The following is a 55,074-nucleotide window of genomic DNA, read 5'->3' as shown; positions in this document are numbered from 1 at the left end:
TGTCTCCGAGGCCCGCAAGTCCGCCACAGCCCACCCCGCGCTCTACGAAGTCGTCGCGGCACACCCATGACACTCCGCACCTAGAGCAATCCGGCGAGCCAGGGCTTGGTGGTGAGCGAACAAGACTGGGGTGTTCCGTAAGCCGAGCGATGAACGGAACACCCCGCCGCGCCGGTTCGGCCGCAGGTCACGCGTGTTCCGTAAAGGTGTTCCGCGAACCGTTCCGGTGAACCCCCGCTATCGGGGACACTTTTCGGCATGGGTGAGCCGTTCCGGGTCGGATACTGCCGCTACTCCACCGACGAACAGGACGTCGAGATCCAGACCGAGCAATTGCTCGTTCTCGGAGTGCCACGCGAACGGATCTTCATCGACAAGGGATTCTCCAGGACGACTCGTAAGAACCGCACCGGACTCGACAACGCGCTCGCCGCGGTCACCTCAGCCGCCACGGCTGTCACCGATCGGCAGGTAGTGCTGACCACGACGAAGTTCGACCGGTTCGACCGCAACATGGCCGAAGCCGGCGAAATCCTGACCGGCCTACGCAAGAACGAGGTGCTGTTCGGGCTCGGCAGCTCGATCCACGACTGGAACGACCCGTTCGGCAAACTGTTCCTGCAAACCCTCGCAAGGTCGCCGAATTCGAAGCGAACCTCAATCACCGGCGAACCCATGAAGGCATGGCCAAAGGCCCGAACGAAGGGCCGACTAAAGGGCAAACAACCGAAACTGCCTCTCGCAGCATGGAAAACGATCCACCGCCGCTACCACGACCCCGCCGACGACGCCAGCCTGGCCGACCTCGCCGAGGAATACAGCGTCGGGTGCTCCAGCATCCACTGCATCATCAGTGGCACCCCACCGCAGGCATGGTTCTCGTGCAGGACGCTTCTTCCAACGAGTCCACGAAACACTCTCTACCAGTGGGAAATCAACTCCGTGGATTTTTCAGCGATTACTACCGGAACTCTTGTCAGGCGATTCCGAGGGCGGCGGCGGTCAGGCGCCACAGGCGTTCGGTGGCTTGGTCGGGGGTGGGTAGTGGTGCGATACGGAGTTGCTGGGCGATGCCCTGGCGGAGTCCGCCGATCAGCGCCGGCACTTGCGGGGTCGATGCCGGCCGAGCGTTGGCCCGACTGCTGGCCGCGCTGAATATTGTCCGCGTCGCCGGACCCGAAGCAGCGGCGAGAGTATCGACCCGGCGATCGCGGAGGCGGACCTGGCCGCCGTACTGCGCGACGGGTATGTGATCCTGCCCGACCTGCTCACGCCGCAAGAGCTCGACGACATCCGGAAAGCCGTCGCGCCACTGGCTGATCAGCACAGGAGAAACGCTTTCGAGTGCCACACCACCCAGCGGGTGTACAGCGTGCTGAACAAGACCCGCGCCTGCGACCGTATCGCCGACCATCCGCGGGTGCTGGAGTTGCTGGATCGCCTGTTCCTCCCGAACTACCTGCTGTCGATGCTCCAGGTGATCAACATTCTGCCCGGGGAGAAAGCGCAGATGCTGCACACCGACGACGGCTTCTACCCCCTGCCCAGACCACGAAAAGCTTTGGGCGCGGACACGATCTGGGCGATCGACGACTTCACCACCGACAACGGCGCCACCGACATCATCCCCGACAGCCATCGCCTCGGCCACGAGATGCCCGAGGACTCCGAGCGTCAACCGGTCGTCATGAAGGCCGGATCGTGCGTGTTCTTCGTCGGCACCCTCTGGCACGGCGGCGGCGCCAACCGCTCACCCCACCCCCGCCTCGCCGTGACCGCCCAGTACTGCGAGCCGTGGCTGCGCCCCCAGGAAGCCTTCATCCTCTCGACCACCCGCGACACCGTCCGCGCGGTCTCCGAAGACATGCGCCGCATGCTCGGCTACAGCATCCACTCACCCTTCATCGGCCAGGTCGACGGCATGCACCCCAAACGACTCTTGGAACCCGGCGCCCAACCCCTGTAGCCCAGGGCCGCGCCAGGTACAACGCCATATCCGCCCCGATGTTCGGCGACCAGTCGGGGAACCCGGTATCAGCTGATCAGCTCTCATGTACCTCGCTAAGCGGGCAGGTCACGGGGCTGGCGTGGGATGGGGAGGGCCGGTCGGGGCCTTGATCGTTCGCAGGTGATCGTCGGTCAGCGGGCGATTCAGCCGACATTCGAATTCTGCTGGTCTTTCGTGTGTCCTACCAGAGGGTGGACGGTCCCGCGACGACCCAGCCGGCGTCGGTTGGCTTGACCCAAAAGCCCAATGACACCTCGATTATCTGCGCACGGTAGATGACCTCGACGTAGAAATGGGTACCGGTGTGGCCCCAGTTGAAGTCCCCGAGATCGAGTTCGCTGAGCCAAGACAAGTTTTGCTCCCACTCGTCGGCGGCGAGGCTGCAACTCGCCTCGTCATCGGCGCTCGCACCGACCGAGCCGGACCACAGACTCTTGAGCACATGCCGGAGCGGTGTATGGTCGACGAGCTGTTCGGCCTCATGGGTCCTCCCGGCTCGGAGCAGGCTGAAGTAGCGACCGACGACCGTTTCGACGTCGGTCTCGGCAGGGCGCTCCGTCCAGATCTTCACGGCGAGAGCGTAAAGGTTGGATGACGTCACTGAGCGCGGTTTCACCCTGAACATCGCGGGCGGTGGGGCAGGGCTGCGATTGCTCTGACGTCTTCCCTACGTGCAGCCCGACAGTCTCGCCGATCCACTCGCTCATCGCCAGGAGACGAGTCTGGCCTGCCACTCACGTGACGAAGGGCCAGAACCTGGCCTGATCATCCCCACAGACAAGCGCAAGGGGCCGTGCCGTAGCCGTGCTTGCCTCCGGTGGGGGACCGGCCTCCGCGCAGGGCGAGTTCCCACCGTTCGCGCAGGCCGGGCTCACAGCGCACAACACCTATCGTGCCCGGCACGGTTCACCACCCATGATCCTTGTCCAGGATCTGGTCACCAGGGCCCAGCAATGCGCGCAGCACTACGCCCAAAAAGGCACGATAGATCACTCGTGCGCTTTCAAGAACAATGCCGGGGAAAACCTCGCCATGGCAGTGGGCGGCGGGAACGCGGACCCGGTGCAAAATGTCCAGACGGCCACGAAGGTGTGGTATGACGAGATCAGGAACTACGACTTCAACCATCCTGGCTTCTCCATGGATAGTGGGCATTTCACGCAACTGGTGTGGAAGGCCAGCACACGACTCGGTATCGGGTTCGCGTCGCAGAACAACAAGCGCGTCGTCGTCGCCCTCTACGTGCAGACCGGCAACATGTCCCCGGCAAGCTACTTCGAGGAGAACGTGCCTCGCCCACGCTGAACCGGGCTCGGCGCCAACGATCACATCACCCCCTGAACCCCGCCCTTGTCAAGCCTCCCGGGGGCGATTCCCGGTAGGTGAGCACAGACGCACAGCACGTACAAAATCGGCCGCGCTACGACTACAAGCGCACTACGGCTAGCGAGTCGGCGGAAACGCTGAACGGGTACCGGCCCGGACTCTCGGGCAGACCACCCGGCCATCTGGTAGCCGATCCTCCGAGCCAGGTTGGGGTTCGGAGTGCACTGGTCCTTGTGATGGCCGTGGCCAGCTCACAGTTCGACGGCATGCTGTCCTGAAAGGCCGTTCCGTTCACCAAACTGACGTAGAGCGACGCCGTGCCATCCTGGACGGCGCAGTCCGCAAAGCGGTCACTGCGCAGGTCAACGGCTTCAAGAGCCTCGAGGAAGGTCAGAAGGGTATGCAGGCGGACCAGGTCGTCGCGGAGGCCTGAACCCGCGATCACGGCGACGTCGCACAGCCGGCAGGCCCGAGGCGACCCAATCAGGTACCGAGCCCGTTGAAGGCGTGTCCGTTTGGGGCGGGTAGTGCACCCGGCTCGGCCGTTCGAAGTTCGGGGCGCGGGGCTGCACCGATGACTTTCGGGTGGAACCGTCGTCGATACCTCTGGATATACCGACAGACAGGAGTCCAGGTATGACGAGAACGTTTCGATTTGGGATGACCTCGGTACGGGTGAACGGTGTGGATATCGGCATCGAGAGCTTGGGCCGCGAGGACGATCCGCTGGTCCTGCTGGTCGGCGGCACGACGATGCTGTCCTGGCCCGACGCGCTGTGCGAACGGCTCGCGTCGGGCGGGCGGCGCGTGGTTCGCTACGACCTGCGTGACTCCGGCGCGTCGACGACCCTCGACCCGGAGAATCCGGCGTACGACCTGCGGGACCTCGTCGCCGACGCGGCCGCGCTAGTCGGGGTGCTCGGTGCCGGGACCGCCCATCTCGGTGGGGTCGGCGTCGGTGGGATGGTTGCTCAGGTCGCCGCGCTGGACCACCCGGACGTGTTCTCCGCACTGACCCTCGTCGGCACCCGGCCGGTGGCGCCGGGCCCGGTCGATGAGGACCTACCGGACCACGACCCCGCGGTCATGGTCGCGCTGTTCTCCCACCCGCTGCCGGACTGGACCGACCGGGATGCCGTCGCGGCGTTCGCCGCCGAGGGTGCCGAGCCGATGGGCGACGATCCGGAGGAGGCGCGGGCGACGGCGGCCCGAATCTGGGACCGGACGCCGTCGAGCGATCCCGCGGTGCACCAGGCGAACCAGCTCGGGATGGTGTTCTCCCGGATCGACTGCGCCCCGAGATGGCGGGAGCGGCTCGGTGAGCTCGACGTGCCCACGCTGGTGGTGCACGGTCGCGCCGACCCGTTCTTCCCGGTCGGCAACGGCGAGGTCCTCGCCGCCGAGATCCCCGCGGCACGACTGCTCGTCCTCGACGACATGGGTACCGCTCTGCGGCACGCCGCGGCCGACCAGGTCGCTGCCGCCATGCTCGCCCTCTGACCGCTCGGCTGGACGCGCTGGGATGCGAACGGTCAGCCAGCCGGCGACTCGGTCGGACCGAGGTAGAGCTTGCGCACCGTCTGGCGCACCCGCCACTCGGTGCGGTTCCCGGCGTAGAGCCGCACGACCCTTGACGACGACCTTGCCTTTCGCGCGTCCTTTTTCGACGTACGCCATAGCGTCGTTGGTCGATTCGAAGGGAAAGACCCGGTCCGTGACCGGATGGATTATCCCGGAGTCGATGAGGGACGTTATCTCGCGTAGCTGGTCTCCGCTCGCTCGCATGAAGAGGAACGAATAGCTGATCTGACGACGCTTGGCGGCTTTCCTGATCCGATAACTTAAAACGCGCATTACCGGACGCAAGATCCACGGCTTTCCGATCTCCTGTGCGAAGCGGGGATCCGGTGGGCCGGAGATCGAGATGAGCTTTCCGCTGGGCTTCAGCACTCGCAGAGACTTTTCGGTTGTCGCGTTGTCCAGACTGTTCAAAACCACGTCGTAGTCGTGCAAGACGGTTTCGAATTCGTCCGCCCGGTAATCGATCACGACATGGGGGTCGAGACTGGTAAGGGCCCGTATTCAACCGGTCTGTATTCCCTTGATCGCCTCGCTTGGTCGCGACCAGTTTCCCGGCGGGGTCCGCCGCTGGCGAAACCCCGTGGCCCCGAATGCCGCCCGGCGGCCATGATGGCGGGCATGAGCCTGATGAAGTACTGGCCCTTGGCCCGATTGCGGGTGCGGACACCGCGTCTGGAACTGCGAATGCCTGGTTTGGAGGATCTGGGCGCGCTTGCTGGGCTGGCCGCGGAGGGAGTGCATGATCCGGCGGTGCAGCCGTTCACTGCGGAGTGGACCGATGCGGAACCAGACGAACGTGCGCAGCGGGTGCTGCGGTGGCACTGGCGATGCTGGGCCGACTGGCAAGTCGATGCGTGGGCACTCAATCTCGTCGTGCTCCGAGAGGGGGAGTTGGTTGGCACCCAAACGATCAGTGCGAAGGACTTCTCGGTTTGCTGCGAGGTGAACACCGGTTCCTGGCTCGGCCGAACCCATCACGGGCAAGGCATCGGAACCGAGATGCGGGCCGCGGTTCTGGAGTTGGCCTTCGCTCATCTGGGGGCCGAGTCGGCGGTATCGGGCGCGTTCGAGGACAACCTGGGCTCGCACGGAGTCTCACGCAAACTCGGCTACGAGCCCGACGGGCTCGAGGTGCATGCAGTGCGGGGAAAACCGGCGGTGATACGCCGGTTGCGGCTGACGCGTGAGAGATGGGAAGCGCATCGGAGCATGCGGGTGAAAGTGACCGGGCTAGCGGAGTGCCTGCCGTTATTCGGAGCCCGAATCGAACCGTGACGGCGCCGCGCGAAGCGCTTCAACCTGCCGGTTCGGCGTCAGAACTGGCAAGGACCCGTGTCGACGGGTCTGTATTCCCCGCCCGGATCACCTCGTTGGGTCGCGGCCGGTTTCCCTGGTGGAGTAGGTCGTCCAGCTTCCACCGGCCTCGCCCCAGACGCGGGTCAAGTGCTTGGCGGAGAAGCCGAGTGCGTCGGCGACGACAGGGGCTGGAGCCTGGAGAACGAGTTGGCGGAGTGTCGCCGACTTTGTGGCCTGGGCGGGCAGGCCGAGATCGTTGCGGAGGTGCTCGAGCAGGGTGCTGGAGTGCACGGGTTGTCCGGCCCGGCGGCCGGGGAAGAGCCACTGGCTGTGCGGGTTCACCGTGGTCATGTTCTGCCGATTGTCGATAAGTTCCAGCAGCATTCCGGCCAGTGGTTCGGGGACCGGCAGTGGTGGTGTGCCGAGACGGATGAGCACCTGGCCGTCGTCGTTGACCACGTCGGTGATGGTGAGGCGGACGAGTCTGGTGACGGGCTGGCCATAGAGCAGCATGAGCGCGGCGGCGACGCGGGACCGCAGCGGTGGACGTGGGTCGGTGAGTGCCCGGCGTAGTAGGGCGAGGCGACGGGTCTGGGTGATCGGTTTCCCGGCCTCGGCCGTCGTGGTCGGGATGTCGAGTTTGGGCATGCGTCCGGTGCTTTTCGCCCAGATCAGGAACGGGCGAGCCAGCTGGCGGCGATGTGAGAGGGCTTGGACGTGCCAGAGGTCGAATATCGGCCTGGGCGCACTCGCTGAGCTGTGTGCCGCGCTCCTCGAGCCAGGTCAGGAAGTGGGCGGCTTCCTCGACCGAGCCGACGTAATACCGGCCACCATCGGCGACCGGACCGCGGCGAGCGCGGCGGCGTAGGCGCGGAAGCTGATGCCAGAGCGCGAATTGCCGCAAGATCCGGTAGTGCGGGTTGTCGGCGTAGTCGGTCAGTTTGCGCTGCAATAGTGCCTCGGCGTGGAGCAGCTGCTTGTCGACCGCGGGCAGGACACCGCTGGTCATGAGCAGGTCGCGGAGATAGGCAACGGCCTGGTGGGTGGGTAGCCCCTTCAGGGCTTCGTGGGTGATCGGCACTCGCCCGGCCGCGAGGTCACCGAGCAAGCCGCGAACGACGGTGCTGCGCAACCATTTCAGCCCGGTCAGCGGTTCGGGCATACCGACAACCGCATCGACCAGTGGGCCCAGCTGTGGGTGGATCCGGCCAGTTCCGTCGTCGAGCAACTCGTGCAACTGCTCATTCAGCGTGCAGCGGGTGCAGAGCCGTCCGCCGTGCAGTTCCCCTTCGAATCCGCAACGGTCGCAGAAGAAGTCACGTGTGATGCCGGCGCAGTCCCGGCAGATCGGTGCCGCGTCGCCGGATCGGCGGCCCGGAAGCAGTCGGTAGGTGCCGCATCCGGGGCATGAGCCGTGATGCCGCACTGCCTTGGCGTAACAGGTGCGGCAGATCGGTCCTTCCCAGTTCGCGGCCTTGGCCGCTCGTCGACCGCATCGGACGCAGTCGCGAACGTGCCACCGTTCGTACTGTTCGGCGTTCTTGTAGGCCGGGCTCATTCCTCGACGCGGATGCGGGCGCGTTTGGGCCGGATCGTGGTGTTCATATCGACGACCTTGTCGCCGGCGACAGCCTTGCGTGCCTGGTTCTCGGCCTTGGTGGCGATCAGATCCGCTGGGGTGCAATCGAAGATGTCACAGAGCGCGGCCAGCACCGGCAACGACAGGCGTTCCGGGGTCTGGGTCACCAAACGCCAAACCTGCACCGAGGACAGTTTGACTCCGCGGTCGCGCAGGTGCGGTTCGAGGTCGTTGACCGCGAACATGCCCGCCGCGGCCATCGTCTCCCGCAACCGCCACTGGTAGCTGACCTGCCGCTTCATCGTTTCCTCCCGGATTGCTTCAGCGCGGCCTCCACGGTGGTATCCAGCACCCGCCGCAGCGTGCGGGTGCGGTAGTCCGAGGAAACACAGGTGTAAATCGACGTCGTCGAGGAGTGTTCGTGGCCCGCCTGCTCCTGGACAAATCTGGCGTCGAAACCATCCTCAACCTGGTGAGTTATATGGCTTCGCCGCAGCGAGTGGAAGCCCAGGGCGGGGTCCAAGCCGAGTTCGTCACGGTAGGCGGCCAGCCGGGTGTTGAGCGTGCTCAGGCCGATGCGCGGGCCGCGTTCGGACGGCCAGCATGCCGGCGACCCGGCGGTTGGAAATAATGGCCGGTATTCCTCGATCCACTCGGCCAGCACCTCGGCCGACCAGTCCCAGATCGTCAGCACGCTGCGCCGCTTTGGGGTGGAGCCCTTCTTCGCCTTGCCGTGGCGGACATAGACCGCCCCGTACTCCCCGAACTCCGGGCCGTCCGGGTTGCGGCCGAAGTCGGCGGTATCGAGCATCCGAATTTCATTGCGCCGCAACCCGAATGCGTACGCCGTTTTCAGCAGCGCGGCATCACGGAACGCCGGCAGCCAGCCCTTGCGCCCGGCTTCGCGGATGCGCACCACCTGCTCGTCGGCATAGTCGAATAGCGCCACCAGCTCTTTGCGGGTGAAAGCCCGCTTGCCGGAGTCGGATTCGGCTTCGTCGATGTGCTCGGCGGTGTTCCACTCGTGCACCACCTGAACCGGATGGGTGCCGAACCGCTGCTCACACACTGTCGCCCACTGGTAGGCCGGGTCGATCCGATAGGCGCAGAACAGCTCCACCGCCTCCTGATAGTTGCGCAACGTCGACCGCTTCGCATTGCGCACCGCCCGCAGGTCACCGAGCCATTCATCGACATGCTGCGCAGTCCAATGCCACGGAAACGCGTCCACGTAATCCGCGAATGCCCGCACCACCCGCTCACGACCGCCGATCGTCGAGAACGCCAGATTCCGCGCCAGCTGCTGATAGCGCCAGCCGTCGAGCATCCCGGTGAACACCTGCTCGCCGGGCCGCAGCAACGACAGCCCGTCCACCAGATGCTGCGCCGCCGATCCCGGCGCCGTCGTCGTACCCTCTACGCCCAACGCACCACCCTTTCCGAGCGCTTACATCAAACGTAATAATCTTTCATCAAACGTAATTCGCTAGGCAAATCGCCAGGTCAACACGACAGGTGAGCGCCACCAGCATTACCGGAGCGCCTGGTAGGCTCGGGCGACCTCACGCCGGGCACCCCGTCTCATCGAACATGAGACAGTCCCGCTGACCTGGGGTATTTCCCGGTTCGTCTCACGCACTCGAGGCAGGACGAGTCATCGCGTGCGGACCGCTCGGAATCTTGCATCCGATGAAATTGCAACCAGAAGGAACAGAACCGCCCGATCCGGCGCTAAGGATTTACGGCAGATAGTCGACCACTATCTGCCGTAAACTGCGAGTCGTCCTGGCGCGACGATGCTGCCGCGACGGGGCGACTCCGGAAACTATCTGCCATAGAGCGCGAGAGGTGGGATGCGGGTGGGTTCGGTGCGGACACTTCGGGCGAGAACGACCGGAGTACGGCTGGCGGACGCAGTGCGGGTCTACCTGGCCACGATCACCGCGGTGAACACCCGCCGCGCGGTCACGCCGCCGCGCTGGATCGGTTGGTCCGCGATTTCGACGCTGATAGTGACGTGACGCTGCTGGATCCGGATCAGGTATCCGGGTGGTTCCTGTTTGTGCGGGGCGAGAAGTCACCCAAGACGTTCAATCTCCGGCTGACCGCACTGTCGTCGGCGTGCGCGTATTGACGCGAACAGCAGTGGCTGAGCACCGATCCGGTGATGCGGTTACGGGCGCGGCCGACAGCGCCGGAAAACAGCAAGGCCATGACCTCGGCCGAGGTGGGCGAGTTGCTGGGTAGGGATGCTGCGCTGCGGGAGCGGGTGCTGTGGACGATGCTGTACGAGTCCGCGGCCCGCGTGGAGGAAATCCTCAGCCTCGACATCACCGATCTCGACACCATGAACCGGTGTGCGACCGTCACCCGCAAGGGCGGTGCCCGTGACGTCATCTTCTGGCAGACCAGAACCACGCGGCTGCTTGGTCGGCTGATCGCCGGGCGCAGGTCCGAGCCATTGTTCTTGACCGACCGCAAGGCCAAACCGTCTGTGGCCCTTGATGATGTCGATCCGGACACCAGACGCGCGCGGCTGTCCTATCGCCGTGCGGCGACCTTGCTCTAGAAGCACACCGCGCAGATGACGCGGGGCCCGTTCACGCTGCACCAGTTGCGCCACTCCCGGCTCACCCACGCTGCCGAGCAGGGCGCGTCCACGCCGGTGCTGATGGCGTTGTCCGGGCACACCTCGGTACGCAGCCTGACCAAGTACGCGAAGGTTTCGGCCGAAGCCCTCGGCCGATAGCAGGCCCAGACCGACCCCGCCGCACGGCGGCGCCACTGGCGCGGGTAAGCCCCGACATCTCAGAGTTCAGTTTCGTCGCCGGGTTCGGGCCACGACAGTGTTGATGCGTCGACTGCTGGGCCGCAGGCCGAGGTTGACGCAACTCAATGGTTGCAATAATATTGCAACCATTGAGTTGCTATTAATGGAGGTGGTTATGGGGTTTCCCGATCGCATCGAGCGGACGATCGAGCTGGCGCACCCGCCGGTGAAGGTGTGGGCGGCGCTGACCACGGCCGAGGGGTTGGGCACGTGGTTCGGCAATGAGGCCGACATCGAGCTGCGCCCGGGTGGTAAGGCGTGGATGCGTTGGAACGAGGGCGGACACTTTGCGGACATGCGGGTGGAGCGGGTAGAGAAGCCGCACGTATTCGGGTTCACCTGGCATATCTTCGGGCTCCCCGAGGAGGATCCGCGCCGCACCTATGTGGAGTTCACGCTCGAGCCGGTGGCCGCGGGTACGCGACTGACCGTGGTCGAGACCGGTTTCGCTCAGCTCGCGCAGGACGCCTACAAGGCGGCGTTCGAAGGCAACACCCGCGGCTGGCAGAACGAGCTTGGTGAGCTGGCCGTCTACCTCGATGCGGCCTGACCAGGAGGCGATTGCCGAGCAGGTCTTCGTGGCCCTGGCGGACCCCAGCCGGCGCGCGATCCTGACCGCGCTGGCGTCCGCCGGGCCCGCCACAGCGACCGACCTGGCGGCTCGGCTGCCGATCACCCGGCAGGCGATCGCCAAACATCTGACGTTGCTGTCCGAGGCCGGTCTGGTGACCGCGGAGCCGGGGGAGCGCCGCCGGGTGCGTTACCGATTATGTTCCGCGCCGATGCAAGTGGCGCGACAATTCCTCGCCGCGCTGGCGCGGGACTGGGACGGCCCGCTCGACGCGTTGAAAAACATCCTCGATCGAGACTGGTCAATCCGAAACCGAACAGGAATACCGCTATGAAGACACCGTCGATCGTTTCGCAGAACGAGTGGGAGGCAGCGCGTCTGGAGCTGCTGGTGAAAGAGAAGGAGGTGATGCGCGCCCACGACGCGTTGGCTGCCCAACGCCGCCGCATGCCGTGGCTGGCCGTCGACAAGCAGTACGCGTTCGACGGACCCGACGGCCCGGCGAGTCTGCTCGACCTGTTCCAGGGCCGCCGCCAGCTGATCGTCTACCGCGCATTCTTCGAGCCCGGCGTGGTTGGCTGGCCCGATCACGCCTGCCGCGGCTGCTCCATGATCGCCGACCACGTCGGCAATCTCGCGCACCTGAACGCCCGCGACACCACGCTCGCATTCGCCTCGCGCGCACCGCAACCCGAGATCGAGAAGGTGAAGGCCCGGATGGGCTGGTCACCGATCCCCTGGTACACCATTTCCGACGAATTCGACGTGGACTTCGGCGTCGACGAATGGCACGGCACCAACGCCTTCATCCGCGAGGGCGACCAGGTGTATCGCACGTATTTCATCAACCGGCGTGGCGACGAGTACTTCGGAAACACCTGGAGCTACCTGGACATGACGGCCCTCGGACGTCAGGAGAACTGGGAGGATTCGCCCGAGGGCTACCCCCAGACACCGCCTTACGAGTGGTGGAACTGGAACAACGAGTACGCCGCCGCGGTCGACGAGACCGGCTCAGACTGGCTGGGCAGGGTTGCCGCCGCCATAGACAGGGGCGAAGCCGGCCGTCAGCAGAAGGAAGCACCGCACGACTGCTGCGCACACCCGGCGCAGTGATGGTCCACCCGTCGGTTCCGGCCCGGTCCCGAGTGGGCCGGGCCGGAGCGGCTCTGTCGCTGCTCTCGGCGACTCTGCATGCCGCCTGCGACGGAACCCATTGCACCACAGTGTGGGTGATTGTCCTGCCGACGTTGATGTCGCTGGGCTGCCTATGGTGTGCCTGGGACCTGTGGACCCGGCAATCCCCCGGGGCATGGGCCATGACTGTGGCGATGAACAGCGCAATGCTGGCGCTGCACTTTGCCATCCCGATGCCGGGCGCTGTGATGCACCAAGCATACCTGGCCGCCATCGCCGATCTGGTGCTGTCCGGCGGGATGCTGCTCCGCACAGTCGTGTTCCGGCGTCCTAGCCGCGCAGATGGCCCATTGCCACCGGAGTCCATCGAAGGGGCACAGCCCCACCAACTCGCCGCCTGATCAACCCTCACTCCAGAAGAGCTACACCCAAATAGGAAGGCGCGGTGCTCGCCGCGATCTACGGCCAGCTGTCACGATGCTGTGGTTCGACAGCAACGACTGGTCGAAAACCGGTCTCAGCCTTCCTCGACGGTATCGGGGTCGCGCAGCGGCCGGTGGGTGCCCCGGAAGTCTGGTAGGTGACAAGCGTAGTGGCCGTCGATGCCGATGTGGGTGCGGATGAACGTTGAGAGCCGTTCCGCGTCGGCGTCGAGTACCGGATAGCCATGGGCGCGTAGCTGTCCCCTCGTAGTAGGTGCGGGTCATCTCCCCTTTCTTCCCGTAATAGATCCGCCGCGCCAGGTCGTGGCGGCCCTCTCCGAGGTTGGCTTGGGCCTTGCCTTTCCGGCGATACGGTTCGTCGTCGGCCAGGCGCAGGATGTGCAAGGTCTTGAAGTCCGCCCGTAGTGCGCGATGGCCTGCCCCAACGGGGTGGGGTCCCCATCGCGGGAAATCATGCGCGTGACGTCGTGTGCGGAGACCTCGCACGCATGGATCGACACCACGACCCGGCACATGTCCTCCCAGTGGGCGGAGATCTTCTCGGTGTCGATGCGTCTCCTCGCAAGTATCCGCCTACCGCGCCGACGCCGACGCCGACGCCGACGCCGACGATAAGGATCGGCATGGGTCGCTCAGCCCCTAAGGCGCGAAAGACTTTCCGGTCCCAGGATCGGCAGTCTTCGCGATATCCATGTTCGTTGGTTCGGCCGGCCGATGGCGGATAAGCAACACGGTGGGTATCACGATGGCGGCAATTATGGTGGCGGTGACCAGGGTACTCAGGTGGCATGCGTCTGTGAAGGCCTGTCGAGCGCTGTCTGCGACGAGTGATACGAGTTCTGTTGGGAGACGGGCGGAATCGTGGTTGCCGCGCTGTGCCGCATCGACCACGGAGTCGATCGTCTGCTGCGGGAGATGGTGCCCGGATAGCCGCTCGCCGAGTCCGTCGCCGAATTTGGTGGTCAGGATCGTGCCGGTCACGCTGGCGCCGAGCACATTTCCGAGTTGGCGGAACATGTTGACCATCGCACTGGCCATCCCTGCCTGGGTCCTATGGACGCTGATGACTGCGGCTGCAGTAGAGGGGGCTACGAGCAGTCCGGTGCCGATGCCGACAATGATGAGACCCGGCCACAGCCGGAAAGAATCCGGCCCCGCCTCGATCGCGCGCAGCGCCGAAATCCCTGCGGCCATGACGATCAAGCCGACCGTCAACATGATCTTGAAGCCGATCCTGTGGGTGATCTTGCCCGCGAGGGCACTGACGAGGATGAACGGCACGAACATGGCTAGCGCGCGGACACCCGCACCGAGCGGGGTGATGCCCTGGACGTGCTGGCAGTAGAGGACCACGAGCAGGGATGTGCCGGTGAAGCCGAACATAGTGGTCGCGGCCACGGCCATGACCATGGTGAATGAACCCGATCGGAAGAGCTTGATGTCGATCATCGGATCGTGGTGCCCAGACTCGTACCAGGCGAAGATGACCAGCGAGACAGCGAAAATGGTGTAGCAACAAAGGATTTCAATCGAAAAGTAGCCGAGTGTCTTACCTTCGATAATGGCGAAGGCCAACGAGGCGACAGCGACCGTGCCCAGCATGAGGCCCACCGGGTCGAGCTTGCGGTCCGGTTGGCGACTCGCCGGTACGAAGAGAACGGCGCCCAGGAAGGCGATGACTCCGAGCGCCATATTGGTGACAAAGATCGAGTGCCAGGAATAGCGCTCCAGCAGCACGCCGGTCACGATCGGCCCGGCGGCCAAGCCTAGGCCCGAGCTACCCGCCCAGATGCTGACGGCCTCGGTACGCTCGCGTGGGTCGGCGAATGAGTGCGCCAGCACGGCCAGGCTGCTGGGCAAGATGGCCGCACCGCCGATACCGACGATCGCCTGGCCAACAATCAGCCATGCTGTGTCATTCGCAGCGAAGGCGACGACGCTCCCGCCGGTGAAGAGCACGGCGCCGACCATGAAGACGACGCTGCGGCCCACGATATCGGCCAGTGTGCCGGCCGCCAGGATCAGGCTTGCGACGACGAGACTGTAAGTACTTGTGATCCAAACAGTTTCAGTCGGTGACGCGTGCAGCTCGTCCTGAATCCGGGCTAGGCCGGTGATCGTCGAGGACACGTTGACGAAGGCCGTCATCGAGCCCACGCAGAGCACCGCCAGTGTGAACCAGCGTCTGACGTTCTGGCCCGATCGCGGCTCCTGCCTTCGTTCGACAAGAATCTCGATTTCTTCAACCACGGGTGTTCCTTTGCTCGAACTTCGGAGGAACGAAGTCGGGTGTCGACGTTAGCACAGCTAGCTATAATTGAAGATAGTCAGAGTGGTTGAATCGCGTGTGATCATGACGGCTAAGTCCGCATCGCACAGTCCACGCAGGACGCGACTGCCAGATCCGAGTACGCGTCAGCCTGTTTCTTCCTGGTGGGCGTTTCCCTCGTCGCCCGGCTCGTTGTGGGCCTCGCAATGTCGAGGGAATTCTAGCTATGGTCTAGCATAGTCAGCTGTGTAGTTCTGCGCCGCCTGCGCCAAGTCGCCGCTCGACGTCATCCGCGTCACCCGATCACCGGTCGCCCGTCCACCGCGTGCAGCTTCGATGTCCCGCCGAGGTGATGAGTGCATTGACCCCTGCCAACGAAACCACTTGGCCCTACACCGCAACTCCGGCGCCACCTCCAGCGACGAATTCCGGGGCGTGGCGCGGATCAAACTACCGCTCCAGAGGAGTTGCCTTCCTTCCGTTTCCCTGACGTATTCACATCTGTATCCGGCCGGGACCCGTGCCGACAGAAGGGACGGAGTCTGCAGGCGCCACGCCGTCCCGCCTGTGGAGTTGGGCGTTCTCGGGACCGGTCCCGTGAGTACCGCCCTTAAAGTGACTGGCTGTCAGGATGTTCGGGCGGAAGAGGGTCGAAAATGAAGTGCCGGGTGCAAATTCCTCTCCCTGCCGATCTCCATGCCGAGTTCGGCCAACTCAGTGCCGGAGGCACCTGCGGGAACGATTTTCGTGAAGGCTGCGTGAGGATGGGATCGGTGAACCCGTGGGGAACACGCTCAACCACAATCTGATCCAGGTGCTGGTGATGGACGCGACCCTGCTTCCGCAGGACTTGTACCTGCTGGGCGAGGAGGTGTGCGGATGAACGACGCCGAGCAGGGACGGCTCTGGCAGCCTGGGAATATCATCGACGGCCGGTACGAGGTGATCCGACTGGCCGGCCGGGGTGGAATGGGGTGGGTCTACCAGGTCAAGCACCTCGAGTGGGGGATCGATCTGGCGGTGAAACAGCCTCGTCCGGACGTCGTGCTCACCTCCAGAGCTCACGAGCAGTTCGTGGAGGAAGCCGAAAAGTGGGTTTCGCTGGGGCTGCACCCGAACCTGTGCTGCTGCCATTACGTCCGTCAGCTCGGTGGGCTGCCCATGGTGTTCGCCGAATACGTTCCCGGCGGCAGCCTGCGTAACTGGATCACCGACGGGCGTCTCTACGAGGGCCCGGCAGACGATGTGCTTCGCCGGGTCCTGGACGTGGCGATCCAGTTCGCATGGGGACTCGAGCACGCGCACCAGAGGAGCATGGTGCACCAGGACGTGAAACCCGACAACGTTCTCCTCGACACGCGTGATGGCAACATCAGCGTGAAAGTCACCGACTTCGGCCTCGCCCGCGCTCGCCCTGGGATTCCCTTGACAACGTCGGAGCCCGGCGCAGACGGCGAGGTGGCCGGCATTCAGGTGAGCCGGGCAGGTTTGACCCTTGCGTACGCCTCACCGGAACAAACGCGAGGCGCGGCCTCGAGCCGGCACACCGATGTCTACAGCTACGCGGTGTCGGTGTTGGAGATGTTCACCGGCAACCGCCTCTGGCAGAGAGGCGACAAGGCAGGGCAGGCCCTGAGCGCATATCTCGCGGGGGGCACCGCAAAGCCGGGAACGCCGCCGATGCCAGCCGCCTTGGCCGCACTGCTCCAGCGCTGCCTGCATGAGAAGCCGGAGGACCCGCGGCCGAAATCGATGGCCGGTATTGCCGCGGAAATCGCGGCCATCTACAAGTCAGCGGTGCACTCCGCATACCCCAGGACAATGCCGCGTGCGGCCGGCCTCCGCGCCGATGAACTCAATAACCGGGCGCTGTCGCTGCTCGACCTGGGGCAGATCGCCGAGGCCGAGGAGACCTTCGCAGCAGCGCAGGAGGCTGACCCTCGGCACCTGGAAGCCACCTACAACGACGGCCTGCGCCAGTGGCGATCCGGCGTCATCACCGACGATGTGCTGATCAGCAAGCTCGAGGCCGCGCGCACCGCCTCCGGAGACTCCTGGCTGGCCCGATACCTGCTGGCCGAGGTGCACTTGGAGCGCGGCGACCTCGCCGCGGCACACGAGCTGCTCCGCACCGTCGAGCACATCGCGCCGAAACAGCCCAACGTTGCGAGCGCCCTGCGAACGGTTCGGTCGGGTCGGCTAACCGACGCCCGCTGCGTCAAGACCCGCACGATGAGCTGGTGGCCCGAGTACGAAAGGTGGGTGACCGAAGCCGATGGCCGCAAGGCGAAATACGCACCGAAGACCAAAATCCGGTTCACCGCGGACGGGCAGCGGGCACTGGTCGCTTCCATGAAACATGTAGGGCTATGGGACATTCACAGTGGACAGTGTCTGTTTCGACGGGACGAGCCGCATTATTACAAGAAGATCGACGTCAGTGCCGACGGGCGGTTCGCCCTGTGCGGCCTCGACACCGAGGTACAGATGTGGGACCTGACCCATGGCCGCGAACTGTGGCGAGTGGGGATGCGCGAAGACGCCCCCTCTGGAACACGACATATCGGAATGCGGGAATCAGCGTCAGCCCCGGTCGCGGCCGTGCGGCTTAGTGCGGACGCCCGCATCGCGGCTACGCAGTCGGGCGGCGGCAGTGTGATGATCTGGGACGCGCGCACCGGCAGATTGCGCCTGCGGCTCGGTCGGCCGGGCAAGCTGTATGGACTGTCCCCGGACGGGCGGTTCGCGCTGATCAGACACGACGACGACACGATGCAACTGTGGGACACCAGTACCGGTGTCCGCCGGTGGGAGCTTCACGGGGTAAACGGGGCCGTGCCCGCATCCATCAGCGCGGACAGCCGGACCGTGGCGATAGCCCGCTCTTGCGAGACGAGAGCGCGCACCTGGGAGAACATCGGAATCTGGGATCTCACCACCGGCCGGGAGATACGCACCCTGACCGGCCACACCCGTCGGGTGACGTCGCTGTCCTGGCACGGCGACAGCCGTTTGCTGCTCTCCGGCGGACATGACGGCACCGCCCGCCTCTGGGAGCTGGACAGCGGTCGCTGCCTGCGGACCTACTCGTCCACCACAAGTTGGGAGCAGGAGGTGCTCCTGGAGCCGGACTCCGGCCACGCGGTCGCCGCCGATGAGGACATGGTGCGCTGGTGGACCCTGCCCAGCCGCCACACCGCACCGCCGCAGTTGAGCCGCCCGCGCCGGCATGAGGAGCTGACCAAGCTGGACGCCGACGTGACCGCGCTTGTCGACGCCGCCGAAGAGGCGATTGAGGCAGGCCGGTACAGCGATGCGCATGAGCTGCTCACCCGGGCACGGGACACCCGCGGCTACGAACGCGCCCCGCACGTGCTGTCCGCCTGGCGAGCGCTGGCCGGCGTCTTTCCACGTGCCGGAGTGCGGGCAAGCTGGCAGGTGGGTGAGTTCCCCGGGCTCTCGATATCGCCCTGCGCGGTCGACCTGTCGCCGGACGGTGCGCGCGTCGTATCCGGCGGTAGAACCCTGCGGGTATACGACACCCGCACGGGACACTGCCTGCGGGAGTGGGACACCAGCACGGGACTCTCCAAACGGGAAATCGACAACCGCCCGTACCCGCTGACCGCCGTCCGGCTCAGCCCTGATCAGCAGCGAGTACTGTCCGCCACACAGAACGGCGAGATCTGCCTGTGGTCGATCGATACCGGCGACTGCCTGATGAAGATCACCAACCAGCACCCCCGCGGTGGCGCCCAGCCGGCGTACTTCAGCGCGGACGGGCGCTGGGCGCTCACCGGGGACAGTGACAATGCCATTCACCTCTGGGATCTGGACAACGGCCGATGCACGCGCACGGTCCCCGGCCATGGCCGCAACGGCTTCATCGTCACCGACGTGTGGCTGAGTCCGGACGGTCGCCGCGCGGTGTCTGGCGGAACGGACCGCACGGTGCGGGTCTGGGACATGGACACCGGTGAGTGCATGCACATCCTGGCCGACCACACGGACTGGGTCAGGTCTGTGTCGTTAAGCCCCGATGGGGGCTTCGTGCTGTCCAGCGGTAGCGATCGAACTATCCGGCTCTGGGACCTCGTCTCCGGCGCGTGCGTGCATGTCCAGCGGGATCTGACGGGCGACGCCCAGACGGTCCGGTACGTGTGCGATGGTCGCTTCGTAATGGCCGTGACGCCCGGTAGACCGACGAGCGTGATCCAGGTCTGGGATCCACGCACCGGACGGTTCCTCCATACCCTCGACACACGGCAGCCCGGAATCTGGGCAAGCGCTTTCACCCCGGACGGTCGGTTCGCTCTCACCGCCGGCGAAGGCACACCATTGCGGCTCTGGGAGCTCGACTGGGTGCTCGACTTGCCGTCAACGACGCCGCAGAATTCCGGACCCGATCTCTGACCGCCGTGGCCGCGTTTGCCGCTACGCCGCTAACGTTGCCGCGGATCAACTCGTCTGGCTCGTCGTTCAGTCGGGTGTCTCGGCAGAGTCGGCCGGCTCGGAGTCGTTGGCCGGCGCGGCCCACTCGATGTCGTCGTTGGTCGCGGCCCAGCTGGCCAGCAGATTCAGGGCGTCCTGCGAGGGTGACGCGGGCTCGGCGGTGTAGGTGAGGAGGAACTGGCTGGGGCCGTCGCCGAGTGGGAAGGTTTCGAAGGGAGGTGCTCACCGACGCCGGACGGGGGCTGCGGGCTGGGCCTATCGCCGCAGCGCTGGGGCCGAGATCGATCCGGGGAAGGACCACACCCGCGCCGACGATGGATATCGCCGCAGAAGTGCCGGGTCTCGCCGCCTACGCCCGTACCACGGTCCGCCTGCACCCCCGGCAGGGGCAGCCCAGCGCATCGGACAGCCATATCGGCGGCCCACAGTGGTGGCCGGCAGACGAGCTGTGGCCCACCTGCCCCGATCTGCATATGGAGTACCTCGTTTCCCTCGCACAGTTGTGGCGGCACGACTTCCCCGAAATCGACTTCCCCGACGACACCGATGTGCTGCAAGTGCTGTGGTACCCGTTCGAGCACAACCAGGACGATGTGTACGACGGACCGAGCGTGAAACTGGTGTGGCGGCAGACCGAACCCGATGTCACACTCCTGGATTCGGTTCCTGCACCTCGACAGGCCGAGGACTTCTGGATGCCGCAGCCATGTTCGCTGCACCCTGAGCGGGCCCACGAGTACCCCTTTTACGACGTGCTTCCAACGGAGCTACGGGAACGCCTGGACCGGTGGAAGCTCTCTCCTGCTGCGACCGCTCACCCCGACAAGGACTTGTATAGCTGCTATCAGTACCTGCTGCCGGTGGCTCCCGGTTGCAAGGTCGGCAGGATCGAGGTTGACAGGCGCGCGACGCCGCTGCCGAGGACGGGGGTTCCGGCAGAAACGGCGCGAGGCAGCCGTCCGTTCATTCCGTTCCGGAAGCAAGGTACCGAGCGATGCCGTTCGAGCACCGAACGGCTATGTACCCGGGTAGCGCCTATTCCCGACTGTTCGAATCATCGTTTCGATAGAGGCAGCGGCGGGCCCGCAACCGCTCGTCTCGCGCAAGACCGCCGAGGAAATCGGCTACTCCCTCGCCAAACATACGGCGAAGATTTCGGGACCGACACACTAGATTGTCACGGTATGGGTGATGTCCTCTATCCCGCAGTAGTTCTCGCTGTCAGGGTAGCGTCTCGCGCGCTGGGGCTGCGGATCCAAATCCGTGGCGACGTGAACATCCCCGCGACGGGCGGCGCGGTGATCGTCGCCAATCATGTGTCCTATCTCGACCCGTTCGCAGTCGCCTTGGGCGCATCCGGGCGCAGCGTGCGGTTCCTGGCGCTCCAGGAGTTGTTCGACCACCGGGTGTACGGGCCGATGATGCGCGGCCTCCGGCAGATTCCGGTCCGGCCTGAGAGGGGAGGCGCGGCGTATTACGCAGCCTCGGACGCATTGAAGTCCGGCGAGGTCGTTGGTGTGTTCGCTGAGGCCACTATTGCCCAGTCGTTCACCGTCCAGCGGCTGCGGACTGGCGCGGGGCGGCTGGCGGGCGCGGCTGGCGTGCCGTTGATCCCTGTGGCGGTGTGGGGAACGCACCGGTTGTGGACCAAGGGCCGCCGCGAGCTGGTCCAGCCGGGGTTGCCCATCACCGTCCTCATCGGCGAACCACTGCGCCCGACGCTCCACGACGACCCCGAGGAGGTCACCGAGCAGCTGCGCGTGGCTATGCAGGCACTGCTGGACTGCGCACAACGCGAGTACCCGTGCTCTGGCACCGAGAAGTGGTGGCAGCCTGAGCATCTCGGTGGCACCGCACCCGGCCCAGAGGAGGCCGCGGCGCGGGACGCCGGTGAGAACGCCGCGCGCCGCGGGCAGGTCTCATGAGTTCGACGTGCGTGTTCCTGCATGCCCATCCGGACGACGAGTCCTTGTTGACTGCGGGCACGATGGCGCGCCTGGCCGCCGAGGGCCGTCGGGTCGTCCTTGTGGTCGCCACAGACGGTGAAGCGGGACTCACGGATTCGCCTGCCGGGACCGAACTCGGCGCGCGACGGCGGCGGGAAACGATGGACTCGGCGGCCGCCCTCGGCTGCGCTCGGGTGGAGTTCCTCGGCTACGGGGATTCCGGATCGGATGGTGCCGTATCGGACTCGTTCTCCGCTACTCCAGTCGAGCAGGCGGCGGAGCGGATCGCCGCACTGCTGGTCGAGGAGCGCGCCGAGCTGGTCACGTCCTACGACCCGGCGGGGGGCTATGGGCATCCCGACCATGTTCATCTGCATCACGTGGGTTCGCTCGCGGCGCGGATCGCGGGTACACCGGTACTGCTGGAAGCGACCGTCGACCGCGACATGCTGCTGCGGGCGATCCGGATCGCCGCCCTGTTTCGCCTGACACCGACCGGGCTGACGCCGGACCGGCTCGCCAGCAGCTACTCGCCGGGCAGCGCGATCACTCACCGGGTGAACGTCCGCGGCTACGCAGCAGGTAAGCGGGCGAGCATGGCCGCGCACGCCAGTCAGGCAGCTGGCGGTGACGGAGTGCGCACGTTGGCCGCTCTGCTGCGGTTGCCGCAGCCGGTGTTCCGATGGGTACTCGGCACCGAATGGTTTGTGCGACGCGATGTTTAACTTTCGTATCGAACGCGATCTGTCCATCCCCATGGCTGACGGCACCCTCTTGCTCGCCGATCTCTACCTGCCCGCCAACAGCCCAGCACAGGCGACAATCCTGGTTCGGTCGCCGATGGGCCGCCGCCCGATGGGCATCCTTTACGGCTGCTACTTCGCTCGACACGGCTTCCAGGTCGTCGTGCAGGACGGAAGATCCTGCGACGAGGTGTTGCCTTTGAGTACCGAGCGGGAGGACGGCCTTGCCACGGTGGCGTGGCTGCGTGCACAACCCTGGTTCCATGGGCCCCTCGCGTTGCACGGAATGAGCGCGATGGGGTTCGCACACTGGGCTATTACGGCCGACGTGACCGAATTACGCGCGATGTCAGTGCATGTGGCGGCATCGTCGATCGCCGACACGATCTTTACCGGCGGGTCGACCGCGCTGGAGTCGGTGCTCATCTGGTGCTCCAACCACAGCTTCACCACCGCATTGTTGGCGCCCAGGCGGGCGCGCCGGGCCATTGCGTCCGGTCGGCCTGCGGCCGAACTCGACGTGGCGACCGGAGGTAGAACGGTGCCGTTCTACCAAGCCGTCATCGCCGACGAAGGGCCGGGCAGCCCGCTGCGAGCAGGATTGGATCACAGCCATGTGCCTCGATCCAGCGTCGCGGCATCGGTGCATCTGGTCGGCGGATGGTACGACATCTTCCTACCCGGTCTGATTCGCGACTTTCTTGCGCTGCGGGCGGCAGGCGGCAATCCATATCTGACGGTCGGACCGTGGGGGCACTATCACCCACAGCTGTTTCTCACCGCGAACCGCGAAGCACGGCAATGGTTCCAGGCGCATCTGTGCGGTGACCGCGCGGGTTTGCGGGAGCTTCCTATCCGGCTGTTCGTCACGGGTGCGCGGCAATGGCGGGACTACGCCAACTGGCCCCCACCCGGAACTTGCTCGGTCCCATGGTTCTTGCACACGGGCGGGCGACTGGCCCGAAGTGGTCCCGACGAGTCTGGCAGTGAACGCTATTGCTACGACCCCGCCGACCCAACCCCGGCGCCGCGAGGGCCGGTGATCGTCGGCCATTCTCGCCCCCAGGACTGCCGCCAGATCGAGACTCGCCCAGACCTGCTGACCTACACCAGCGAACCGCTGAGCGACCCGGTGGAGGTGATCGGCACCGCGACTGCCCGGCTGTATTTCCACAGCAGCCCGCCAACGGGCGCAGATTTCGTGGTGCGGCTGTGCGATGTGCATCCCGACGGTCGCTCGTACAACATCTGTGAGGGCGTGCGCCGGGTCGGTCACGAGACAATGGGCAGGACCGAGGTCGAATTGTGGCCGACAGCCCACCAATTCGCTGCAGGCCATCGACTCCGAGTGCACGTCTGTAGTGCCGCGGTGCCCCGCTTTGCTCGCCACCGCGAGGTCGTGGAGCAGGAGGTTTTCCACGACCCGCACAGACCGAGCGGGGTGGTGCTGCCGATCGTCACCACCACGTCTTGAACGTCTCGAACGCTACCGCCTCGTTATGGCCGGAGCGATTCACCGTGTGATGCAACGCTCCCACGAACGCACCGGGGGACTCGAGTGGCGTGCCGCTCACAGGTACCACGAGCCGCGACACTCGCCGCCGGGCGAGATGCGCGGAGATCCACACATCATCCTGCCATCGCACCTCGTCGGGCCAACCTTCGAAATCATGCACAACCTCGTCCAGCGATCCGGGCGGAATCAGATATCCCCACATGCCCATCAACACGTCGACCGGGACGTGCTCGAGCACCGCCGTCCCGCAGACATGCCCGAGATATCTTGGGTCACAACCGAACCGTACATATTGCCCACGCAATCCCAACGCTGCGGTCGGAACCTGGTGATGGGCGGCGAGCAGGTCCTCGAGGAACGTCTCAGGGTAGATCGCGTCGTCGTCGACGACCACCAGCACCGCGTTCGGCTCCGCCCGCAGCGCGGGCAGCAACTTCGTCGCCGGACCTTGGTCCTCGCACCGCACAATGTCCACCCCCGCGGGCAGCGACGGCGGGTCGGGGTAGGCAACCCCCGACCGGAGCGAATGCCGCGGCCAGGCCAGCAGCAGCCGATCGGCAGGGACGGTCTGGTCCAGAAGGCTGCGCAGGACCGGGCGCAGGTGCCTGCGTCGTTGCGGCACCGTCGACAGTGTCACGACGACGCGTCCGGCACGCGCGGGCACCATCCGTGGAGCCGGGTCGCACCGCAGGAGCCGGGCCGCCCGGGTGACGTCGCGAGTCAGGCCGGCAACGGTGGCGTTGCCGAACCGCTCGCGCAGATGATCAACGTTGCTCAAAGAGATCCGGGCAATATGCATGGGCGAAATCATCAGGCGGCCTTCCCCGCCGCCGTCGCGCGGGACATGCATGCTCGACGTTCCGCCTCGTCATAGCAATGGCGAAGCCGATTCAGCACGACCGGCCAACTGTGTTCCGACGGTGCCACCGTGCGATTGTGTGCGGCCACCCGGTGGTGTAGCTGCATGTCGCGCCCGAGCTGCACCAAGGCCGTCACCAGCTCGGCTGCCGTGTCGCCCAACAAACCCTCACGGCCGTGCTCGACGAAATCGGCCACCCCTGTGCCGGATCGGGCGACCACTGGCAGCCCCGCGGTGCGCGCTTCCAATGTGGCCAGACCGAACGCTTCGCGACTGGTCACGTTCAGGTAGACATCCGCGGTGGCCAAGATGTCACGGATGGCGTGCTGTTCCTGTACCCCGACCAACTGCACCCACCCGGTCATGCCATGTCGATGCAGGTACCGCCGCATCGCGTCCGTCCGTGGGCCGGCGCCCACAACGGTGGCCCGCACTGCGACCTCGCCATCGAGCCGTTGCTGTGCCATCCGAAGGACTTTCAGCAGAATCAACGGTTGCCGACGGGTCACCAACCGTCCGACAGAGACAACATGTAGTTCTCCCGATATGCGAGAGATGTTCTGCTGCAATGCCGGTGAGACGCCATTGGGAACAACGACCGCCGCGGTCCCGGGCAACGCGCGGGCGACCTGGTCGGCGACCACTGTGCTCACCGCCGTCAGCACGAACCGACGTCGCCAGTCACCGGCACTTCCGATCAGGCGATAACACGCCCGCACCGGCGCGTCCCACATACTGTGCACCGTCATCACGGTCGGAATCCGGAGCAGCCCTAACTGTCTCACGGAGCGCAGCGCGAACGGTGAATAGACGCTCAGATGCACATGCGCCACCTGCGGTCGAAGGCGCAGCAGCAACGAACGCAGGTGTCCAGCACGGGTGATGCGATGCACCCTGTACGGCAGAGTCATATCGTCAACGGCCCCGCTCGTCACAGTGATCACACGGACTTCCTCGCCCGCAGCTGTTTGGGCGCGCGCCAACCGTTCGATCTGAACCTCGATGCCGCCGACGCGGGGGGCGAAGACATCAGTAAGGTGCACGATCACGCGTCAACCCCCTCGACTGGATCCCACGCACCACCGTGCGCTGATCAAGAATTATAGCGAGGATAAATTACAATGGTCCTGCTTATGCATCACTGAGGCAAAGGTGGGGGGCGTGAACGAAACTCGGGTGCTCGCCGACGATGGCACCGGACTGCATGTCGAGCTCGACGGCGATCGCGACGCCAGGCGAGTCATCATCTTGGTGAGCGGGATCAACACTGCACTTGTCTACTGGAGTCGGCAGCGCAAGACACTCGCGGATCTGGGCACGATTGTCCTGTTCGACCATCGCGGTCACGGCCGCTCAGACGAATCCCCAGTCGACTGCGCTACCGTCGACCAACTCGGCCTCGACATCGCCGCGATCATCGACTCCGTCGCGCCCGATCGACCGGTGGTCCTGGTCGCGCATTCGTTGGGAGGTATGGCGGTATGCGCCTTGGCTGCGCATCGACCCGAACTGTTCGGCACTCGCATCGTGGGCGTCGCATTGTTGGACACCGTCCCCTCCCGATGGGGCGAAATCGCGTTGCGGCTGCCCGGTTTCGCGACCCGCGTATTGGTCCGAGCGCTCTGGTGGGTGGTACCTCCGCTGCGCCGGCTGCTCACCGATACCAGCGAGCGACGACACTCGACACACGGCTCGGGCAGCCAGGTGGGCACCGGTCCGCGTACACGGATCGCGCACATCGACCGCGCGCGCCGACTCGTCACATCCTTGCGAACCATGAGTCTGCTGGCATTGATCGCCGACACCGCCCTGTGCGACCACAGCGCAGGGTTGGCCACGCTCGGGACCACTCCGGTGTTAGTGGTTGCGGGCGATGATGATCGATTCATCCCTCTTCGGCACAAAACCCGTGCTGCCGCGAGCATTTCGGGTGCACAGCTCGTAATCATTCCCGGCGCAGGGCATCTGAGTTCGATCAAGAAGCCCGAAGAGGTCGACCGGCACCTGCGTGCGTTCATCACGAGCCTGGATCTCGCAGAGTGTCGCGGATGAAGACCGCCTGTTTCGTCCTTGGTCCGGAGAAGGGATGACCTCGACTCCACACGCCGGACCCACCGCCACCTCAGCCACGGTGCTCGAATAATGGCAGTCGCAGTCCTCTGGAGACTCTGCTGTGCAGTGGCGATCCCGCCTCGTGGAGCAAATGGCACGCATCAACTGTCCGGGCGTGTCGTATACGCATTTGCCGTAAGCAATGAGGTCTGGCCACAAGTCGAGGGGGAGTGATGTGGACTTGCCGTAGTCGTAATCGTCTAGCTATCCCACGTTCCGATGCCGTGAGAATGATGCGTGTTGCTCAGCATGCAGCCCTTATCTGCGCTCCCTTCAAGCGCACGAAACCCTAGGTGTTGCGGGACAGTACGTCGTTGACGGATGCGCATCCAGACACATCACACGCAAGCGGCTTCCGTGGTCATCGATTCCTCTGCACGGATGTCGTTTCGGGGTTCACGGGCCTGCCAGTTGAGCTTTTTGGCTGTAGCTCGGGGATCGGGAGACCGTATTCGTCGACGAGGACGGAGCGCTCCTCGGTCGGCATGAATGTGTGCCGCTCACCCCACTGACGCAAGGCAACGACGACGGTGAACAAATCCCGCCCGGCGGGAGTGAGTGTGTAGATGTGCCGCCTGCCTGACGGGGCGGGTTTCCGTTCGATGATGCCGCGTTGGACCAGTCTCCGGAGTCGGTCCGTGAGGATGTTGCGCGCGATTCCAGTGGCCTGCTGGAAGTCCCCGAATGCCCGTGCACCATCCATGGCATCGCGAACGATCAGCAGGCTCCAGCGGTCGCCGACCATGTCGAGCGTGCGTGCGACAGGGCAGGTTGGATCGGTCCAATCAGTGCCGGCAGTAGTCGGCTGGGTCATCACGCCCTCCATAACAGTTGCTAATTGAAACCATTGTGACGTACCGTCTGAATGGTTGCAAAATGCTACTGATTGGAACCTCGGTGTTTATGTCTCTCGGTCGACGCCTACTATTCGCCACGATCTGCGCGGTTTCCGTCGCGACCATCTATTCAGCCCAGCCCATCCTCACTCAGATCGGCAACGATCTGGGTGTATCAGGTGGTGGTCTGGGGTGGATCGTCACGGCAGGGCAGCTCGGCTACTTGGTGGGGTTGGTCTTTCTCGTTCCGTTGGGTGACATGATCGACCGGCGCAAGCTCATCGCCGGGCACCTGCTGCTTACTGCCGTTGGCGTCGTGATTGCGGCAACTGCCGCTCGCACGTGGGTGATGCTCGCCGGAGTAGCAATCGCCGGCCTGTTTGCGGTCGTCGTGCAGACAACGGTCGCGTACGCAGCGGCCGTATCGGCACCGCAGGAGCGCGGACGCACTCTGGGCCTGGTGACCTCCGGCGTCGTCGTTGGCATTCTCGGTGCGCGGGTCGTGGCTGGCGCTCTGGCCACGGCCTGGGGTTGGCGCAGCGTTTACGCCGCGTTGGCCGTCCTTCTCATTGTGCTGGCATTTCTCGTCCTGATGCTCGTGCCAGTCGACGCGCACGCCGGCCGGGCCGAGTATCGGCAGGTGCTGAAGACGTCGTGCAAGTTGTTTCGTGAACGACTTTTCATCTCGCGCGGACTGATCGCCTTCTTCTTGTTCGCCTCCTTCGGCGCACTCTGGAGCGGCCTGGCGCTGCCACTCGAGGCATCGCCGTGGCATCTCAGCACCGCTCAGATCGGCTTGTTCGGAATCGCCGGGCTGGCGGGCGCGCTGGGCGCAGGCCGAGCCGGACATTGGGCAGATGACGGTTGCGCGAGCGCGGTTACAGGGGCGGCGCTCGCGCTCCTGGCTGCCTCATGGCTGGCAACGGCACAAGCATCTTGGTCACTGTGGCTGCTCATCGTTGGCGTGATCGTGCTCGATTTCGCCGTGCAGGCTGTGCATGTCAGCAACCAGCATCTACTCACCGCATCCCACTCGGGCCGTACCAGCAGCGTCATCGGCAGCTACATGCTGTTCTACTCCGTGGGCTCGGCGCTCGGCGCAGTCACCACTACCGCCGTGTACTCCGTCGCCGGATGGACCGGGTCCAGCATTCTCGGTGCTGCGTTCGCGATCAGTGCGTTGGCGGTTTGGGCAACCAGCCGCCGTGTGGCACAACCCGGCGTGACTTCCGCCGAGTTGGCCCGTGTCGCAGGAAGCGAACTCCCGTGACTCACGCCGATGCGCCCTTGACTGTGGAAGGCCGTCGACGCTTGGTCGACCGTTGCAAGACTCGCCCGATCGCCCACGTCGCCGCGGAAATGGGAGTCTCCCGCGCGGGCGCGTCCAAATGGGTGAACCGGTGGCGTAAGCACGGCGATATCGGGCTGCTCGACCGGCCGTCGACACCGCACGGGCAGCCGACGGCGACCAGCGCCGAGGTAGTGCACCGAATCCAGGCGATGCGCCGGGAGCACAAGTGGTCGGCATCACGGATCACCTTCGAACTGAACGGAACCGGCGTCACCATCAGTCGTCGCACCCGTTTGCTGGCGCAACTCGGCCTGAACCGGCGCCGGTTCATCGACCCCGATGGCGTGTCGAACCGCGAACCTCGGGTAATCGTGGCTAAGCGGCCCGGGCACATGGTTCACGTGGACGTGAAGAAGGTCGGGTGCATCCCGGACGGCGGCGGATGGCGCGCCCACGGCCGTGACTCCGATCAAGCCCGCGCAGCCGCACGAACCAGGAACAACATAAAAGGCGCCGCCGCGACCGGGCGACGCGGCTACGTGTACCTGCACTCCGCGTTCGACGGGCACACCCGGATGGCCTACATGAACCCTTACCCGCGCTAAGCCAACACGTCACCAACGTCGTGGCCTCATACACCTAGGGGCGTTGCATCCCTGGAGTTTCGAACGCGTATTCAGTTACGTCGTCGAGGCGGTGGCGTAGCCGCCGACGGCAGCGGCCACCGCGGTGGCCACGAACGGTGCGAGGGCCATGGTGATCGTCAGGGTTGCGGACAGCAGGCCGGTGAGGTGGCCGTAGTGGGCGCTGCCCCAGCGGTCGGTGACGGCGATCGCTTCCGGTTCCCAGCGGATTCCGAAACCAGGCGATCACTCTTTCGGCCCAGACGATCCCGCGGGGGAGTACGGCATCGGTGGGTAAGTGGAAGCAGGCGTTCCTGGAGGCAGGGGCCAAGGCGTTGGACGAGATCCCCAGCAGGCCGGCCGGAGCGCATGGCACGCCGGAACAGTGGCGGTTGCGGATGGAGCCGCACCAGGCGCTCGGCGATTGAACACCCAGTACGACCTATACCGATCGTGACCAAGAGAAAACCCCTCGATATGCGGCGAGTTCGCGCATGGTGAATGGCCGACATCATCTCTGCCAGTTGATTTTCGGGGTGGTTCGAGTCACTGTCGGCGCTTGCTCGGGAGCCTTGCGGCGAGGAGCGTCGTTCAGTGGAGTTCCTCGACAAGCCCGATGATGATGCTGTCGGGGCCGCGGACGTAGCAGTACCGGTAGATGTCTTCGTAGTGGGCTACCGTGCCCACGGGTTCGGCGCCATGGGCGCGCAGGCGGTCGAGCACGTCCTCGACGTCGTCGACGACGAATGTCAGGCGAGGGATGCCCGGGGTGTTCACCGGCGCTTTCGGCGCAGTGCTGGTGGTCGCTGGCGAGTGGAACGTCGAGAGCTCGACCCGGCCATGGCCGTCCGGAGTCCGTACGACGGCGATGTCTGCTCGCACGCCGTCCAGTCCGAGGAGATCGTCGGCCCATTGACCACCGACTGTTGCTTCGCCTTCCAGTTCCAGGCCCAGTTCGACGAAGAACGCGATAGCAGCCGCGAGATCCTCGACCACAATGCCGGCGTGATCCATCCGGATCGTCATGATGTTCTCCTTAGGTTCTTTACGGCCCATTCTGGCCGGGATTGATCGGTTCAGGCGCGCTGACGCTCGGCCCGCTGCTGGATCAGCTCCTCGACCGCGGTGGGGAGGGTGGTTTCGAAGTCGATGAGTTTGACCCACGTCGGGGTGATGACGATCCGGACCATGCCGTCGTAGAGCGAGCGGACCTCGACCTCCCACTCGACGCGCTGCTCGGGGGTCATTTCGTAGCTGCCGTTCATCTGTAGGTACTCCTCCGGGATGCCGTCCACCACGTTTAGCTCCGCCCGGCCGCGGATGAGCAGGATCTTCGGCGGATGTACCTCGGTGTCGATCGTCAGCGCGACCTCGGGGTGGTGGCGCAGGGAGGGAAGCTTCGGGGCATTCTTCGTGGTGCAGACGACGATCTGTGAGCCGTTCCAGGTGAAGGCGATGGGGATGTTGCGGGGTGTGCCGTCCTTGGCGACGTAGGCCATGCGCAGCAGGTCGCGAGCCAGGAGCTCCTGGCTGATCGGGAGGTTGAGGATCGCGGTGATCTCGTTCGGTTGCATGATGGTCGCTCCTTCGTCGGTGTCGTCGAGGCCCGTTCGGAGGCTCGTACCCCTGGGACGGAGCTGCCCGAGCGTTTTCGACATCCACGGCGCATGAATTTCCAGATTTTCCCGGACCCGGGCGTCGCGGCGCGTCGAGTCGCGTCACCGCACACAATTCCGGTTCGCTCAGCGACTCCGAGGGCAAATGAGGAGCTGAGCGACGGTAGTCCGAGCGTCCCCCGCGTGTCTGCCCTGCAGCCCGAACCGGCCAAAATCGTAGGCTCGATGGTCATGACCGTGTTGCGTTCAATCCTGCTGTTTGTCCTTGCCGCTATCGCCGAGATCGGCGGGGCCTGGTTGGTGTGGCAAGGGGTGCGCGAGCACCGCGGCTGGGCGTGGATCGGCGCGGGCGTCATCGCGCTGGGGCTTTACGGATTCGTCGCCACCCTGCAACCCGATGCCCACTTCGGGCGCACCCTCGCCGCCTACGGCGGCGTCTTCGTCGCTGGCTCGCTGGCCTGGGGTATGGCCCTGGGCGGATTCCGGCCCGACCGCTGGGACCTCACCGGCGCCCTGGTCTGCCTACTCGGCGTCGCGGTCATCATGTATGCCCCACGCACCGCCTGACCAACACCAGCGAGGGTGTTGGGTTCGGTGCGAGACCCATCGCTGCGGTCATCGTTCCAGTAGCTACCCGCTGATGGCTTGGGGGTAGCGCGAGGTCTCTGCTGTACGCCTCGTCGGGAACGCAGTCGACGAGGAGAGGGCATCATGTCTGTCGCAAGCTCGCGCGCAACATCATCCGGCGGCGGCTCACAGCCGGCCGAGGGCGTGTACTACATTCCGCCAGGCATGACCCCACCCACCGCCGAAGATGTCGAAGCCGGAAGGCAGGCCCACGCCGAGCTTACCCAACTTGGGTCCCGGACTGGCGGGCTCGCGTATTCAACTGTTGTGGGTTGTCGACGGTTTCGAACCGGTCAGTGATCGGCACCGCTCCGCTGCCATCAGCGGACATGGTCTCGCGATCGCGGAACACCGAGAGATCCAGCTGATGACCCACGAGGAGTACATCGGCGCACTGCGGGAGCAGGCGGCAAGGTTCGTGCACATCAGCGCGTCCGATGTGCCTGTACCGCGCTGCCCGGAACGGACAACGCTCGACCTGCTCCTGTCGATCCTCGGGCAGCGGAGTCGGAATCACGGTGGCCTGCGCAGTGTTCAGCTGTCGTGGTGCACAATCCTCCTCATGGCACGGTCTCTGCCCGAGGGCGAATCGCTTCTGCTGCGTACCGACTTCACCGACGACGCGGCGTGGGCCCAGACCCTCGCGGCGGTCATCGCGTCCTACGACGAAGACACAATGACGGGGCTGACGCCCATCGACGATGCGGCCTTCGACGGGCTGACACCCGATGAACTGGTAGAGCTGGTCGACGGCCAGACCTACGTGTTCCTCGCCGACGCCACCACGATGACCGACTCCAAGCACCCGATCCTGGCGGTCGACACCAGCGACGAGGACGGCCCCAGCGGCTACCCGGTGTTCCGGATCGCGCCGAGCGCGATAGCCGAGGTCGAGGTCAACTTCCTCCTCTCCAACATGGACTTCGGCGACTTCGCTGATAACGTCGACGATGACGGGGTATTCTGCGGCTTCAACCGGTAAGCACGGACACCACTCTCGATAGCGCCCTGACCACCAAATCTGGCTTGGAGACGGGGTAGCCGACCGGCGGCGAAAGACTGGTGAGATCTCCTATTCAACTGTCGCGGGTTGTCGACGGTTGCCAACCGGCGGATGACCGGAACATGGGGGCGGTGACGGTAGCGGCTCCAAGTGGTCGCGTGACCGCTGGTTAGACCCTACGTGGCCGGAAGCGCGCGCTCCACGAGCGTTCGCACCAGTTCCGCAGCCCGCTGTTCGTCGAAAATGCCCGGGAGGGTGAGCCGGTCGAGGATGAGCCAGTTCAGCGCGAGATAGAGCATCACGACGGCGTCCTCGTCGCCGGGCATCTCCGACTCGCGATAGTTGCTGATATTGAAGTCCAGATCCGCGCGCACCCGTTCGGTGAGCAGGGCCTGGAGTTCAGGGCGGCGGGTGGCCTCCAGTCGCAGTTCGAGGATCGCGAGATAGCCGGTGCGGAAATGGGAGACCCGCTCGACCACCTCTGTCATGAGTTCGGTCATGGTCTCGCGGGTCTGTGGTCCGCGCGATTTCGCCATGGCATCGTCGCTGGGGATCAACCGCTCGTAATAGCGATTCCCGACTTGGACGAGCAGTGCGTCCCGGTTGGGGAAGTAGTTGGAGGAGGTTCCGGCGGGCACTCCCGCCTCCTGATCGACCGCTCGGAAGGTGAGTCCGCGGGCACCTTCGCGGGCCAGGACCTCGATCGATGCGTCCAGCAGGGCTCGTCGCCGTTCTGGATTCGTACGTGCCACTTGACATCACTCCATCTGTAGTACTATGTTTCAACCAGTTCATACAGAGTACTACATTCAAGGCGGTAAAGATGCGCAAGCTTGTCTACTACGCGGCGGTCTCCCTCGACGGCTGCATCGCCGGTCCGCAGGGTGAATACGACTTCTACCCGACGTGTGAGGACATGATGGCGTGGATCAACGAGCGCTACCCGGAGTCCGTGCCCACCCACATCCGCAGTCTGATCGGCATGCCGAAGGACACCCCGAACAAGAAGTGGGACACCGTCGTCATGGGTCGCGGCACCTACGAACCCGGCCTCGCCGCCGGCACCGACAGCCCCTACAACCACATGAAGCAATACGTCTTCTCCAGCACCCTCGCACCCGTGGACAACCCACAGGTGGAGGTCGTCGACACCGATCCGGTCGAGCTGGTCCGGGATCTGAAAAAGCAGGAGGGCCTGGATATCTGGCTCTGCGGCGGCGGCAATCTGGCCGGTCGACTCCTCGGCGAGGTCGACCAGCTGATCATCAAGAGCTACCCCGTGATCGCAGGCGACGGTGTGCCGGTCTTCACCGGGAACTTCCAGCCCACGCAGCTCACGGTCACCGCGCGTCAGGAGTTCAGCAGCGGTGCGCAGGTCACCTGGTTCGACCGCGCCCCGCGATCCACCGAGGTCGCGGCGTAAACGATTTCACGAAACGCTCGAAAGGCAGTAACCCTATGCGAAAGCAGCACAATACCTTTCCCACCCAGAGCAACCAGCAGCGTTTCCTCGCTCGCCCCGTGCCTCCACACGTCATCACCAACACCAAGAGCGCGTGGCCCCGGCACGGCAGGAACAGGGCCCGGTAATGGGGTAGCCACGAGCCGGGCATGTGCGCCGGTCCGCAAGTAGCTGTAGATGGTTTCGCGGCCGACGCCGAACTCCTTGGCCAGCGCCGCTTTCGACTCCCCGCCGGCCGCCCGGGCGCGTAGCTGGGCGGCCTGCTCGGGAGTGAGCGCGGGCTTGCGGCCGGTATAGCCGCCGCGGGCCTTCGCCGCCGCAATGCCCTCCCGAACCCGAGGTGTCAGGTCGCGTACCCCAAATACCCAAATGCGCACCCTCGGCTGTTCCGCGGACGAAGCCCTCCCACCTCTTGCTCTCCATGTCGACCGCGATCGCGTTCCCGCCGGCTTTCCAGCGCGGCCAGAAACTCTCCGTGCGTTGGATGTGGCAGTCGAGATCGCAGACTGACGTGGAAGTTGGGTCACCGGGAGGCCACTTCTGGAAGTAGGTGAGCCAGTAGGAGCTTGACGAGCAGCAGCGGGGCAAACCAGCCGAGTTCGGACGGAAGGGTGACCAGGCTGGTGGTCAAGGTCAGGGCGAACGCGGTGATGGCGAAGGCGGCCGGCCGCCGCACCGGTGCCGGGGCGACAGTCACCAGTACGGCTCCGACCAGGGCTGAACCGTGGATCGCGGCGGCGGCGGTCCAGGCGACCCCGGGCACCGTCCAGGCCAGCAGGTAGGGCTGGATGTGCAGGGCGACGAAGGTCAGGTGGTGCCTGGCGGTGCGCCCCGGTCTGTGGTACCACCGCTTTGCCGCGTCGGTGGCGTTGACGACCGCCCCGCCGAACAGGTCGAAGGCCACCACCGCCACGACGGCCACAGACAGCGCAGGCAGGTGTGCGTCCAGCGCGAGCGACAGGGCGAGCCCGGCGCCGACGAGGGCGGCACCGAACCCGGCCAGGACTTCCTGCCGGGTCGCGCCGGGGGCGATGGCACGGTCGACGAGATTCACGCGCGGATCCCCTCGACGGTCAGCTCGACGATCGGTGCCGCCAGTTCGGTGAGGGGCATCCGATCGTCGGCCAGCCACTGCAGCAGGCAGCCCTCGATCGCGGCGACGATCAGCGTGGCGTGGTGTTCGCTGACGTCGGGCCGCAACTCGCCCTCGGCCCACGCCTGGCGCAGCAACTCCGAGATCGCCTCTCGGTACTGGCGGTAGACCGCGGCCATGTCCAGCGATGGCGCCGACGCCCACACATCCAGCAAGACGCGGGCATGATCGCGGTGCGCGGCGAGCATGTCGACCACCCCACCCACCAGTCGCGCCAGACGCTCCAGCGCCGGCCCTTCTCCCACCGTCGCCAGCACAGCGTCCGAGCGGGCCCGGTAGCTTTCGAACACGCCCGCCAGCAGGGCATCGCGGCTGTCGAAGTAGAGGTAGACGCTGCCCTTGGCGATGCCTGCCTCGGCCGCGACATCCTCCACGCGCGAGGCGGCGAACCCCTTGCACGCGAACACTCGCACCGCAGCGCCCAGGATCTCCTCCCGCCGCTGAACCCGGTCAACTGCCTTCACCATACATTGACAATGACTGACCAGTCAGTCATTGTCAATGCGACATCGCTGCGACCGGCAAACTCCCTGGTCCCTCGCCGTCCGCGCGGACAAGATGCGCGAATTCGAGGCGATGGAGATACCGGACTCCGAGAACGCTCGGTGGCGACAGGTCCTGCGGCGCGAGACGCGCGCCGGCGCGTGGATCAACAATCGTTCCAATCCCTGGCAAGTCCTGGCCATCTCCAAACCTCACCGAAGAAGAGCGGGCCAGACCGGATGGGCGAACGCGAGTGAACCCCTCGATGACACCCCGTTGAGCGGACCTCCAGCAGATGGGATGCAGTATCGGAGTGCAGGGGCCTGCCGTTTGAAAGCGGTGCTGGCGGCTGGTCGTGACTTATCAGTCGTGTGGACACCAGGGCCCTGGAGGAGAGAGGCCACCCATCCCGGTCGTATCTCAATCGTGTGGAACGTGGAAACCCCGCCGGAGTCCGCTAGATCTAGTAACACTAGATTATCAAGCGATGCTATAGTAGGCCCTATGACGCCCCAGACGCGACGAGAACGGGAACGCGCCGAACGGCACCGGCTGATCATCGACACCGCTCGGGAGCTGGCCGAGTCGCAGGGCTGGGACGCGGTGACGGTGCGCAGGCTGGCGGAACGGATCGAATACAGCCAGCCCGTGCTGTATTCGCACTTCGCGGGCAAGGACGAGATCGTCACGGCGGTCGCCGAGGAAGGCATCGCGGAGATGGCCGCGTGGAGCCGCGCGGCGTTGGAGTCCGCGGGCGGCGAGCCGCGCGCAGCCTTAGCGGCGGTGGCGCGGTCCTACCTCGACTTCGCGACCGCGCGGCCCGCGCTCTACGACGCTATGTTCCTGATGAAGGTGAACCTCGCGTTCGGCGAGAATGCCTCGCAGCCGCTGCGGGACGCGTTCGCCGTCATGTTCGCCGCCTTCTCACCGTTCGCGGGCGAGCACGATCCGGAGACCTTCACCGAGGTCGGCTGGAGCGCCCTGCACGGCCTGGCGACCCTGGACCGCGGTGGACGTCTGCGGCCGGCTCAGCGGGACGCCCGCCTGGCGGTGTTGGTCGACCAGTGGACCCGGTAGACCTCTGCCGAGTCCATGGTTCCCGCGCCGATGCGGCCGCTGGTCTCCCACATGGGGCGCGGACACTGTCGCGATCGCCACCAGCGCTGCCCCGTGCTGGGCTCCACCCGCGAACACCAGGTCACCGCCACGGTCGATTGACCCTGATCGGCCACTACTACGAACGGCTCGCCGACAACGCCGTCGAGGTCGGACGCCAAACCATCTTCCTGTCCGGCGAAACCGCCGGCCGTTGGGCCCCACCCCACACCCCGGCCCCGAACAACCGGAACACGACGGGGCCTGAACGGATCTCGCGGTCTACCGCGGAAACTCGCACCGGGCCGTCGGCGTCGCTGTCGGCCTGATAGCGCCGTAGCCCGTCGTCGGACACCCTCGCGTACTTCGCGAGGCTGCTCACCGAGGTATGCCCCGACAGCTTCATCAGCACCGGGGTGGACGCGCCGTCCTCCGCGGCGTGCATGAGCCGGGAATGATGCAGCTGATGCAGCGTGTAGGGGCCTCCGGTGTAGCCGGCGGTGTGGGCCTCGAACAGCTCGGCCGCCCGCCGGTACGACAACCGCGCACGCCCTGTCCCCGGGTCGATGCCGTTGGTGGCCACCGACGGGCGGGCCTTGCGGTCGGTCAGGAACAGTGGACCGGATTTGCGGCCGGCCAGCATCCGCGGCAGCAACCGCGTGGTGACAGACTGCCACGCGACGACCTCCCGCACGCCGCCCTCACGGGTCGCGCACCCGTTCGCCGTATCGAGATCGGGCACATCCAGCATCGAGTACGGTGGATGCTTTTGCTTGACACACCGAAGGTTTCGGCAATCTGGACGACAGTGTAGCGGCGCTTGCCGCGTTCGTCGGTCGTGCATCTGGCGCGCCTCGCGCGCCTGCAACTCGGTCAATGCCGCCGGGCGCCCGCGGGCGCGGCCGCGGGCGCGGGCGGATTCGAGTCCTTCCAGGGTGCCCTCGCTGATGAGGTCGTCCACAGCAGCGATGACGTGGAATAGGAACCGCCCGCCGGGGGGTGGTGTCGATTCCCTGCTTCAGCACCACCAGATCTATACCGCGCCCCTCCAGCTGCGCGGCGAGTTCGGTCATATGCCGCACCGACCGGAACGAGCACGGGAGCCGAGTTATGACCAATTCATCACCGCGGCGCAGATGGTCGAAGCATTTGTCCCACTCCGGGCGCCGCGCCAACTTGCCCGACGCCTTGTCCACCCAGACCGTTCGCACCGCGCCGTGGTGAGCGCATCGATCTGGGAGTCGTCCTTCTGCTCGCGAGTGGAGACACGCGCGTATCCGAACCGAGCAATGCGCAGCGCTGCCCCCAAAGGGCCGATATCCCTGGTTTCGTCCCGTAGATTCCGCACACGGGTTGTGACCCGATTCGTGCTTTCGGCGAGCTGCGGTTTCGCGATTCCGGTGTGCCGAATCGAGTTTGGCCAGAACCGACCATTTCGACCCATCGCGTCGCGCGGTATGCGGCAGATGAGTGCGTTTCCGCGGGTGGCGTCAGTACGTGGCAGTGATGGGCGGCAGGTCCGCTCACCGGCGTCGAGGCGGGGGTTGCCAGGTGCCGTCGATCGCCGACCCCGACGCGGCCAGGCTGCCCGCATCCCGGTCGACGGATACCGGGACCCGATGAGCCCCAGCACCACCAGCGGAACGCGCAGGCCGAAGATCTGCCAGCGTTCGGTGACCGGCTTGCCGGGCGACAGCGTCCGCTCGGCCGAAGGGGGGCATGTGCAGCTTGCTGATCCGAGCGCGAGTCTGCCGTAGCGATCCGAAATATAGCTACGCTAGACAAACTAGCGGACGGATGTTAACGTTGCTCCAGTTTCTAACCCTGCTAGATTTTGGAAGGGAAGCCGAAAATGCTCATTGTCACCGGCCAGGCCGTCGCCGCCGTCGCCGTTCTCTCCAATGCCATCGTCTATGGCACCGATGTCAGCGTGGCCGTGATCACCCGGTCCGTGTACCGCAAGCTCGATGACGCGACCGTGACCATGAGTGCGGGATGGGGTCACTATTACGGCGATAAGCGCATGCCGGTTGTCGGTGTGGTCGGTGTGGTTACCGCGGTGCTCACGCTGCTGATCGCGCTGTTGGCCGGGCAGATCGGCGCCGCTGTCGCGGCGGGGATCACGGTGGCAGCACTGTTCACCTGGCTCGCCTTCTACGTCCGCATCGCGAAGCCGATCAATTCCCAGCAGACCGCCGCTGCGCAGAGCGGCATCATTCCGGCCAATGCCCGTGCGCTGCAGGACAAGTGGGACAGCGTTCTGAAGTACCGGGTCACCCTGCAGTTCATTGCCATTGCCGGACTGTGCGCCGCTCTGATCCTGTTCTGATCTCAGAGCGCGGGGTCGGCGGTGTCACGCGTGAGTAGGTGGTCGGTGCACCAGTAGAAACACAGGCGCAGCTCGGACGTGGTGTGCGGTCGCGAGACCGCGGATAAGCGAGCGTAGGCGGGGCCGGCCAGACGCAGTACCAGTTCGTCACCAGCGAAGCTGACATCGAGATCGGAAGAGGTAGCCATCCTCCACGATGTCGCGGTCCCGCTGAACCGCCGACGCAAGACGCGCGGGCGCGGCAGGCAACAGCTTGCGCTTCCGGCACCCAACAACTTCCGGCTGATCGCCGGGGGGAACACCTGATATCGAATTCACTGAGGAGTAACCGACATGACCTTCACCATCAATGAACAGCAGTTCCTCGCCGAGGCCGGGATCGGCCGGCTGGCCACGGTGTCGCCCGACGGCGTTGTGCAAAATAACCCGACCAGCTATCGGGTGAACGCCGACGGCACGATCGACATCGGGGGCATGCGGATGCGTGCCAGTCGAAAGTACCGCAATGTCGAGGCGGGCAGCCGGGTGTCGTTCGTCATCGACCAACAGGTTTCGTTGGAGCCATACGTGATTCGCGGCATCGAGGTACGCGGCACGGCCGAGGCACTCGATGACCAGGAGCCACCATTCCAACCCCAGGAACGCGCGATCATCCGAATTCACCCCGAACGGGTCATCTCCTGGGGCATCGACAGCGGATCCTTCGACTTCACCAGTCGCGGCGCCGAGTAGCCAGCCATCGTGGGCGATCCCACAAGAAAGGGTTCACCGAGATCGGGCCGCTGTTCGGCATCGACGGCAACCCGACTCTGGCATCAGCTTCCGCGCCTACGCCGCCGCAGTCGCGGCCCGGTCTCCGATGGCGGCCGGTATTACGTCGACTCGGTCGAGGAAGCGGCCCACTTGTGCGACCGTCGGCCATCCGTAGGCGGATCAGTCCGCTGAGCTCGGTGATGTGCCGATACGGCCGATCACGGCCCGCAGTGCCTTCGTCTGGGTGCACTGCCAATGTAAGTGAGCCGTGCTCCCCGCGCCAGCGGGGATGATTCGGAGTCATCACGGGGGAGCCAGGGCCGCCGCGCGTGTGTGGTTTGCCCCCGTGGTGGGACCACCACGGTGCCTGTCGTGGAACCACGACAGAAGGTGATCCGCCGAGAGGACATGTTCCTGATTCGCCGTGCGACCAATCAGATGGCAGCGACATCCGAATGTCCGGATCCGCCGAGTTCCGTACGTGTTTATCGGGACGGTAAATGGTTCGAACGCTATACGGAGGGTGCTCTAGCATCGCCGGGTGGCGGATGTGGTGAATCGGCAGTGGGTCCTGCGGCGGCGGCCGGAGGGCGTCTTGCGGGACGAGGATTTCGAGCTGAAGAACGGGACCGTGCCGGTTCCGGGGCCGGGGGAAGCCCTGGTCAGGGTGCACTGGCTCGGTATCGATCCCACGCAGCGTGGCTGGCTCAACGAGGCCGACAACTACATCGGTGCCGTACCGGTCGGAGCGGTGATGCGTGGTAGCGGCATCGGGGAGGTGGTTCGCTCGAACGATCCGCGCTATCCGGTCGGAAGCTGGGTCGCGGGAATGGTGGGGTGGCAGGACTACGCTGTGGCGTCCGAGGGCGGACTGTTCGGGCTGAACCTGATTCCCGACGGTGTGCCGCCCACGCTCATGCTGAGCCTGTTCGGAGCACCTGGCCTGACCGCATACTTCGGTATGACGGACGTCGGTCGTCCCGAGCCGGGTCAGACGGTGCTGGTATCGGCTGCGGCCGGCGTGACCGGTTCCATCGCGGGCCAGATTGCGAAAGCGTTGGGCTGCAAGGTCATCGGGATCGCGGGCGGCCCGCGCAAATGCTCCTGGATCACCGATTGTGCGGGCCTGCACGCCGCCATCGATTACCAGCACGACGACATCGACGTCTCTTTGACCCGCTTGGCCCCGAAGGGCATCGACGTCTTCTTCGACGGTGTCGGCGGCCGCATCCTCGAATGCGGCCTGGCGCACCTCGCGCGCCGCGCTCGTGTCGTGCTGGCCGGAGCCATCTCGTCCGGCTATCAAGGCTCCGATCCTTCGTCCGGCCCACGGAACTACATGCGCTTGGCCCTCGACCGAGCACGCATGGAAGGCTTCATTTTCCTCGACTATCTGGACCGATTCCCGGAAGCCTTCACGGCGTTGCGCGACTGGCACGACAAGGGAAACATCACGATCGCCGAAACCGTAAGTAGCGGACTGGAATCAGCGCCGAGCGCGTTGCGCGCGGTCTTCGAGGGTGGCAACCTCGGCAAGCAGCTGGTCCAGGTCGAGCAACCGTGAAGTGCTCGCTGGATTACGCGCTCGACAAAGAGGCAATGGAGCATGTCTTCGTTCCGAAGCACAGTCTGGATGGACTGGTGAAGTCACTGGGTGGCGAAGAAGCGACGATGTGATTCCGCCGCGAGCGTTGACCGACCTCGAAACCAGCGTCGTCACCAAGCTGCTGTCGTCGAACGCCCCCGGCGCCTCCGAGTATCTGGCGCAGGTGCCGTATTCACAGATCGTCGCAACGTGGGGTGTCGGTTCACCGAGTGTCGATCTGGCGGTGCGGCCCGGTGCGGTGCAAACATCCGGTTCGCCGGACGGGATCTTCGCCAGCGGAGCGGTCACCGACCGCAACGGATCACCGATCGGCGAGGTCATTCTATGGGTCGAGAACGGTTGGCTCAGTGGAATCGAGTACGCCTGGTATACGGACGAACGCCCACACGCGCTGCCCGAGCCCGGTCAGATCGAGCTTCTGTAGCGCAAGACGATGATTAAGGGTGCGTATTGGGGACGCCGCCGATGGCGCCGGAGCGGTGAGATTTTCGACGGTGGTATCGAGGGCCGGGCGCAGGAAGTCCTTGCGGGGCACGGGACTGTATTGGAGCACTTCGATCGGGCCGAGTTCAGCGGCGGCTCGTTCGAGCGCTCCTTCCCAGCGGAGCAGGTCTTGGACGTCGGCGGTGTAGCCGCGTGCCTGAACACCCCGTTCGGCGAGTTCGCTGGTGAGCTGGTCGAGGTTGTCGCTGTTGCGGGAGATCGGTGCGATAGTCATACCTTCGCGGCCGAACCGTGCCGCGGTGGCTGCACCCAGGCCCGGGCCGGCGCCGATGATCGCCATCGTGGTCATTCTCGTCCTCTCGAAGGCAGGTTGACGGGCTATTCGCCGGTGATGGTGGACTGGTCGGCCGGCGCGGGTGAATGGATGTTGGTGGCAGCCCAGGTGCCGAGCAGGGTCATCGCGTCGGCCGAGGGCGTGGCGGGTTCGACGGTGTAGAAGTTGAGAACCAGGCCAGGGTCGGCGGGCAGCGGCATCGTCGCAGGCGCCATCGGCACCCAGTCCGAATTGGCTCGCATCCCCTTTGCCGACGGCACCCTCGTCGCGACACCGGCCATGCCCGACCCCGACCTGATCCCGTCGCTGCTGGCAGCCTCCGACGTGCTCGGCACCGGCTGGTTCGCCGCCGTGGCCGCCGCAGCCGGTCCCGGCAAAACCGTCGCCGTGGTCGGTGACGGCGCGGTCGGCCTGATGGGCGTCCTCGCCGCGAAAGAGCTAGGCGGCGAACGGATCATCGCAATGTCCCGCCACGCCGACCGCCAGGCGCTGGCCCGCGAATTCGGCGCCACCGACATCGTTGAGACCCGCGGTGACGAAGGTGTGGCCGCTATCAAGGACCTTACCGGTGGACTCGGTGCACACGGCGTCATCGAGGCCGTCGGCACCCAGGAATCGATGACGCAGGCCATCAACTCCACCCGCCCCGGTGGGCACGTCGGCTACGTCGGTGTCGCCCACGACGGCGTCACCCTGCCAGCCGACCGCCTGTTCTTCGCCGAAGTCCACCTCCTGGGCGGCCCGGCCCCGGTCCGCCGCTTCCTGCCCGACCTCATCGACCGCATCTGGAACCGAACGATGGACCCCGGCAAGGTCTTCGACCTCACTCTTCCCCTGGACAAGGCCGCCGAGGGCTACAAGGCGATGGACGAACGCCGAGCGATCAAAACCCTGCTCACCGTCTGACCACCGAACTCACCCGGACAACCGAAGAAATCTGCACCAGGAGTAATACCCATGATCACCACCACGACTGTCCGGCGACATTCTCGCCGCTGGGCACGCATCGCCGGAGCCGGCGCCGCAACCCTCGCTGTTCTAGCCGCCTCGGCCTGCTCCGGCTCCGACTCGGGCACGACCCCGGCCGCGCCGGTGACGCCGATGGCGAACCTGGCCTCCGGTGACCTGTCGCGCGGCGCGGACAACTTCTACACCAGCGACCAGGTCACCATGCAGTCGGTGAAGTTCAAGAACCAGTACCAGATGGACGTCACCGGCAACCTGTTCATCCCCAAGAACCTCGCCCCCGGCACCCGCGCCGCCGCCATGGTGGTCGGACACCCCATGGGCGCGGTCAAAGAGCAGAGCGCCAACCTCTACGCCACCAAAATGGCCGAAGAAGACTTCGTCACTCTTGCCCTGGACCTGGCGTTCTGGGGCGGCAGCGCGGGAGAACCCCGCAACGCCGTCGCCCCCGACCTCTACACCGAGACCTTCTCCTCCGGCGTCGACTACCTGCGCACCCAGGACACCGTCGACCCCGAGCGCATCGGCGCGCTCGGCATCTGCGGCAGCGGCAGTTTCGTTATTTCCGCGGCCAAAATCGATCCCCGCATCAAAGCCGTCGCCACCGTCAGCATGTATGACATGGGCGCAGCCAACCGCAACGGACTCAACCACTCCGTCACCCCGCAACAGCGCCAGGCAATCCTTGCCCGCGCCGCCGCGCAACGCGATGTGGAATTCCGTGGTGGCCCCACCGAATACACCAGCGGAACCGTCCACGAACTGACCGCGAACTCAACACCCGCCGAACGCGAGTTCTACGACTTCTACCGCACCCAGCGCGGCGCCGTCACACCCGAGGGCGCGAGCCCGGACACCACCACCCACCCCACCCTGTCGAGCAACGCCAAGTTCATGAACTTCTACCCGTTCAACGACATCGAAACCATCTCACCACGGCCGATGCTGTTCATCACCGGCGAGAACGCCCACTCCCGCGAATTCAGCGAAGAGGCCTACCGCCTCGCCGGTGACCGCAAGGAGTTGGTGATCGTGCCCGGCGCCGGTCACGTGGATCTCTACGACCGCACCGAGCTGATCCCGTTCGAAAAGCTCACTTCGTTCTACACGCAGAACCTGGCCTGAGCATCACGAATTCGCAGATCGGACCGGCGCGCAGCAACAATGCCCGCCGGTCCGATCCGCAGCACCCACACCGAACGACACTCGGGATCAATGCTGTCACGGCAACACGGGTCCCCGGCGACACAATGTCGATGATCCACCCGCCTCAACGCGCCTCACCCCGACAGCATGCAGGTTCGCCAATTCAGTCCGGTGCGACCTCCCGCTCTGGCAGGTCGACATGTGGTGCGGACCTCTGCGTGATCGGCATATCGAGAACGGTGACTGTGGACGTGCCCGCTCGGCTTTGCATCCGGTCGATGCTGGCCAGTTTTGCTGCAGCAGCATTGGCCACCCAGGTACTGCTCTCGGCCGACGAACTGGCCGACCTCGACGACCTCACCGCATGCATCGGTGTCCAAGCGACCGGTACAGCGAGCAGCACATGTCCCTCGACGACCGCTGACCACCCCGCACGAATACGCCGTCGTCATCCCGCCGTACCACGCAGGCGGGTGTTCACGTCGAGTTCCGGCTGTAGGGGAGAGAGCAGCCTGGAGAACTGCACCGGCTGGTATCTGCCCAGTTCTTCGCCGTCCTGCTCGAAGAACATGGCGGCGAGGTCCGGGCCAAGGAGAGGTCCGGGCAGTCGAACCAGATCTCGGCTCCGTGCCGAGGTTATAGTGCCAGGTCCAGGTCCAGGTCCGGGTCCGGGTGAGCAGCAGGTCGCCCGGTGCCATGTGGACCGAATCGCCGTTTACCAGTGTCCGCCACCCACACTCCTGTGCCCGGGGCCGTCCTATGTCGCTATGGGATCAGGACCACCTTCCCGCCCGGGTGTCCGGTCTCACTCAGTTCGTGTGCTCGGCCGGCGTCGGCCAGCGCGAAGCTCGCGGCGACGCGCACGCCGAGCGCGTCGTCCGCGACGAGCTGGGCGTAGTCGGCGAGCTGCACCCCGAACCGCCGGTTACTGCCGGAGAACACGATGCCCAGGTCGAAGGCCCGCAGGTCGGTGATCGTCACGATCCGGTCGGTGCCGCCGCGCAGTTCGATCGACACCTCCAGGGCGGCCTGTCCGGCGACGTCGAAGACCGCGTCGACGCCCTGCGGCGCGAGGGCCCGGACCCGGTCGGCGAGTCCGTCGCCGTAGGTGACCGGGATCGCGCCGAGCGAGCGCAGGTAGTCGTGGTTACGCGGTGACGCGGTGCCGACAACGGTGACGCCGCGGGCCACCGCGAGCTGGACGCCGAACGCGCCCACTGCTCCTGCTGCGCCGTGCACCAGCAGCGTCTCCCCGGTCGTCACCCCGAGGGTGCCGAGCACGCGGTCCGCGGTCTCCAGGGCCACCGGCAGCGCGGCGGCGGTCTCCCAGCCGAGGCCGGCCGGCTTGGGTGCGAAGTCGTCGGCCAGGGCGTACTCGGCGTAGGAGCCGGTGACGGTCCAGGCCACCGCCTGGTCGCCCACCGCGACACCGGTGACGCCCGCCCCGACCTCGTCGACCACGCCGGCCGCTTCTAGGCCGGGGATCGCCGGCAGGGACGCGGGCACCATGTCCGGCATCCAGCCCTTGCGGATCTTGTAGTCCACCGGGTTGACGCCGGCGGCCGCGACTTTCAGCCGTACCTGTCCGGGTCCGGCATGCGGCTCCTCGACGTCCTCCAGCCGCAGGACCTCCGGACCGCCGTACTCGCCGTAAACAATCGCTTTCATCTCTCACTCCCATGATCGGTGACTGCTCCATCCTGGAGGAGGGCCGGCTCCAGGATGGCCGGCCGTTCGGCCAGTTCGCCCTGGCCGAAAGGACAGCCGGGACGTGCGCCGCGCCGGTTACGCTCACAGCCATGGACCTGATGTCGGCCGTCGAGGTGATCCGGGCGCCGTTGAGCGAGACCCAGACGCGGCTGTCCGCGGCCTTCGCCGAGGCGATCCCCCTCGGCGACGCGCACGGGGCCGCGTTGACAGCCCTGCTCGGCGTCCTGCGCGACCGTTCTCTGAGCGATGAGGATGCCCGGACCCGCGCCGTCGACCTCGCCGTCAAAGCCCTTGTCGAGCTACGTTCACGGGCCGAACTGGACCACGCGATGGCCGAGGAGCGGGTCGGCGACGCGTTCGACCGGCTTGCCGAGTCGCTGAGCCGCGTCCTGCGCCCCCGCGGCGTGCTGCTGGAACTGGGCACGCCTGGCGCGGAGGAAGACGCGGACCGGGTGCTTCCCGCCGACGTCGCTGCCACGGCCCGTGCGGTGGTCCGGGCCGTCGTACACGCAATGCTGGACGACCAGCGGCAGGTACGGCGGATCCATGTCGGCTGGAAGATCGGCGCGGTCGAACTGCGCGCGACTGTGCGGGACGACGGCCCCGGCGCGCTGTCCCGCGGCGCCCTCGACGCGCGCCGGGTCGAGGAACGGCTGGGCCCGCTGGGCGGGCGGCTGGAGGTGGACGCGGTGCCGGGCTGGGGCACGACGGTGACCGTCGAAGTCCCGCTCGGACCGCCGGACACCCCACGCGAGGACCCGCTGACCGTGCTGGGCGCGCGGGAGCTGGAGGTGCTGGGTCAGCTGGCCCGCGGTCGGCGCAACCGGGACATCGCCCGCGACCTGCACATCAGCGAGTCAACGGTGAAGTTCCACGTGGCGAAGATCCTGGACAAGCTGGGCGTCGGCTCACGCGGCGAGGCGGCCGCACTGGCCCACGAGTGGGGTGCGGCCACCGCGCGCGCCTAGCCGCTGCTTTCATGACGGTTGCGGTGTACCAGGTGTCAATCACGGAGAAAGGCGCTCTGAGCTGCAACGATACGGCTAGCCGAGTGCAGTGTCCGGGTGAGTTCAGGAGCGATGAGTTCCAAGAATTCCGCCGGACGTGGTTGGGTCCCAATGGCAGCCACCGGCGGGTGAGCACACACGACGGTGTCCCGGCTGATCGACACCCTGGCCGAGGGCGCGGACTAAGGCGCTGTCGGCGGTGGACCCCGCCCGCGCGCAGGCGCGCGCCAAAGCCTGGACCCTGGCCGGCGAACACGCCCCGGACCACGGCATCGACGCCGAGCACAAGCGCTACGTCAAAACCGGCCTCGCCGCCGTCCACCAGGCCACCGAGACGCTCTCCAGCCCCCGCCGGCGCGGCTGAACCCCAAGCCAGCATGCGCGTTGGGCCTTACCGATGCCCTGCCTTCGTGCAGTACCTGATCCCACCGTCAGGGGTGCCGCTCGGTCTTTGCGGGCGGTCCCGTCGGGTAGCCAGTTCAGTCCCTCGCGCCGTTGTTCGTAGGTGGTTCGATCGATCCGCAGGGTGCTGGGTTGGACGGGGTTGATCGCTTCGATCGCCGACCAGAACTGGCCCACCAGCATCCGGGTCATATTCTCGACATGGCAGTAGTCCGAGTCGGCTTTACGGGGATGGACGTAGTCGATGAGCAACTGCCGGATCGCGGCGTCGCGGACCGGATACCGGTCCACGAGCTCCTCGACACTGCGTTGCCCGGTGTGGGTGAACGCCCGCATCGTCGGCGGGGGTGGATGGCGGGAAATGACCTGTCTTCCACAATATTTGCCACGCCAGCAGCCCGCCGAGGCGAGTGGTGTCGCCCTTCTTGCCGAGCCCGAGGCGGCGACGTTCCATCCCGTAGTGCAGCAGCGCCGAGGGCGTCAGATCGGCGAAGTCTATGCCTCGGTGGTGAGGACGCAGCTGACATCGAACAGCGCGGTCGTGCGCGAGCCGGGCCGCAGCTGCGGATGGTTGTCGACGTGGTCGCACGCTCGGAGAGCGCTTGGATCTTCGAGCCGGACGCGCCACCCCGTCTGCGACCAACTGCCGAACTCGGGTTCCAGAGGCTGGGGAGGACGGTGTTGTTGAGACCGCAGCGGTGCCGGATAGAGGACGTTAAGTCGATGTTAAGCCGATTGCAAGTCTGCGCCGCAATCATTCGACAGCTAGGTACAGCTCGGACAGGAGTCGACATATCGTGAATCAACGAGCGAGCACGGCTATCGGGATTGCCGCGGTTGGAATCGTGACCGTGGGGCTACTGGCGCCGCGGGCCGCCGCCGATCCGGATCCGCAGCGACATACGCTCGCGCCCGGGGTCTGGTGCGTGGGGACGACTTGCCGCAATGACACCGATCAGACCCATCGTATCGACTGGGATGCGATCTGCTGGAATCTCGGAGCGGCGGCGGAGTGGGTCACGGTTCCGGGGCAGCATACCTGGGTGGGACCGCATAACTGGGCGGGCCTGAACGCGGACTGCCCCACCGAGCAGGAACCGGGCAAATGGGTGCAGGACCCTCCCTACTACATGGGTTACTACAACGATAGCCTGAACTACTTCGAATACCCCAAGCCGCGCTGGGAGCCCGGCGACACCCACAAGGGTGTGGTCCGGGATGCACGGTACGCCGGTGCGGTTCCGGATAACTCGCAGCCTCCCGCCCCCTCACCGACCCAATCTCTGCTGTCTCTCCTGGGTCTCCCCAGCGGGTCGGCCGGCTGAACGAGTCCCCTCGGCGAGTCCGCAGACTTCCTCTCTCGTTGACCACTTTGGGAGAACACGACCTATCCCGCCTGATCCACCACGCACACGTGATGCGAGGCCTTGCCGACATCGATTCCAACCCAAACCTTTCGCGGACCTTCACCCGGCCCGACCTCCCGCTCTCACAACGAAATCCCGCGGACGATCCTGCCTGCATCTCCATAAACAGCGACTTCACGCACAGACATCCCATGCGCCCAAAGGTCAAGCCGCAGCGTCTTGTTGCTCGACGGTGAAGGCGAATGCCGCATGCGCGTAATAAGGTTGCCCGGTCTGCAAACGGTGGAACAGACACCCCAGCAGCTCATCAGATGGAGCTACGACTTGTGCACCCCGCGGAGCAGACGCTGTCGGTGCTGCTCACGGTGTTCATGGGCAGCTTCAGCGCCGGAGCGGCCGAAGTGGTCTGCGCCGACGACAAGCTGCGCCGCTGGACATCCTGACGGGGCTGGTTGACAAGCCACACATGCGCGCCGCCCTGGATTTCTCGCTCGGTGATCCCGCCGAGGTGGCGGCCGGCGCCGTCCTTGGTACGGCTGTGGGCGGTATCGCAATCCTCACCGGTCTCGTGCGCGAGGGGCGACGGTGGATTCATCGCGCTCTGGACAGTCTGCAGGAGGTATCCGCCGAACGCGCCCGATTGCTGTGGATCGGAGGGCAGCTGGCGCTGGAGGAGTTCGCGATCTACGAGGCGGAGACGATGCTGACCGACTCCGGGCCATTGCCGGCAGGGGGGGTGACGTCCAGGCCGCCGCAATCGCCGCGGCCCTCACCGGCGCCGTGTACCTGCGACACGACGAGTTGCCCCGCGCCATGGACATATTGGGGACCGCGCTCGCGGAAGTGTCCGTAAGACGGGATGGCGCGGGGGCAACTCCTCGAGCAGCAGGCGGTGGCGCGCTATCGGCTCGGCGACGTCCATAAGGAGATCGCATTGTGCCGTGAAGCGATCGCGATCGGCGAAGCCCACGGTGAGCGGTGGCACCGTTCCGAACCGCTGTGGGAGCTGTCCCTCATGTACTGGAGGCCGACGGTGGAGACATGGGCCGAATTCATTGCGGGCGAGCACGGATTCACCGACGTCAGCCACACTTTGGAGATGTTCGGCATCTGCCGCAGCTGCAAGGATGCTGGTTGCTCAAAACTCGGACGACCGCACGGTCCGCTAACCACACCCACGGTTAACATCTCCGCGCCCGGCGAAGATTTCTCCGTGGATCCACAAGCCGGCGTTGTCCGAATTTCCTGGAGGCAGCATGCGCTCGACCATCTACCCCGCCATGCTGTCGGCGGCCGTCATCGCCACCTCGGCGATGACGCTGATGGCGTGCAACAGCATCGGCGGCACGTCGGGGCCGACCACGGACGCCGCGGTCACCACCAGCGTCGACAGCCAGCCAGGCGGCACGAACGCACAGTCCACCGTGCGGACGGTCGGCAAGACCGGCTGGTACGGAGGCTTGGACATCACCGTGAACAAGGCGACGGTGGTGCCGAGCCAGGCCGGCGGCGGCCAGTTGCTCATCGACATCACGTACCAGAACACCACGTCGGAAGTCAGGAGACTCAGCGAGAACACCTACCTCCAGATCGGCGAGGAGATCGACGCGAGCGCCGTCTTCGACACCCCGACGGTGTCCGGAAACGATTCGGCCGCAGTAAAGATCACCACAACCGTCGCCAGCACGAAGGATCTCGACCGGCTGCTCGACACGGTCACCGTGGTGTACGGGCAAGCCTCCGACAACCAGACCAAGATCCCGATCGCCGCCGCGGCGCAGGTGGAGAGCATCCAGCCGCAGGCACTGAATATCACCGGCACACTGGTGCAGAATCAGACGACCATCGAGATCACCGGCGGCAAGCTGAGCCCCAGCTATAAGAGGAACCAACGCAACAAGATGGACATCGAGCTGCGCCTCGAGATCAGCGGCGAGTCGTACATCTCCAATGACTACTTCACGGTGCGTACACCGAGCGGCCAAATCGTGGTCGCCGACGTTCGGGTACCGGACGACGAAAGCGTCGTCGTCCTCGCAACCGCAGTGTTCGTAGTCCCGAACCCGACGACCGGACCGTATGTGCTGACCTACGACAGCAGCAGGGGCAAGAGCAGGCCAGCCCCAACGCTGTCGTTCACCATCGGCTGACCGGCGGCATTCGCTTTTCGACGACAGCAGGCCGGATAAGCCCGCCGTGGCGGGGACTGGAGTGGGGGTTTCAGCGGTGCCACCACGATGTGGATGCGCACCCCGGACCTCGCATCCAAGGACTGGCGAGGTCCGGCTGCGGGGGGTTACGGCGCGGTAGTAGCCGGTTCTTCGGCCGGGAGGTAGATCTCACGGCGCAGGCGTTCCAAGTCCGGCGCTGCAGAGGCGGGGGTTTGTGCGTACCGATCGTTTTCACGGCCCCAGAGTGCGGCGTTCGTCATGTTCTCGTATATCTCCGCATAGTCCTTTTTCTTGCCCGACAGGCCGGGAAGCACCCGGAGGAGCGCGGGGACGTAGCGGATCAGCGCCTCGAGCTGGGCTCGTTGTTCGGCCACTTGGCGCTGCACCTGCTCGATGGCTTCGCTGCGGGTGCACCCAGTCTCGTGACGGACCGCCCTGACCAGGTTGTAGGGGACTTGGTCAACACGGCCATGTGCGATCCCCACACCGCGTTGGCGTTGGGACGGCCGCGACGCTGGTAGGCGTGATCGATGATGTCGTCGTGGTAGAGCGAGCCCAGGTGCAGCAACTCGATGGCAGCGGCGGCGCGCACCACCCGGTCGTCGGCCGGGACCGTGGGATCGGTGAGCAGGTAGTACGACAGCAAGGTCAACGTGGGCCGGACCAGGCGGCGAGAGGTGTCGGGACCTTCGTCTGTCAGTGCGGTCAGTTCGGGCCTGCCTTCCAACCGTATGGGTCCGAGAACCTCTCGGACGCGGTCGAGGTCGGCATCCAGATGTGGGAAGACAGCCGAATCGATTACATGTGGCACGCGGGCACTCCTGACTGGTTACATCGGTCATCTACAACACCGCCGATCGATGGCAATTCGACACCACCATCACGCGGAAGATGTTGGTATCGGCCAATTTTGATGGCTTCCCAACTTGGGGGTTGTCGGTTGGTGAGTGCTGTTGGGGGCGAGTACCTCCCCAATCGACGTTGCCGGGGCCTGCACGCCGCCGCCCGAAGCGGCGACTCCGCCCAACCCCCGCCGAGCAGGCCGTCCCTTGCCCGACCAGCCGAATGACGAACTCGAGTCCCGAAATCCGCAAGGTAGGTCCGAACACCCGGTCAGTTCGAACCGTCCGGGCAACCTTGCGGGCCGCAGGTCAGTCGGTCGCTGTCCGCAACGTTCGCGCGGAACGGACGGGGTTGCTGCACGGTGAGGTGACAGTGGTTATGCAGCCTTCGTGGCTGCTGGGGTCATGATTGTCTCGTATTCGATCGGGGTCAATCGACCAAGGCGGGTTTGGCGGCGGCGCCGGTGGTAGTTGCGTTCGATCCAGCCCACGATCGCGAGCCGTAACTGTGCGCGCGTGTTCCACTGCTGCCGACCCGGGACGTTGTGTTGCAGCAGGCTGAAGAAGCTTTCCATCGCCGCGTTGTCCCCGGCCGCGCCGACCCGTCCCATCGATCCGAGGATCCGGTGCCGATTCAACGCGTGAACGCAACTCCTGGACCGAAATTGGCTTCGGTCGGCGTGCAGAATGCAGTCGTCGACCGAACCGCGACGGGCCACAGCATTGTTCAACGCAGTGACCGCGAGCCGGGATTGCATCCGAGCATCGATCGAGTATCCGACGATCCGGCCGGAGAACACGTCCTTGATCGCACAAAGGTAGAGCTTGCCTTCACCGGTGCGATGTTGGCCAGCCACAACCGATTTCGGCCACCGGCAGTAAACACACGCTGAACCAGGTCGTCGTGGACCGGCGGACCCGGACGCACCGCTTTCCCGCGTCTGCGTTTGCCGAACGCGCTCCACCACCGATTCGTCGAGCAGATCCGCCATCTGCCGGCCTGCGGTGCTGGCTTCATCGGCGAGGAACCGATATCCGAATTTTTTGGGTCGTCGCGGTGGGCGTCGAACAACGCGTTCGCTCGATACTCCTCGATGAGTTCGGCGTTGGTAACCGGAGCAGCCAACCAGCGGTAATACGGTTGACGAGCAAGCTGAAGTACCCGGCACGTCACCGCCACGGGATCCCGCCGACGGCGAGCTCGTTCACAAGCGGGTAGATCCTTCTCCCGGCAGATTCGCCTGCGACAAATACGCAGCCGCCCGGCGCAAACACCGCATTCTTCTGCTCGAGCAACTTGTTGCGGCGACGCAACTCACGGAACTCGGCTGACTCGGTCGTACTCGTTCCGGGCTTCGTCCCGGCATTGATATCGGCTTGGCGCATCCATTTCGACAACGTCACCGGATGGACCCCGAAATCGGCGGCGACCTGCTCCAATGTGACCCCGTCATCACGGTCTAGGGCAACCCGGACCACATCATCACCGAACTCACGGGGTCAGGGCTTGGGCACAACGACATCCTTCCAGCCCACCTCTCGGCAAGCCATCTCGGTTGTCACCCATCCATGCAGCATCCCCGATTAGACTCGTATCCACAGCTACCGGTCCGGGATGATCTGTCCCCGCCGCGGACCCGCGTGTGAATGCGCGTCACCGCTTTCTCCTCTCTGTTTCGGATGAAACTCATACGGCAAGGAGTGGAAAATGACTGCACGATCCACGACGATCAACGAGCCGACACTGCAAGACAAGATCACATACCAGCTGTGCGAGTACGCGAATCTGGTCAACAGCATCAGCAAAGAAGACAGCGACTTGGAGCGCACGCTCCGTCAGAAGATCCAGCAGTATCTCAACACCAACCAGGAGGTCATCGGGGGGTGGGAGATCGTATGGGGTCCGGGGGTCGCGCTGTTCGACACCGACTTGTACGCGGTCAACGCCATGTACATGGTGCGAAGCACCGAGGATCGCTCCCGGTACGTGATCGCCATGGCAGGCAGCACCGACGCACTGGTGTTCGACTGGCTCGTCGAGGACTCCTTCATTCTTCAGACGCCGTGGTTCGCGAATCTCGCCGCCTGGCACACGATCGGCACGGCCATCGGGGTGAAAACCCTCATGAATATCACCCCCTCCGGCGACCGTCCCGGCGCCGGTCGCACCTTGCCCGTGTTCCTGAGCACGCTCCCCGACAAGGCTATCGACCTGACCGTCACCGGCCACAGCCTCGGTGGTGCCCTGTCACCCACGCTCGCCCTGTTCCTGCGCGACACCCAGTGGCTATGGGACGAATCCGAGAAAGCCAGGATCAGCGTGCTCTCGACCGCCGGACCGAGTTTCTGCAATCAGGAATTCGTCGACTACACCACCCAACGCCTGCAACGGGTGCAGCGCTACGCCAACGATCTCGACCTCGTCCCGCACATGTGGAACCCGCCCGACATCGATAGCGCCAAGGCTCTCTACTCCAAGAACAACCAGCCTGCTCCCGACGGTATGAAGGCTATGTTCGACTTGCTCGAGACACAGGCGTCCGTATCGGGCCACTATGCACACTTCGACCCCACCAGCGGCGTGTTCCAAGGCACGTTCAACAAAGAGATAAGTCAAACGCAAGGCTCGACGCCAGACGAATTGTACTTGCAACAGGTCGGGTACCAGCACATAGGCGGCTACCATCAGTTCTTCGAAATCGAAGGCGCGCAGTGGCCACAGGGCGTCGTAGCCCTCCCGCCGATCGGCGCCGACACCGCGATGGGCCGCATCCTCGCCTCGGCCGGTGTACCGCTCGGCAATGGTGCCGGGAAGATACTGGCGAACCGTCGGCCGGTCACCGTCCCGATCAACGGACAGCCCGTGGAGCTGCCCACCGACCACGACAGCCCCGAAGCCAAGAAACTCGTGGACCGCGTCACCGCCGAGTTCGACCCCACCGCCGCATGAACTGATGCCCCGGGCCCCCGCCGCCATGGTGTGGCGGGGGCCCGACCCGGCGCTAACGAGGGTTGTTGGTGACCGGCTCTCGGTCTTGGGAGGAGCGGCAGGTCATCCGGGATGCGCTGGCCGAGGTTTGGTCGCAATCGTTGGTGGCCGCCAGCGGGTGATCAGCAGCTTCGTGCCCAGTTTGCCTGCC

57 protein-coding genes and 10 pseudogenes (1 of these 67 only partly in view) are annotated in these 55,074 nt (G+C 65.4%); 38 read left to right on the top strand and 29 right to left on the bottom strand.

The window, feature by feature from the left end:
- Together AB0H00_RS22605 and AB0H00_RS22600 are read left to right on the top strand one after the other, a co-directional pair.
- Positions 1-70, top strand: partial view of an antibiotic biosynthesis monooxygenase family protein gene (locus tag AB0H00_RS22605; protein ID WP_357269296.1) — the 3' end only. The gene continues 239 nt to the left of window position 1, outside the view; only the last 70 of its 309 coding nucleotides appear in the window; its start codon lies beyond the left edge, outside the window; the stop codon is at positions 68-70.
- A gap of 188 nt (positions 71-258) precedes the next feature.
- Positions 259-651: pseudogene (locus tag AB0H00_RS22600) on the top strand (recombinase family protein); the annotation flags it as partial.
- A 325-nt stretch (positions 652-976) separates the two neighbouring features.
- Here AB0H00_RS22600 and AB0H00_RS22595 read toward each other — a convergent pair.
- Positions 977-1,160: pseudogene (locus AB0H00_RS22595) on the bottom strand (TetR family transcriptional regulator); the annotation flags it as partial.
- A gap of 35 nt (positions 1,161-1,195) precedes the next feature.
- Here AB0H00_RS22595 and AB0H00_RS22590 point away from each other — a divergent pair.
- Positions 1,196-1,966 (top strand): phytanoyl-CoA dioxygenase family protein, encoded by a 771-nt coding sequence (locus AB0H00_RS22590; RefSeq protein ID WP_357269484.1) that lies wholly within the window; start codon positions 1,196-1,198, stop codon positions 1,964-1,966.
- A 223-nt stretch (positions 1,967-2,189) separates the two neighbouring features.
- On the opposite strand, the gene AB0H00_RS22585 is transcribed toward AB0H00_RS22590, so the two are convergent.
- The gene (locus AB0H00_RS22585) at positions 2,190-2,579 is read right to left on the bottom strand and encodes a hypothetical protein (protein WP_357269293.1); all 390 of its coding nucleotides are present in this window, start codon (positions 2,577-2,579) and stop codon (positions 2,190-2,192) included.
- A gap of 233 nt (positions 2,580-2,812) precedes the next feature.
- Between AB0H00_RS22585 and AB0H00_RS22580 the strand changes: the two genes are divergently transcribed.
- Complete coding sequence (locus tag AB0H00_RS22580) at positions 2,813-3,313, top strand: CAP family protein (protein WP_357269291.1); 501 nt, start codon at positions 2,813-2,815, stop codon at positions 3,311-3,313.
- Positions 3,314-3,970: 657 nt separating this feature from the next.
- On the top strand, positions 3,971-4,834 hold the full coding sequence (locus tag AB0H00_RS22575) for an alpha/beta hydrolase (protein ID WP_357269288.1): 864 nt from the start codon (positions 3,971-3,973) through the stop codon (positions 4,832-4,834).
- A 144-nt stretch (positions 4,835-4,978) separates the two neighbouring features.
- Here AB0H00_RS22575 and AB0H00_RS22570 read toward each other — a convergent pair.
- A pseudogene (locus AB0H00_RS22570) lies at positions 4,979-5,383 on the bottom strand (zinc-binding dehydrogenase); the annotation flags it as partial.
- 150 nt (positions 5,384-5,533) lie between these two features.
- Here AB0H00_RS22570 and AB0H00_RS22565 point away from each other — a divergent pair.
- Positions 5,534-6,190, top strand: a complete 657-nt coding sequence (locus AB0H00_RS22565) for a GNAT family protein (protein WP_357269285.1) — start codon at positions 5,534-5,536, stop codon at positions 6,188-6,190.
- 87 nt (positions 6,191-6,277) lie between these two features.
- Here the strand turns inward: AB0H00_RS22565 and AB0H00_RS22560 are convergent, their stop codons facing one another.
- The 3 genes from AB0H00_RS22560 to AB0H00_RS22550 form a co-directional block, all read right to left on the bottom strand.
- Complete coding sequence (locus tag AB0H00_RS22560; protein ID WP_357269282.1) at positions 6,278-6,859, bottom strand: hypothetical protein; 582 nt, start codon at positions 6,857-6,859, stop codon at positions 6,278-6,280.
- A gap of 906 nt (positions 6,860-7,765) precedes the next feature.
- Entirely contained in the window at positions 7,766-8,092 is a 327-nt protein-coding gene (locus AB0H00_RS22555; protein ID WP_357269279.1) for a helix-turn-helix transcriptional regulator, read from the bottom strand.
- Positions 8,089-9,216, bottom strand: a complete 1,128-nt coding sequence (locus tag AB0H00_RS22550; protein ID WP_357269276.1) for a site-specific integrase — start codon at positions 9,214-9,216, stop codon at positions 8,089-8,091. The genes AB0H00_RS22555 and AB0H00_RS22550 overlap by 4 nt, the downstream gene beginning before the upstream one ends.
- Before the next feature lie 442 nt (positions 9,217-9,658).
- Here AB0H00_RS22550 and AB0H00_RS22545 point away from each other — a divergent pair, with 442 nt between their 5' ends.
- The 6 genes and pseudogenes from AB0H00_RS22545 (at position 9,659) to AB0H00_RS22520 (ending at position 12,729) form a co-directional block, all read left to right on the top strand.
- Positions 9,659-9,811 carry a hypothetical protein gene (locus AB0H00_RS22545; RefSeq protein ID WP_357269273.1) on the top strand — a complete coding sequence of 51 codons (153 nt, stop codon included), beginning with the start codon at positions 9,659-9,661 and terminating at the stop codon, positions 9,809-9,811.
- A 146-nt stretch (positions 9,812-9,957) separates the two neighbouring features.
- A pseudogene (locus AB0H00_RS22540) lies at positions 9,958-10,539 on the top strand (site-specific integrase).
- Between the two features lie 196 nt (positions 10,540-10,735).
- A complete protein-coding gene (locus AB0H00_RS22535) occupies positions 10,736-11,170 on the top strand; it encodes an SRPBCC domain-containing protein (protein ID WP_357269270.1) in 435 nt (144 codons plus the stop codon).
- Complete coding sequence (locus AB0H00_RS22530; protein ID WP_357269267.1) at positions 11,160-11,525, top strand: metalloregulator ArsR/SmtB family transcription factor; 366 nt, start codon at positions 11,160-11,162, stop codon at positions 11,523-11,525. Before AB0H00_RS22535 ends, AB0H00_RS22530 begins: the two co-directional genes overlap by 11 nt.
- Positions 11,522-12,307 carry a DUF899 domain-containing protein gene (locus AB0H00_RS22525; protein WP_357269264.1) on the top strand — a complete coding sequence of 262 codons (786 nt, stop codon included), beginning with the start codon at positions 11,522-11,524 and terminating at the stop codon, positions 12,305-12,307. The genes AB0H00_RS22530 and AB0H00_RS22525 overlap by 4 nt, the downstream gene beginning before the upstream one ends.
- Before the next feature lie 215 nt (positions 12,308-12,522).
- A complete protein-coding gene (locus AB0H00_RS22520; protein ID WP_357269261.1) occupies positions 12,523-12,729 on the top strand; it encodes a hypothetical protein in 207 nt (68 codons plus the stop codon).
- A gap of 21 nt (positions 12,730-12,750) precedes the next feature.
- Here the strand turns inward: AB0H00_RS22520 and AB0H00_RS22515 are convergent, their stop codons facing one another.
- The 3 genes from AB0H00_RS22515 to AB0H00_RS22505 form a co-directional block, all read right to left on the bottom strand.
- Entirely contained in the window at positions 12,751-13,140 is a 390-nt protein-coding gene (locus tag AB0H00_RS22515) for a Tn3 family transposase (protein ID WP_357269481.1), read from the bottom strand.
- A complete protein-coding gene (locus AB0H00_RS22510; protein WP_357269259.1) occupies positions 13,032-13,286 on the bottom strand; it encodes a Tn3 family transposase in 255 nt (84 codons plus the stop codon). The genes AB0H00_RS22515 and AB0H00_RS22510 overlap by 109 nt, the downstream gene beginning before the upstream one ends.
- A 124-nt stretch (positions 13,287-13,410) precedes the next feature.
- Entirely contained in the window at positions 13,411-15,021 is a 1,611-nt protein-coding gene (locus AB0H00_RS22505; RefSeq protein WP_357269256.1) for an MFS transporter, read from the bottom strand.
- 898 nt (positions 15,022-15,919) lie between these two features.
- On the opposite strand from AB0H00_RS22505, the gene AB0H00_RS22500 reads away from it, so the two are divergent.
- The 4 genes from AB0H00_RS22500 (at position 15,920) to AB0H00_RS22485 (ending at position 23,655) form a co-directional block, all read left to right on the top strand.
- Complete coding sequence (locus AB0H00_RS22500) at positions 15,920-19,453, top strand: protein kinase (protein ID WP_357269253.1); 3,534 nt, start codon at positions 15,920-15,922, stop codon at positions 19,451-19,453.
- Between the two features lie 257 nt (positions 19,454-19,710).
- On the top strand, positions 19,711-21,417 hold the full coding sequence (locus AB0H00_RS22495) for a 1-acyl-sn-glycerol-3-phosphate acyltransferase (protein ID WP_357269249.1): 1,707 nt from the start codon (positions 19,711-19,713) through the stop codon (positions 21,415-21,417).
- Positions 21,414-22,163 (top strand): PIG-L family deacetylase, encoded by a 750-nt coding sequence (locus AB0H00_RS22490; protein ID WP_357269246.1) that lies wholly within the window; start codon positions 21,414-21,416, stop codon positions 22,161-22,163. Before AB0H00_RS22495 ends, AB0H00_RS22490 begins: the two co-directional genes overlap by 4 nt.
- A complete protein-coding gene (locus AB0H00_RS22485) occupies positions 22,144-23,655 on the top strand; it encodes a CocE/NonD family hydrolase (protein WP_357269244.1) in 1,512 nt (503 codons plus the stop codon). The genes AB0H00_RS22490 and AB0H00_RS22485 overlap by 20 nt, the downstream gene beginning before the upstream one ends.
- Here AB0H00_RS22485 and AB0H00_RS22480 read toward each other — a convergent pair.
- Both AB0H00_RS22480 and AB0H00_RS22475 read right to left on the bottom strand, forming a co-directional pair.
- On the bottom strand, positions 23,639-24,496 hold the full coding sequence (locus tag AB0H00_RS22480) for a hypothetical protein (protein ID WP_357269241.1): 858 nt from the start codon (positions 24,494-24,496) through the stop codon (positions 23,639-23,641). The genes AB0H00_RS22485 and AB0H00_RS22480 overlap by 17 nt on opposite strands.
- A gap of 11 nt (positions 24,497-24,507) precedes the next feature.
- The gene (locus AB0H00_RS22475; RefSeq protein ID WP_357269239.1) at positions 24,508-25,605 is read right to left on the bottom strand and encodes a glycosyltransferase family 4 protein; all 1,098 of its coding nucleotides are present in this window, start codon (positions 25,603-25,605) and stop codon (positions 24,508-24,510) included.
- Positions 25,606-25,717: 112 nt separating this feature from the next.
- On the opposite strand from AB0H00_RS22475, the gene AB0H00_RS22470 reads away from it, so the two are divergent.
- A complete protein-coding gene (locus tag AB0H00_RS22470; protein WP_357269236.1) occupies positions 25,718-26,608 on the top strand; it encodes an alpha/beta hydrolase in 891 nt (296 codons plus the stop codon).
- Between the two features lie 421 nt (positions 26,609-27,029).
- Here the strand turns inward: AB0H00_RS22470 and AB0H00_RS22465 are convergent, their stop codons facing one another.
- A complete protein-coding gene (locus AB0H00_RS22465; RefSeq protein ID WP_357269233.1) occupies positions 27,030-27,482 on the bottom strand; it encodes a helix-turn-helix domain-containing protein in 453 nt (150 codons plus the stop codon).
- 89 nt (positions 27,483-27,571) lie between these two features.
- Here AB0H00_RS22465 and AB0H00_RS22460 point away from each other — a divergent pair, with 89 nt between their 5' ends.
- The 3 genes and pseudogenes from AB0H00_RS22460 (at position 27,572) to AB0H00_RS22450 (ending at position 29,846) form a co-directional block, all read left to right on the top strand.
- Positions 27,572-28,774, top strand: a complete 1,203-nt coding sequence (locus AB0H00_RS22460; protein WP_357269230.1) for an MFS transporter — start codon at positions 27,572-27,574, stop codon at positions 28,772-28,774.
- Positions 28,771-29,379, top strand: a pseudogene (locus tag AB0H00_RS22455) (leucine zipper domain-containing protein); the annotation flags it as partial. The gene AB0H00_RS22460 and the pseudogene AB0H00_RS22455, both read left to right, overlap by 4 nt.
- 329 nt (positions 29,380-29,708) lie before the next feature.
- The gene (locus AB0H00_RS22450; RefSeq protein WP_357269227.1) at positions 29,709-29,846 is read left to right on the top strand and encodes a hypothetical protein; all 138 of its coding nucleotides are present in this window, start codon (positions 29,709-29,711) and stop codon (positions 29,844-29,846) included.
- A 163-nt stretch (positions 29,847-30,009) separates the two neighbouring features.
- Here AB0H00_RS22450 and AB0H00_RS22445 read toward each other — a convergent pair whose 3' ends face one another.
- Together AB0H00_RS22445 and AB0H00_RS22440 are read right to left on the bottom strand one after the other, a co-directional pair.
- Positions 30,010-30,444, bottom strand: coding sequence for a VOC family protein (locus AB0H00_RS22445; protein WP_357269224.1), 435 nt, complete (start codon positions 30,442-30,444; stop codon positions 30,010-30,012).
- 50 nt (positions 30,445-30,494) lie between these two features.
- Positions 30,495-30,992 (bottom strand): pyridoxamine 5'-phosphate oxidase family protein, encoded by a 498-nt coding sequence (locus AB0H00_RS22440; RefSeq protein WP_357269221.1) that lies wholly within the window; start codon positions 30,990-30,992, stop codon positions 30,495-30,497.
- Between the two features lie 273 nt (positions 30,993-31,265).
- Between AB0H00_RS22440 and AB0H00_RS22435 the strand changes: the two genes are divergently transcribed.
- On the top strand, positions 31,266-31,601 hold the full coding sequence (locus tag AB0H00_RS22435) for a YnfA family protein (RefSeq protein WP_357269218.1): 336 nt from the start codon (positions 31,266-31,268) through the stop codon (positions 31,599-31,601).
- Positions 31,602-31,890: 289 nt separating this feature from the next.
- Positions 31,891-32,643 carry a hypothetical protein gene (locus AB0H00_RS22430; RefSeq protein ID WP_357269215.1) on the top strand — a complete coding sequence of 251 codons (753 nt, stop codon included), beginning with the start codon at positions 31,891-31,893 and terminating at the stop codon, positions 32,641-32,643.
- A 197-nt stretch (positions 32,644-32,840) separates the two neighbouring features.
- Here the strand turns inward: AB0H00_RS22430 and AB0H00_RS22425 are convergent, their stop codons facing one another.
- On the bottom strand, positions 32,841-33,416 hold the full coding sequence (locus AB0H00_RS22425) for a TetR family transcriptional regulator (protein WP_357269212.1): 576 nt from the start codon (positions 33,414-33,416) through the stop codon (positions 32,841-32,843).
- 71 nt (positions 33,417-33,487) lie between these two features.
- On the opposite strand from AB0H00_RS22425, the gene AB0H00_RS22420 reads away from it, so the two are divergent.
- Positions 33,488-34,087: a dihydrofolate reductase family protein gene (locus AB0H00_RS22420; protein WP_357269209.1), complete on the top strand. Its 600-nt coding sequence runs from the start codon at positions 33,488-33,490 to the stop codon at positions 34,085-34,087.
- A gap of 197 nt (positions 34,088-34,284) precedes the next feature.
- On the opposite strand, the pseudogene AB0H00_RS22415 reads toward AB0H00_RS22420, so the two are convergent.
- The 3 genes and pseudogenes from AB0H00_RS22415 to AB0H00_RS22405 form a co-directional block, all read right to left on the bottom strand.
- Positions 34,285-34,464 (bottom strand): annotated as a pseudogene (locus AB0H00_RS22415) (helix-turn-helix domain-containing protein); the annotation flags it as partial.
- A 185-nt stretch (positions 34,465-34,649) separates the two neighbouring features.
- Positions 34,650-35,180 carry a hypothetical protein gene (locus AB0H00_RS22410; RefSeq protein ID WP_357269206.1) on the bottom strand — a complete coding sequence of 177 codons (531 nt, stop codon included), beginning with the start codon at positions 35,178-35,180 and terminating at the stop codon, positions 34,650-34,652.
- On the bottom strand, positions 35,177-35,746 hold the full coding sequence (locus AB0H00_RS22405) for a TetR/AcrR family transcriptional regulator (RefSeq protein ID WP_357269203.1): 570 nt from the start codon (positions 35,744-35,746) through the stop codon (positions 35,177-35,179). Before AB0H00_RS22405 ends, AB0H00_RS22410 begins: the two co-directional genes overlap by 4 nt.
- 520 nt (positions 35,747-36,266) lie before the next feature.
- Here AB0H00_RS22405 and AB0H00_RS22400 point away from each other — a divergent pair.
- Positions 36,267-36,839 (top strand): TetR/AcrR family transcriptional regulator, encoded by a 573-nt coding sequence (locus AB0H00_RS22400; protein ID WP_159928654.1) that lies wholly within the window; start codon positions 36,267-36,269, stop codon positions 36,837-36,839.
- Between the two features lie 157 nt (positions 36,840-36,996).
- Here the strand turns inward: AB0H00_RS22400 and AB0H00_RS22395 are convergent, their stop codons facing one another.
- Complete coding sequence (locus AB0H00_RS22395) at positions 36,997-37,608, bottom strand: site-specific integrase (protein ID WP_357269200.1); 612 nt, start codon at positions 37,606-37,608, stop codon at positions 36,997-36,999.
- Between the two features lie 69 nt (positions 37,609-37,677).
- Between AB0H00_RS22395 and AB0H00_RS22390 the strand changes: the two genes are divergently transcribed.
- The gene (locus AB0H00_RS22390) at positions 37,678-37,839 is read left to right on the top strand and encodes a hypothetical protein (protein ID WP_357269197.1); all 162 of its coding nucleotides are present in this window, start codon (positions 37,678-37,680) and stop codon (positions 37,837-37,839) included.
- A 28-nt stretch (positions 37,840-37,867) separates the two neighbouring features.
- On the opposite strand, the pseudogene AB0H00_RS22385 reads toward AB0H00_RS22390, so the two are convergent.
- Positions 37,868-38,134 (bottom strand): annotated as a pseudogene (locus AB0H00_RS22385) (recombinase family protein); the annotation flags it as partial.
- A gap of 342 nt (positions 38,135-38,476) precedes the next feature.
- Between AB0H00_RS22385 and AB0H00_RS22380 the strand changes: the two are divergent.
- On the top strand, positions 38,477-38,614 hold the full coding sequence (locus AB0H00_RS22380; RefSeq protein ID WP_357269194.1) for a hypothetical protein: 138 nt from the start codon (positions 38,477-38,479) through the stop codon (positions 38,612-38,614).
- A gap of 95 nt (positions 38,615-38,709) precedes the next feature.
- Positions 38,710-39,186: a DUF1772 domain-containing protein gene (locus AB0H00_RS22375; protein WP_357269191.1), complete on the top strand. Its 477-nt coding sequence runs from the start codon at positions 38,710-38,712 to the stop codon at positions 39,184-39,186.
- Between the two features lie 2 nt (positions 39,187-39,188).
- On the opposite strand, the gene AB0H00_RS22370 is transcribed toward AB0H00_RS22375, so the two are convergent.
- Positions 39,189-39,374 (bottom strand): hypothetical protein, encoded by a 186-nt coding sequence (locus tag AB0H00_RS22370; RefSeq protein ID WP_357269188.1) that lies wholly within the window; start codon positions 39,372-39,374, stop codon positions 39,189-39,191.
- A gap of 145 nt (positions 39,375-39,519) precedes the next feature.
- Here AB0H00_RS22370 and AB0H00_RS22365 point away from each other — a divergent pair, with 145 nt between their 5' ends.
- Together AB0H00_RS22365 and AB0H00_RS22360 are read left to right on the top strand one after the other, a co-directional pair.
- On the top strand, positions 39,520-39,918 hold the full coding sequence (locus AB0H00_RS22365; RefSeq protein WP_357269185.1) for a PPOX class F420-dependent oxidoreductase: 399 nt from the start codon (positions 39,520-39,522) through the stop codon (positions 39,916-39,918).
- A 562-nt stretch (positions 39,919-40,480) separates the two neighbouring features.
- Positions 40,481-41,503, top strand: a complete 1,023-nt coding sequence (locus tag AB0H00_RS22360; protein ID WP_357269182.1) for an NADP-dependent oxidoreductase — start codon at positions 40,481-40,483, stop codon at positions 41,501-41,503.
- Between the two features lie 364 nt (positions 41,504-41,867).
- Here the strand turns inward: AB0H00_RS22360 and AB0H00_RS22355 are convergent, their stop codons facing one another.
- Together AB0H00_RS22355 and AB0H00_RS22350 are read right to left on the bottom strand one after the other, a co-directional pair.
- Positions 41,868-42,338: an SDR family NAD(P)-dependent oxidoreductase gene (locus AB0H00_RS22355; RefSeq protein ID WP_357269179.1), complete on the bottom strand. Its 471-nt coding sequence runs from the start codon at positions 42,336-42,338 to the stop codon at positions 41,868-41,870.
- 29 nt (positions 42,339-42,367) lie between these two features.
- Entirely contained in the window at positions 42,368-42,565 is a 198-nt protein-coding gene (locus tag AB0H00_RS22350) for a hypothetical protein (protein ID WP_357269496.1), read from the bottom strand.
- Here AB0H00_RS22350 and AB0H00_RS22345 point away from each other — a divergent pair.
- Both AB0H00_RS22345 and AB0H00_RS22340 read left to right on the top strand, forming a co-directional pair.
- Positions 42,528-43,229, top strand: a pseudogene (locus AB0H00_RS22345) (zinc-binding dehydrogenase); the annotation flags it as partial. The gene AB0H00_RS22350 and the pseudogene AB0H00_RS22345 overlap by 38 nt on opposite strands.
- 51 nt (positions 43,230-43,280) lie before the next feature.
- Positions 43,281-44,414 carry an alpha/beta hydrolase gene (locus AB0H00_RS22340; protein WP_357269176.1) on the top strand — a complete coding sequence of 378 codons (1,134 nt, stop codon included), beginning with the start codon at positions 43,281-43,283 and terminating at the stop codon, positions 44,412-44,414.
- Positions 44,415-44,883: 469 nt separating this feature from the next.
- On the opposite strand, the gene AB0H00_RS22335 is transcribed toward AB0H00_RS22340, so the two are convergent.
- Positions 44,884-45,006, bottom strand: a complete 123-nt coding sequence (locus AB0H00_RS22335; RefSeq protein ID WP_357269173.1) for a hypothetical protein — start codon at positions 45,004-45,006, stop codon at positions 44,884-44,886.
- Between the two features lie 194 nt (positions 45,007-45,200).
- Complete coding sequence (locus AB0H00_RS22330) at positions 45,201-46,103, bottom strand: NADP-dependent oxidoreductase (RefSeq protein ID WP_357269170.1); 903 nt, start codon at positions 46,101-46,103, stop codon at positions 45,201-45,203.
- Positions 46,104-46,234: 131 nt separating this feature from the next.
- Between AB0H00_RS22330 and AB0H00_RS22325 the strand changes: the two genes are divergently transcribed.
- Positions 46,235-47,113 (top strand): LuxR C-terminal-related transcriptional regulator, encoded by an 879-nt coding sequence (locus tag AB0H00_RS22325; protein WP_357269168.1) that lies wholly within the window; start codon positions 46,235-46,237, stop codon positions 47,111-47,113.
- A gap of 330 nt (positions 47,114-47,443) precedes the next feature.
- Here AB0H00_RS22325 and AB0H00_RS22320 read toward each other — a convergent pair whose 3' ends face one another.
- Positions 47,444-47,890, bottom strand: coding sequence for a hypothetical protein (locus AB0H00_RS22320; protein ID WP_357269493.1), 447 nt, complete (start codon positions 47,888-47,890; stop codon positions 47,444-47,446).
- A 509-nt stretch (positions 47,891-48,399) separates the two neighbouring features.
- On the opposite strand from AB0H00_RS22320, the gene AB0H00_RS22315 reads away from it, so the two are divergent.
- The 5 genes and pseudogenes from AB0H00_RS22315 to AB0H00_RS22295 all read left to right on the top strand — a co-directional run bounded on the left by AB0H00_RS22315 (position 48,400) and on the right by AB0H00_RS22295 (position 51,071).
- The gene (locus tag AB0H00_RS22315; protein ID WP_357269165.1) at positions 48,400-48,879 is read left to right on the top strand and encodes a hypothetical protein; all 480 of its coding nucleotides are present in this window, start codon (positions 48,400-48,402) and stop codon (positions 48,877-48,879) included.
- 353 nt (positions 48,880-49,232) lie between these two features.
- Complete coding sequence (locus AB0H00_RS22310; RefSeq protein WP_357269162.1) at positions 49,233-49,364, top strand: hypothetical protein; 132 nt, start codon at positions 49,233-49,235, stop codon at positions 49,362-49,364.
- 23 nt (positions 49,365-49,387) lie between these two features.
- The gene (locus tag AB0H00_RS22305) at positions 49,388-49,774 is read left to right on the top strand and encodes a hypothetical protein (RefSeq protein ID WP_357269159.1); all 387 of its coding nucleotides are present in this window, start codon (positions 49,388-49,390) and stop codon (positions 49,772-49,774) included.
- 174 nt (positions 49,775-49,948) lie between these two features.
- Positions 49,949-50,044, top strand: a pseudogene (locus tag AB0H00_RS22300) (transcriptional repressor); the annotation flags it as partial.
- 133 nt (positions 50,045-50,177) lie between these two features.
- Complete coding sequence (locus tag AB0H00_RS22295) at positions 50,178-51,071, top strand: hypothetical protein (protein WP_357269156.1); 894 nt, start codon at positions 50,178-50,180, stop codon at positions 51,069-51,071.
- Between the two features lie 146 nt (positions 51,072-51,217).
- On the opposite strand, the gene AB0H00_RS22290 is transcribed toward AB0H00_RS22295, so the two are convergent.
- The 3 genes and pseudogenes from AB0H00_RS22290 to AB0H00_RS22280 all read right to left on the bottom strand — a co-directional run bounded on the left by AB0H00_RS22290 (position 51,218) and on the right by AB0H00_RS22280 (position 53,413).
- Entirely contained in the window at positions 51,218-51,466 is a 249-nt protein-coding gene (locus AB0H00_RS22290) for a hypothetical protein (protein ID WP_357269153.1), read from the bottom strand.
- Positions 51,433-51,903, bottom strand: a complete 471-nt coding sequence (locus tag AB0H00_RS22285) for a polyprenyl synthetase family protein (protein ID WP_357269150.1) — start codon at positions 51,901-51,903, stop codon at positions 51,433-51,435. The genes AB0H00_RS22290 and AB0H00_RS22285 overlap by 34 nt, the downstream gene beginning before the upstream one ends.
- Positions 51,904-52,311: 408 nt before the next feature.
- Positions 52,312-53,413, bottom strand: a pseudogene (locus tag AB0H00_RS22280) (IS3 family transposase).
- A gap of 229 nt (positions 53,414-53,642) precedes the next feature.
- Here AB0H00_RS22280 and AB0H00_RS22275 point away from each other — a divergent pair.
- Positions 53,643-54,884, top strand: coding sequence for a hypothetical protein (locus AB0H00_RS22275; RefSeq protein ID WP_357269147.1), 1,242 nt, complete (start codon positions 53,643-53,645; stop codon positions 54,882-54,884).
- Positions 54,885-55,074: the final 190 nt, after the last annotated feature.

It is taken from the genome of Nocardia sp. NPDC023852 (genome assembly GCF_040639505.1).
Taxonomy (GTDB): Bacteria; Actinomycetota; Actinomycetes; order Mycobacteriales; family Mycobacteriaceae; genus Nocardia.
The sequence above is the reverse complement of the archived record's forward strand: the minus strand, read 5'-3'. Positions and strand labels throughout refer to the sequence as shown.

Coding starts and splice junctions, on each gene's coding strand:
- AB0H00_RS22340 (WP_357269176.1), top strand. CDS start 43,281: ATGATCACCACCACGACTGTCCGGCGACATTCTCGCCGCTGGGCACGC.
- AB0H00_RS22460 (WP_357269230.1), top strand. CDS start 27,572: ATGTCTCTCGGTCGACGCCTACTATTCGCCACGATCTGCGCGGTTTCC.
- AB0H00_RS22525 (WP_357269264.1), top strand. CDS start 11,522: ATGAAGACACCGTCGATCGTTTCGCAGAACGAGTGGGAGGCAGCGCGT.
- AB0H00_RS22440 (WP_357269221.1), bottom strand. CDS start 30,992: ATGCAACCGAACGAGATCACCGCGATCCTCAACCTCCCGATCAGCCAG.
- AB0H00_RS22405 (WP_357269203.1), bottom strand. CDS start 35,746: ATGGTGAAGGCAGTTGACCGGGTTCAGCGGCGGGAGGAGATCCTGGGC.
- AB0H00_RS22435 (WP_357269218.1), top strand. CDS start 31,266: ATGACCGTGTTGCGTTCAATCCTGCTGTTTGTCCTTGCCGCTATCGCC.
- AB0H00_RS22355 (WP_357269179.1), bottom strand. CDS start 42,338: ATGACCACGATGGCGATCATCGGCGCCGGCCCGGGCCTGGGTGCAGCC.
- AB0H00_RS22275 (WP_357269147.1), top strand. CDS start 53,643: ATGACTGCACGATCCACGACGATCAACGAGCCGACACTGCAAGACAAG.
- AB0H00_RS22395 (WP_357269200.1), bottom strand. CDS start 37,608: ATGCTGGATGTGCCCGATCTCGATACGGCGAACGGGTGCGCGACCCGT.
- AB0H00_RS22535 (WP_357269270.1), top strand. CDS start 10,736: ATGGGGTTTCCCGATCGCATCGAGCGGACGATCGAGCTGGCGCACCCG.
- AB0H00_RS22465 (WP_357269233.1), bottom strand. CDS start 27,482: ATGACCCAGCCGACTACTGCCGGCACTGATTGGACCGATCCAACCTGC.
- AB0H00_RS22420 (WP_357269209.1), top strand. CDS start 33,488: ATGCGCAAGCTTGTCTACTACGCGGCGGTCTCCCTCGACGGCTGCATC.
- AB0H00_RS22555 (WP_357269279.1), bottom strand. CDS start 8,092: ATGAAGCGGCAGGTCAGCTACCAGTGGCGGTTGCGGGAGACGATGGCC.
- AB0H00_RS22325 (WP_357269168.1), top strand. CDS start 46,235: ATGGACCTGATGTCGGCCGTCGAGGTGATCCGGGCGCCGTTGAGCGAG.
- AB0H00_RS22575 (WP_357269288.1), top strand. CDS start 3,971: ATGACGAGAACGTTTCGATTTGGGATGACCTCGGTACGGGTGAACGGT.
- AB0H00_RS22330 (WP_357269170.1), bottom strand. CDS start 46,103: ATGAAAGCGATTGTTTACGGCGAGTACGGCGGTCCGGAGGTCCTGCGG.
- AB0H00_RS22520 (WP_357269261.1), top strand. CDS start 12,523: ATGAACAGCGCAATGCTGGCGCTGCACTTTGCCATCCCGATGCCGGGC.
- AB0H00_RS22295 (WP_357269156.1), top strand. CDS start 50,178: ATGCGCTCGACCATCTACCCCGCCATGCTGTCGGCGGCCGTCATCGCC.
- AB0H00_RS22335 (WP_357269173.1), bottom strand. CDS start 45,006: ATGTTCTTCGAGCAGGACGGCGAAGAACTGGGCAGATACCAGCCGGTG.
- AB0H00_RS22530 (WP_357269267.1), top strand. CDS start 11,160: ATGCGGCCTGACCAGGAGGCGATTGCCGAGCAGGTCTTCGTGGCCCTG.
- AB0H00_RS22480 (WP_357269241.1), bottom strand. CDS start 24,496: ATGCATATTGCCCGGATCTCTTTGAGCAACGTTGATCATCTGCGCGAG.
- AB0H00_RS22320 (WP_357269493.1), bottom strand. CDS start 47,890: ATGCGGGCGTTCACCCACACCGGGCAACGCAGTGTCGAGGAGCTCGTG.
- AB0H00_RS22370 (WP_357269188.1), bottom strand. CDS start 39,374: ATGGCTACCTCTTCCGATCTCGATGTCAGCTTCGCTGGTGACGAACTG.
- AB0H00_RS22375 (WP_357269191.1), top strand. CDS start 38,710: ATGCTCATTGTCACCGGCCAGGCCGTCGCCGCCGTCGCCGTTCTCTCC.
- AB0H00_RS22365 (WP_357269185.1), top strand. CDS start 39,520: ATGACCTTCACCATCAATGAACAGCAGTTCCTCGCCGAGGCCGGGATC.
- AB0H00_RS22310 (WP_357269162.1), top strand. CDS start 49,233: ATGGAGCTACGACTTGTGCACCCCGCGGAGCAGACGCTGTCGGTGCTG.
- AB0H00_RS22560 (WP_357269282.1), bottom strand. CDS start 6,859: ATGCCCAAACTCGACATCCCGACCACGACGGCCGAGGCCGGGAAACCG.
- AB0H00_RS22565 (WP_357269285.1), top strand. CDS start 5,534: ATGAGCCTGATGAAGTACTGGCCCTTGGCCCGATTGCGGGTGCGGACA.
- AB0H00_RS22400 (WP_159928654.1), top strand. CDS start 36,267: ATGACGCCCCAGACGCGACGAGAACGGGAACGCGCCGAACGGCACCGG.
- AB0H00_RS22490 (WP_357269246.1), top strand. CDS start 21,414: ATGAGTTCGACGTGCGTGTTCCTGCATGCCCATCCGGACGACGAGTCC.
- AB0H00_RS22380 (WP_357269194.1), top strand. CDS start 38,477: ATGAGCCCCAGCACCACCAGCGGAACGCGCAGGCCGAAGATCTGCCAG.
- AB0H00_RS22350 (WP_357269496.1), bottom strand. CDS start 42,565: ATGCGAGCCAATTCGGACTGGGTGCCGATGGCGCCTGCGACGATGCCG.
- AB0H00_RS22445 (WP_357269224.1), bottom strand. CDS start 30,444: ATGACGATCCGGATGGATCACGCCGGCATTGTGGTCGAGGATCTCGCG.
- AB0H00_RS22500 (WP_357269253.1), top strand. CDS start 15,920: ATGAACGACGCCGAGCAGGGACGGCTCTGGCAGCCTGGGAATATCATC.
- AB0H00_RS22510 (WP_357269259.1), bottom strand. CDS start 13,286: ATGTGCCGGGTCGTGGTGTCGATCCATGCGTGCGAGGTCTCCGCACAC.
- AB0H00_RS22305 (WP_357269159.1), top strand. CDS start 49,388: ATGCGCGCCGCCCTGGATTTCTCGCTCGGTGATCCCGCCGAGGTGGCG.